Consider the following 54,904-nt stretch of genomic DNA (forward strand, 5'->3'; position numbering starts at 1 on the left):
AAATCGGTGTCCGGGATCAGTAGACCACTACATTTTGCTTTCGGACGGCTAGTCAGTCGCGCTAACAAGCTCGGCACGAGGTCCTGTTTCTTGTTGTTAGGTGGTGTTGTTGGGGTTGGCGGCTTTTCCGAGGCATAGGGACTTTTGCGGGGAGTCGTTGAAGATCGTCAGGCATCGTGGGGCATCGGTGGCAGCGAGCGCCCTAAGTGAGGCTTTTAAAATCAATGATTTATGAGGTCGACCACTGGCATGGGGTACAAGGGGTAGAATATTAAAATCCCTCATCCCCATCTCTTTGCATGACGCGTCCACGATACCCTGGAAGCTGTCCTACCTCCCGCCACGTCCCCGAAAATACCTCGCCGTCTCCTCATCCGTACAAAACACGTAGCACCCCTTCATCCCCCGGGTCATCAGCGTCCGGTAGGTGTTCTTGATGATCAGGTCGGTCTCCTTCCGCGCCAGTTCCGGGTTTTCCTTCATCAGCTTCTTGTAGCCGCGGATGGACTTGTCGTGGCGGTCACGTTGTTCGGGGGCGGTGATGATCTTGCCGTCGCGGACGATCAGGTCCGGGCCGATGATGACGCCGATGTAGTCGACCTCCAGGCCCTGGCAGGTATGGATGCAGCCGACCTGTTCGATGGAGTTCTCGGCGATGATCCAGAGGCTGCCGTCCTGGTCGAGGTTCCATTGGCGCTGGTAGTCGCCGATGACGATGTCCTGTTGCCGGGGATCCTTCTTGCTGCGCCACGGCCAGCAGTAGCCGGCCACGACGCGGGCCTTGTTGTCCTGGTTCCGGGCGGCGATGGCGGCGTGCAGGGCCTCGGGGGTGTCGAAGACCTTGAATTCGTACTGGCTGGTGTCGAGTTGCTGGTTGGCTGTCGGGCGGATGTCGAGCACGTCGTCGAGCCAGGCGAGGTAGCCGTCCGAGCCATTGCAGCGGAACTGCGAGGCGAGGCTGTATTCCTCGACCGTGGCGCCTTTCGCCTTGGCGAACTCGCGGATGGCCTGCTTGCTGCCGATGTCGCTGAGGGTGACGCGTTGGTCTTCGTCGATGAAGAAGATGGCGCACTTGGAGGCTTCGATCAGTTCCTTGATCTGGTTTTCGCCGAGGTTACCGTAGAGCCCGCTCTTCTCGTTCAGGCGGTGGGCCTCGTCGACGATCAGCATGTCGAAGGTGTTGGGCTCGGTCTCGATGAAACCGCCGGAGCCGGTGAACATGTGGGAGAAGCGGCTGCGGGTGATGGAACCCACCAGCCTGGATTCGTAGACCTTGCGTGGCGCGGCGTTCTTGGACACGTACTTGCCGACCAGGCCGAGCCCGGTGAGGTGGACCAGCAGGTTGATCGCGACCACCGTCTTGCCGGTGCCCGGGCCGCCCTCGATGATCAGTACACGGGGATGCGTCTCGGAGGCTGACCTGGCCGCGGCGATGGCGGACTCGTAGATTTCCTTCTGGTCGTCGATCAGTACGAACTCCGGTTGGGCGGCGAGCAGGCCCTTGAGCGAGTCGGCCAGGGCCTTGGACGGGCGGATCCGGCCGTTGGCCAGCTCGTAGAGCACTTCCTTGGCGTCGCCGGTCCTGATGTGCTGCTTGATGAAGCTGCGCAGGCGCGCCAGTTCGTCCTTGCCCTTGAGGAACAGCGGGGCCTTTTCCATGTAGTCGCGGTAGTGCGGGGAGTCGATCACACCGTCGCGCGGGTAGTTGTGCAGGTAGGCACAGGGGCGGACGGAAATGCTTGCCTCGTAGACCGCCTCGTTGAAACCCTCCAGCAGGGTGGCGTAGGACCAGGCCTGGTAGGAGGGGTGGACGACCTCGCGCAGGCCATTGCCCAGGGCGGTGCGGACGATGGCGTCCTTGCCGGTGGCGCTGGCCTTGCTCCACTGCTTCAGTTCAACCAGCACCGCGTTCTTGGCTCCCGACTCGTCGCGCCCGGTGAGGGTGATGTCGATGCGCTTGGAGGTCTGGGGGATATGCAACTCGATGGCCAGGCCAGTGTCGTCGGGCACTTCCTCGTCGCGCAGTACCTTGGCCATGTAGCCGAGGGAGCCTTTCCACGAGTTGATTTCCGAGTTGCCGACGCTTTTGCCGGTGACCGCCTTGAAATGCTGGAGGATCACCTCTTCGATATCGTCGTTGTCGCTGTCTTGCAGGAACTGCTTCTTGGTCGCTTCGTAAACGATCACGTCGATCTTCCCTGATATGGCCTTTCTTCAGAACTGGTCGTATTTCTTGCTGCTATTCCGGGCTTTCTCTATCGGGTATTTCCGGTTGTTCTGCTCCAGCTTCTGCCGGGCGGCGGCATCCAGGTCGACGCCGAGGACCGAGGCCAGGCGCACCAGGTACATGAGTACGTCGGCCAGTTCGTCCTGCACCGCCTGGGCGGTGTCGGGATGACGCGCGGCGTCTTTCGACTGCTCCTCGTCCATCCATTGGAAGATCTCGCTGAGTTCGCCAACCTCGCCGGTCAGGGCCATGACCAGGTTCTTCGGCGAGTGGAACTGGGCCCAGTTGCGCTCGGCGGCGAAACGTTCGAGGGCGGCTGCGAGCTGGCCGACGTCTACCAGGGAGGAGGGGGGCGATGCGTTTGTCACGGCGATATCCAGGAATCTTTTCGGGCTGGCGGCGAGGCGGGGCCTCGGGCGTCTGCGACGCCATTGCCCGCCACCATACTTCCTTCAGACGAAGGGAGAAAGATCGTAGGGATTCTTCATGGGATAGGGGGCTACAAGCTGTCGGACATGCCCTCGGCGAATCGTCAGCCACCCATAGGTTTTTTGCTGCTTCCTGTAGTCCAGGAGTTCGCTTCACGCTGAGCTTGCTCTCCCATGCTGGCTTCAGCTCGAGGAGACAGCGGTGTCTGAGCGACGTTTTCCTACGAGGCCTGGCGTGCGAGCGCAGGGCGAGATGCGGCAGGAATGGGATGAAGGTTCACAGCGAAACCAGCGCCCCCTGAGCAGATACCCTCTGCCCGAGGGGCGCTTGGCCTCAATCCTCAACCACTTGCATGACAAGGCGCCGCCTGGTGACCTGAATGCTCACCTTGCAGCCAACCTCAAAGCCCGCAGCCTCCAGCCAGTCGCCGCTCAAGCGCAGGTAGGGAATTTGCCGTGGTTTGCCACGACGTTCCCAATCGCTATGACGGCTTTCATAGAGCTGGTAGCCGATCGTTAGAAGTCGAGAATTCGAAAGAGGGGATTTCTGGGTAGCCATGATTTTTTCCTGTGTAGGTAAAAAACCGCTTGGCTTTCGGGAGCGGCTAACCGCCTAGAGAAGGTGTGTTCAGCACCTGGCCGGCAGGGTAGCGAGGGGGCATCCAGGGGTCAAGCGATGGACTGCCCGGATCGAATGCCTCGCCGAGGCGCCAGCCGGCCCCTTCACAACCCCCTCTGCCGCACCACCCCCATCTCCTGCTGCTCTTCCTCGCCAATCTCCTTCAACGCCACTTCTCCCACTCCCAGCGCGCGTTCCACGCTGAGTTCGCCGCCCTGGGCGGCGAGCAGGGCCTGGAGGCGTTGGAACTCGCCGCACCAGAGGGTTTCGATGTCGCGGTCGCGCTGGCTGTCGCGGTTGGCGTTGAGGGCGACGGCGCGCAGTTGCAGGCGGCCGTTGTCGGCCTTGCCGCCGACTTCCAGGCCGTAGCCGGGGGTGGCGGGTTTGCGCAGGACGACCCTGCCGGTCTGCGCCCAGGCGGTGGCCATGCCTTCGCGGACTTCGTAGCCGAGGCTGGCGAGGCCCTGGAGCACGGCTTGGCGGCGGGCGAGGGCGGCCTGTTGCTGGAGGTGGGCGGTGAGGATGGCGTTGCATCGCTCGGTGAGTTCGGCGAGTTGCTGCGGATCGCTGTCGGGCTGGCAGGCGGCGGCGCGCTGGAGCAGTTCGGCGTGTTCGGCGGCGCCCAGGGCGGCGACTTCGCTGGCGAGGTCTTGCAGGTGTTCCAGTCGCTGGCGTTGCTGCTGGTGTTCGCGGGCGGCCTGGGCGAGGTCGAGGACCAGGCTGTCGAGCAGCAGGTTGCGGCGCTCCGGGCGCTGTTCGGCTTCGGCGCGGGCCAGTCGCTCGAGGAACGCTTGGGCGCTGGCCTCGCCTTGCAGCAGTTGCAGTTCGGCGATGTGCCGGTCGATGCGCGCCAGGTGCTGTTCGCGCGGGGCGTCCTGTTGCTGGCGGGCGCGCCACTGTTCCAGGGTGATGGGCGCTTCGTCGGTCTTCAGGCGCTGGGCGAGTTCGTACTGGGCTGCGCTGAGGCGTTCTTCGGTGGGAGCACTGGCGAGGGCGGCTAAGCCTTGGGCGAGCAGGGCTTCCGCGTCGTCGCGGAGGGCGCCGTCGGCCAGCGCTTGCAGGGTTTGCCGGAGTGCGGCGCTGGCGGCATCGGGCCTGGCGTCGAGGGCCTGGAGCAGGGCGCTGGCGTTTTCCTGGAGGCGGCGGTGTTGCTGGCGCGTTTCCGCGGCCTGGCGGATGGCGCGCTCTTCGCGTTCGGCGAGGTCGCGCTTGAGGAATTCGCTTTCGATCTTCACCTGTAGTTGCACGTCCAGCCAGCGTTCCTGTTCGAGCAGGGCGTGCAGGCTGGCGCGGCGGGCGTGGGCGGCGGCGCGCTCGGCGTCGCTGAGCTGGGCGAGCCGGCTGGCCTGGTTTTCCCAGCGCGCGAGGGCCTTGTCCAGGCGTTGCAGGTCGCGCTCGCAGGTGGCGATGGCTTCTTCCCGGGTGACGATTCGTACGACTTTCGGTCCGCTCATTGGGAGGCCTCCGCTGCTGCCGTGGGATGGGTTTCCGCGCTGGGCGCCAGGGCCTTCTCGATGGCGGCGCGCAGCCGTGCGCGTTCGTTGTCGCCGTCGTGGTACCAGCCCTGGGAGGAAACCCGGTGGAGGTGCGGGATCGCCCGTCGCAGCACCGAGGGTCGCCAGATTTCCCGGGCGCGGGCGCGTTCCAGCAGCGGGTGGCAGGGGGCGTCGCATTCGATGCCGATGGCGTAGAGGCCGGTGGCCGGGTTCTCGATGGCGAAGTCGAGGCCGAAGGCGTCGCCTTCGCTGGCGGGCGCGGCGGACCAGCCCAGCGAGCGAATGTACTCGCCGACGATCTCGCTGAAGCCGTCGTGCCGCTGGTAGTGCTGGCGGCGTTGGTCGCTGCGGTCGGTGTGCAGGCGCTCGAGCAGTTGGCCGGTACCGGCGAACTCGCCGGCGGACAGTGCGCGGGCGTATTCCAGGTAGCCTTGCAGGTAGTCGCGCGGGCTGCTCGGAGAGCGCTGGGTGCCGAGCATGTCGGAGATGTCGCCGATCGGCATCGAGGTGATCATCACCACCTTGCGCCGCGCGCGGGTCACCGCCACGTTGAGGCGGCGCTCGCCGCCGGTCTGCCCGAGCACGCCGAAGTTGCGCCGGAAGCTGCCCTGGCCGTTGCGGCCGAAGGTGGAGGAGAAGACGATCACGTCGCGCTCGTCGCCCTGCACGTTCTCCACGTTCTTCACGAACACGCCCATGTCCTCGCCGTCTTCGCTGCGCTCGCGCTCCTCGCTGTAGGCGGCGCGGAACGCCTCGTCCTGCTCGGCGCGCAGTTCCAGGCGCTCCTCGATGAGGTCGGCTTGCTTGCGGTTGAAGGTGACCACGCCCACCGACGGCCGCGCCGCGTAGGGTTGGCGCCAGAGTTCGGCGAGGTAGTCGACGACTCGCTCGGCCTCGCGCTCGTTGCTCTGGTTCTGGTACAGGCCGTTCACCTGGATCAGTTCCAGCGGCTTGATGCGCAGGATGTTGGCCTGCGGATGGCGTACCGGCACGCTCAGGCGGTTGCCGTAGAACGAGGCGTTGGAAAAACCGATCAGCTCGCGGTAGGCCGAGCGGTAGTGGATCTGCAAGGTGGTGCTGGGCAGGGCGTTGCGCGCCAGTTGCAGGAGGTCCGGGCAGTCCTTGATCTCGCGGCGGTTCCAGGTGTCCTCGTAGGCTTCGAGCTGCTCCTCGTCGGCGTCCTCGTCGGGCGCTTCGCCGTCGAACAGCTCGGCCTCGTCGCTTTCCACGCGGCTGGAGAAGAACGCGGTCGGCGGCATCTGCTTCTCGTCGCCGCTGACCACCGTGACCCGCCCGCGATAGAGGGTCGGTAGGGCGAATTCCACCGGCATCTGCGAGGCTTCGTCGTAGATCACCGTGTCGAACAGCCCGGCCTTGAGCGGCAGCACGCGGCTGGCCAGGTCGGGGTTCATCAGCCAGACCGGGCGCAGGCTCATCAGGCCGAGTTCGGCGCCCAGCTCGATGAACTCGCGCAGGCGCCGCGAGCGCTTGCCGGTCAGGCGGGTGACGTCTTCCCACTGCTTGCGGCTGCCCAGGCGCGCGGCGTCGATTCCCTTGCCGAGCAGTTCGCGGTTCAGCGCGCGCATCTGCACGTCGGCTTCGGCGAGGCTGGCGACCCTGGCCCTGGCTTCGTCCTGGCTGAACAGCAGTTCCGGATTGTCTTGTTCCAGGCGCTGCTTCCAGCCCAGCCGCGCTTCGCGATTGAGCATGCGGCGCACCGTGGCTTCGAGTGCTTCGGCGGGAATCGCGTCGAGTCGTTCCTGGCGCTGGCGCAGTAGGGCCAGGAATTCCAGGTCGGTGGCTTCGAGCTGGTTGGCGCGGCCACGGAAGCGCTGGTAGGCGACCAGTTGCGGCAGCGCCTCGCGCAGGCGGCCGAGGGCCGGCAGGTTGCTCTGGTTGCCGGCGATGGCGCGGTGCAGCTGTTCCAGCAGTTCGTCGCCGAGCCAGTCGGCGAGCACCTTCAGTTTGTCCAGGCTGAGCTGGCGAGCGGCCTGGCGGATCAGCGCGGCGTCGAGGTCGCCGAGCAGCGCTTCGAAGCGCTGTTTCTCGCCGGTGAGGATCACTACGTCGAGCTGCTCGGAGCGCGGCGCTTGGGCCAGGCCGCGAGCCAGGGCCTGGATCTCGCGCAGTTGCTGGCTGGCGTGGCCGGCCAGGTTGGCCAGTTCGGGGCCGGCGTCAGCGGCGAGCGCCGCCAGCCCCAGGCTCTGTTGCAGCGCCGCCAGTTGCCGGCGCAGCGGCCGCCACTGGCGCTCCAGGTCGCAGGCGCCGAGGAGGGTGGCCAGGCGGCTGTCGTCGTCGGCCTCGCCGTGCTCGCGCAGGAAGCGCCGCAGGCGGCCGCGCCGCAGCAGGCGCAGCGGGTTGAGCCGAGCCAGCCAGGTGCGTGCCTCGAGCACCTGGCGGGCGTGGGCCTGGAAGCGTTCGAGGTTGTTCTCTTCGAGCATGGCGAGGGCCGGCGACAGCAGCGGTGCATGCCGTTCGAGGTCGAGCTGGCGCAGTTGCCGTTCGATCTGCTCGGCCTCCGCCAACAGGCCGTCGCCACGGCTCGGCTGCCCTGGCGTGGCGTCGCGGAACAGCGGCAGCCAGTGGGCCAGGCGCTGGCGCTGCTCCTCGCGCAAATTCAGCAGGGTACCGACCTGGCTTGCCAGCCAGGCGCGGTAGGGCGTCGGGTCGTCGACCTCGAAGCTCGCCGGGTGTTCGTCGAGGGCTTTCTGCCGGGCGTTCTCCGCTTCGCCGAAGGCGCGCAGGCTGTCGGCGAAGGCTTGCAGGGTGGCCTGGTCGGTGGCGAAGGCGCGCAGTTGCGCCAGCGGGCTGCCTTCATAGTGGGCCGGTAGCCAGAGGCGGACCAGCGGCGCGCAGTTTTCCTCCAGGCGCGCCATGCTGCCGATGTCCAGCGCCGCCAGGCGCTGGCGCAGGGCCGGGAAGTCCAGCGGCGGCGAGCCTTTCTCCAGCTCGATCAGTTCGCCGAGCAGACGCCGGTAGCTCAGCCCGGTGGCCTCGTCCACGCGGTGCAGGCTCTGGTGGTAGCGGTCCAGTTCGCCTTCCAGCGCCTCGATACGCGCCGCCAGGCGCTCGCGCTGGCGCTCCCAGCCCTGGGCGCCGCCGGCGTCGGCGAACAGCGCTTCGAGTTGCTCGCGGATGTTGCGGATCACCGGTTCGCGGTCGCGGTTGACGTCGTTGAGCATGACGATGCGCTGGCCCAGGCCCTCGGCCACCAGGCGCTTGTGCACCACTTCCAGGGCGGCGTGCTTCTGGCAGACGATCAGCAGGCTGCGCTGGCGGCCGATGGCGTCGGCGACCATGTTGACGATGGTCTGGCTCTTGCCGGTACCGGGCGGGCCTTCCACCAGCAGCCCCGGGCTCTGCCGGGCCTGCAACACGGCGGCCTCCTGGGACGGGTCGCTGGCCACGGTGAAGTAGCGCTGCAACTCCGGCGGGCTCTCGCGGGCTTCCGGCTCGCCGTTCTCGCGCAGGCGCAGCGCGGTCTCCAGGCCAGTGCCGGAGGGCGGCAGGCTCTTCAACTGGCGCAGGTCCTCGCCGATCGCCTGGCCCATGAAGGTGACGTGGAACAGCACCGCGGCGCAGGCCAGTTGGTCCTGGTAGGGCGTGACCTCGGTGGAACTCGGCGGCAATCCTTCCAGCACCCGCCCGCGCGGGGTGGCGAGCAGGCCGAAGGCATCCATCACGTCGGCGGCGCGCAGCGCGGAGCGGCCGAGCAGTTCGTCGGCGACCTTGCGCCAGCGCTTGCACGGCTCGGGGCCGAGCAGGCTTTCCAGGGCCGGGTTGAGGCGCACTTCCTCGCGCTCGCCGTCGAAGGCCAGCGCCACCTGGCCGCGGCTGCCGACTTCCAGTTGCAGCTTCAGCGGCCACAGCAGCAGCGGCACGATGCGCGTGCGGGTGGTGCCGCGCGGGTCGCGGTTGAGCAGGAAGGGGAAGCCCAGGTAGAGCCCGTCGATGCCGGTGTCGCGCTTGTACAGCGAGCTTTGCCGGGACAGCGCGTTGAGCCGCACTTCCAGTTGCGGGTTGGCGAGGAAGCTGTCCGGGTCGAGGCTCACCGCGCGGGCGTTGCGTTGCAGCAGGTGGTCGAGCAGGGCGGCGGCGGGGCGTCGCGCGCTGTGCAGTTCGTTGAGGTCGATGCGTGGGGTGCTCTTGCCGATGCTCATGCGCACCAGCGGCCCGCGCATCACCGCGGCGACCACTTTCTTCTCGAAGAAATCGAGGATCTGCGACACGTACTGCTGCTTCTGCGGTTCCAGCCACTGTTCCGGCGGGATCGCCAGCAGCACCAGGACCCTCGCCAACGGCATGCGCCGCTCCAGGCGGAACTGCTCGGCCCATTCGTCGACCCTGGGCACGCCGCTGCGGGCGAAGCCGCTGATGCGTTCGTCGACGCGGCGGTACAGCTCCTGCCGCGAGTGCTGCAACAGGCCGCGCGCGGTCTCCGCGTCGAACAGGTGCACATCGGCGTCGCGGGCCAGGCCGGCGGCTTCCTCGACGATCGCCTCGGCGGCACGGAACTGGCCGATGTTGGCGCTGAGCAGGACGATCAGGTCTTCCTCGGCGATCACCCGGCGCTCGGCCAGGGCCAGCAGGCCGGGGTGCTCGGTGTCCGGCAGGAGGCGCTGGCGCTCCTGCCACTGCGCGGCGAGGCGCGCCCGCGAGGTCGACAGCAGGTAGATGCGCAACTGTTCTTCGGCGAGTTCGATGTGCTGGTGCAGGGCGCGCTGGCGGACGTTCTCGGCGCGGGTCTTGAGCCGCGACAGCCAGCTTTCGGTGTGCAACTGTTCGAGCAGGTCGGGGACCGAGCCGCTGATCAGCCGGTAGCCCTCCAGCGGATGCTCCAGCAGCCAGCCGGGGGTGACGATCTCGCCGCGCTGGATCAGCGGGATTTCCGGGTTCAGCAGCTTGAGCGCCAGCATCAGCCGAAAGTCGTCCTCCAGCCCCTCGTGCTGGGCCACCTGGCGCAGGCCGGCGAGCAGCCTGGGCGACAGGCCGATGTGCTCGGCCCAGGTGACGATCGCCCCGCGCAGCAGGTGGTCGAGGGCCTCCGCCCAGTGCTCGGCCTGGGCCGCGGCCAGGGCGAAGACCGTTGGCTTGCGGAAGCGCCGGGCGCCGAGGGCGATGCTGGCGCCTTCGGCGTCGTCCTTTTCGCTGTCCGCCGAGGCCGGCGCGTCCACCGCCTCGCCGTTCAGCCAGGCCTGTACCTGCGGCCACTGCCAGCGCTGGTGGCGGTCGCGTGCAAGCAGGCCGCGCAGCAGCAGGTGCAACTGCGGGTCGAGGTCGTCGGGCAGCGCTACGCCGTTGGCCAGCACGTGGATCAGGAAGGCGTTGGCGTTGACTCCTTCGAAGCAGGCGCCGCGGGTCAACTGCTCCAGCAGGATCATGCCCAGGCTCCACCAGTCGGAAGCCGCCGCCACGCCGCCGGCGATCGCCTCGGGGGCCATGTAGCGGCTGGTCTCCAGCGGCGAGACGATATCCAGGTCGAACTCCGACAGGCGCGCCGAGCCGAAGCCGCTGATCACCAGGTCCAGCGGCTCGTGGCTGCGCACCAGCAGGCTGGCCGGGCGCAGGTCGCGGTGGCGCAGGCCGGCTTCGTTGAACACGTGCAGGGCGTGGCCCAGCTCGCGGACCACGTGGCGCACCGCCTCGCGGTCCTCCAGCACGGTGCCGAGGTCGGCGAGGCTGCCGCCGGTGAGTTCCTCGACCACTTCGTAGGCGCGCTCGTCCCAGCGGCCGGTGGCGAGGATTTCCGGTACGTGTTCGCGCGGCAGGCGGCGGATCACGTCGTAGATCGCCGGGTCCGGCTCGGCGCCCGGGCGATACAGGGTGAGCACCGCCTGGCGGGCGCTTTCCGCATGTTCGGCCAGGTAGCGCTCGCGCACGCCGTCGCTGCTGGCGATCTGCCGCAGCAGGCGCCAGCCGTCGATCAGGGTTTCCGTGACGGCGGGCTGCGGCGTGGCCTCGGCCTGCATCGGCAGCGGGCCTTCGGCCGGCGCGGCGCCGCACTCCAGGCACATCAGGTCGCCGGGTTGCAGCGGGTGGCCGTTGGCGCAGAGCGGGGCGGACGCCGTTGGCGGCTCGCTGGCGGGCGGCGCGATGGCTTCCTGGGTCAGCACCGGCTGTGGTCGCCAGCCGGCGGGATGGATGGCTTCGGCGGAAAGGTCCCAGCCGCAGGGCTGGCCCTGGATCGAGCCTTCGCAGAAGATTTCCGAAAGCGAGCGTTCGCTCTGGCAGTTGGGGCAGAAACGTATCATCGGTATCGATCCATTCAGCGCGGCCGATGGGCGCTGACGCTAAGTTGGTGGCCCTGTTCGCGCAGCAGGTCCTGTAGCCGCAGCAGGTCGTCGCGGCGCGGGATGCCGGCCATCCACACGCTGCCGTCATGGTCGAACATCAGGTCGAGGGCCTTGTCGTCTTCGCGCAGTGGCCGCTGGTAGCCGCCAAGGCGCGAGCGGCCGAGGTCGGTGAGCAGGCTCAGGCGCTGGTTGTCGCTGCCGCGCAGGGCCAGGCTCTGTTCGGCGTGCTGTTGGTAGGGGTCGCTGATCAGCGCGTCGATCAGCCCGGCGGCCTGTTCCAGTTGCGCGTGCAGATGCTCCAGCGGGTAGCCGCTGTAGACCAGGATGTCGGCGCGGCTGCGCTGGCGCAGTTCGCCGAGCAGGGCGAGGAGGGCAGCGAACTGCTCGAAGGGTTCACCGCCGGAGACGGTGATGCCCTCGGCCTGCTCCAGCCATGGCTGGATGTCGGCGAGCAGGCGTGCCAGGGCGATGCGCCGCTGGCCCGGCCCCCAGGTATCGGCGGAGATGCAGCCGGGGCAGCGGATGCTACAGCCCTGGAACCAGATGCCCAGGCGCCGTCCCGGGCCCAGGGTGGTCACCGGGAAATGCACCCGCGACAGGCTCAGTTCCATCTCAGCGGCGTTCCAGGGTCAGGCCGTCGGCGTCGAGGGCGCTGATCAGGAAGCGCTCGCCCGGCTGCGCGTCCTGGTCGAACAGCGCCCGCGACAACGGGTTGAGCAGGCGCGCTTCGAGCTGGTTGCGGATGCCGCGGCCGCCGTTGGACAGGTCGCCCAGGCAGAGGTCGTGCAGCGCCTGGCGCGGCGCCTCGGCCAGTTCGATGACGAGGCGCTGCTCGCGGAGGTCGGCGAAGGTGCCGTCGACCATTTGGGTGAAGATCTGCTCGGCGACGTCGGCGCGGATGAAGTCGAAGACGATGATGTTCTCGCCGATCCGGTTGAGGATTTCCGGGCGGTTGAGAACCAGCTTGAAGTAGCGCTCGATCTCGCCGTGGACCTTGCCCTGCACCGCCTCGAAGGGCTCGCCGGGGAGCACGTTGGCGACCCGTTCGCCGTTCTCCCCCTGGCGGTAGATGCCCAGGTTCGAGGTGAACACGATCAGCGCCTCGGAGAAGTACACGCGATCGCCGCGCCCGGAGGTGAGCACGCCGTCGTCGAGGATCTGCAGGAACTTGTCGAGGATCCGGGGGTGGGCTTTCTCGATCTCGTCGAAGAGCACCACGCTGAAGGGTTTTTCGCGGATCGCGTTGGTCAGTTCGCCGCCGACGTCGTAGCCGACGTAGCCGGGCGGCGCGCCGATCAGGCGCTGGTCGGCATGCTCGGCGCTGAACTCGGACATGTCGAAGCGGATGTAGGCGCTCTCGTCGCCGAACAGCAGGCTGGTGACGGTCTTCGCCAGCTCGGTCTTGCCGACCCCGGTGGGCCCGGCGAGGAAGGCCACGCCGCGCGGGCGGTTGCCCTTGCGGCTGGCGCCGACCCCGGTCATCGCGCGCTTGACGATGTCCAGCATGTGGGTCACCGCGTGCTGCTGGCCCTTGACCCGGCGGCGGACGATCTCGTCGGCCTGGCGGATGCGCTGGCGGTCGATCTTCAACCAGGGGTCTTCGGTGACGCCGACCTTGTAGCGCCGCACGGCGTCGGCGATGCGTTCCATGGCCAGGCCTTCCACGCGCGCCAACTGGACGATGGCGTTGAGATCGAGGAGCAGCAGGCCTTCGGTGTTCTCGACGAAGGTTGCGGCGGCCTGTTGCAGGGCCTCCTCGGCGACGCCCGCGCCGCCGAGCCCGCGGAGCAGCGCCGGGGCCAGGGCCCGGCGCGCCGGCTGGTCGGGCTTCGACACCGGGATATGGCGCAGGCGCGGGTTGTCCACCAGCAGCCAGTCGGGCAGGTCGCCTTCCTTTTCCACCACCCACAGCACGCTGTTGAAGAACGGTTTGCGCTGTTCCCCGGCGGGACGGCTGCGGGCCTGGTGGGAGAGCACCAGGGCCTGGGTGAACAACTGATGCTCGGCGGCGCTCAGGGCGTCGTTGCGCACCGCCAGGCGCGAGGCGAAGTCGACGATCAGGGCGATCGGCTCGCCGCTACGGTTGACCAGGCGTTGCAGGGTCGCGCCGAGCAGGTCGATGCCGGCCGGCGCGGCGCCGTCCACCGGGGTCAGGCCGAGGTCGAGAAGCACCTGCGGAGTGGCCCCCGCCTCGCTGCCCGGCCGGCCGAGCACGCGGAACCCGGCCAGCGGATCCCAGGCCAGCACCTGGGCGTAGCCGGCGTCCAGCAAGGCGTCGCAGAGGGTCTGGTTGAAGCTCTGCGCGGTGACCGTACCCGGCACCACTTCGCAGGCTTGCAGGTCGCGGATGTTCCCGGAGAGGACGAATTGGCTCTTGAGGGGCAGGAAGCGCAGGAGGTCGCGCAACCAGCGTGGCTTTTCGAACAGTGCAGTCCCTGGCATCGATAGTCGCTCACAGCGTGTGTCGTGGCCACAGCATATTGCCCCGAGGGCCATGTCTCCAACCCTGACCTCGCCGGAGGCGACGAAAACCGCTACGAGTTCCGGGTGCCAGGCTTGGCGGAGCGCCTGCTCAACCGTCGTAGCTCCGGCAGCCCCAGCGGAACGCCTGCGCCGCCGCCTCGATCCCGTGGCCGATCACCAGGCGCGGCGGGCTTTCGTCGAGGCCGGGACGCGGCGACAGCGGCCGGCTGTAGAGCACCTCCAGCTCGCCGAAACCATCCAGCGCGGCGCGTTCCGCCGGGTGCGGCGTCGCGCCCTGGCGCCGGGCGAAGTCTTCGAGGTCGCCCTCGGCGTAGGCCATCACCAGCACGCCGCTGTCGCCGCGTACCCGCACCGCGTTCACCAGGCTGCCGTCGATGCGCAGCGGGGTGGCGAAGCGGTAGAGCAGGTCGAGGGTCTCGCCGGGCGCGCGATCCAGCACTTCGACGCCCTCGGCGCGCAGGCGCTCGGCGGTTGCGCGGTCGCGGGCGTCGGGGAAGTCGCCGCGGCAGTGCAGGGCGTCGGCGAACAGCGCGGTCAGGTTCGGTGCTGGCGGGGCAGGGGACGTGCAGGCGGCCGGCAGGAGCAGCGCCAGGCCGGCGGCGAGGCGGAGCAGGTAGGGGTGGGCGTTCATGTAGCCTTCCGTTGGCGGACAGTGCGGTGGGAGGAATTGCCAGCAGATGCTTCCGCGATACTGGCGGCCTGCGCTCAGAGCAGTACGGGCAGCGCGTCTTCGCCCAGCCCCGCTTCTCTCAGTCGCGCCCTGGCCCTGGCGGTCGCGCGCACGGCGTCGAGGTCGCAGCCGCGAGGAATATAGACCGGATCGAAGCCTTCGAGCACCAGGTAGGTGGAGGCCTGGCCGCGGGCATTCAGGTAGGCGTTGAAAGCCCGGTCGGCCGGGCGCAGAAAGACATCGCACCAGTACGGCAAGCGCTGGGCGAACAGCGCCTTGGCGATCTCCAGGTGCTCTTCGAACAGTTCGTCCATGCTGCCTCCCTTCTCCTGGCGGAATAACATCACTCTTCGCTACGGCCGTCGCCTTCGCGATCCCTTTCATAGTGCCGTGCCAGCGGAAACGCCGGCAACCAGCCCTCGCGGCGGATGGTCCAGAGTTCGTAGGTGGGCTGGAACTGGTCGGGAGCGTCGAGGGCGCCGAGGCTGACCTCGATCTCGTCGGCGCTGCGCGAGAACACCGACGAGCCGCACTGCGGACAGAAGAAACGCCCGGCGTAGTCGCGGGTCTCGCCCTCGATGCTCACCGCCTCCTCGGGGAAGATCGCCGAAGCGTGGAACAACGCGCCGTGGTGCTTGCGGCAGTCGAGGCAGTGGCAGAGGCCGACCCGATAGGGCTGGCCGCTCGCCACCAGGCGGACCTTGCCGCAGAGGCAGCCGCCGGTGAATCGATCCATTTCGGAACTCCTCTGCAAGGCGTTGGGGCGTTCAGCCCTTGAAAGCCTTCTCTATGGCGGCGATATCGATCCTGCCCATCGTCATCATCGCCTCGAAGGCGCGCCTGGCCGCCGCGCGGTCGGGGCTGGCGATGGCTTCGCTGAGAACGCGCGGGGTGATCTGCCAGGAGATGCCCCATTTGTCGCGGCACCAGCCGCAGGCGCTTTCCTCGCCGCCATTGTCGACGATGGCGTTCCACAGGCGGTCGGTCTCGGCCTGGTCGTCGGTGGCGACCTGGAAGGAGAACGCTTCGCTGTGGCGGAAGGCCGGGCCGCCGTTGAGGCCGAGGCAGGGAATGCCCATCACCCGGAACTCCACCGTCAGCACGTCGCCCTCCTTGCCGGAAGGGTAGTCGCCGGGCGCACGATGGACAGCCAGCACGGCGCTGTCAGGAAATGTCTCGGCGTAGAAGGTCGCGGCCTCCAGGGCGGCACTGTCGTACCAGAGGCAGATGGTGTTCTTGCTGATCATGGCTGGGTCTCCATGGGCGGGGGCGACCGTGGAAGTCTAGACCTGCGGGCGTTTCGAGCCGTGCTGGGCGCCGAACGGTGGCGCTGCCGGGCGATCGCATGCGCAGTTGCAGTTCCGCTTCGGGCGTAAATAGAATGAGACTCATTATCATAAGTGTCGTGAACTGCCATGCTCCCTCCCGCCAGCCCCCATCCACCGCAAGAAGAACGGCCAGCGTGCCCGACGGCCTCGATAGGCAAACCCCGCGTCGAGCATGGAAGCCGGCTCCGGCAATGGCTTCGCCTGTGCCTGGGCAATGCCCAGGATGCCGCCGATTTCGCCCACGGCACCTTCGTGCGCGTGTTCGCCTCGCGTAGCGCCGAGGCCCTCCGTGAACCGCGCTGCTATCTGAGCGCGAGCGTCCGGGCGCTGATGAGCGACAGCTTCCGCCGCTGCGCCACCGAGCAGGCCTATCTGGACAGCCTGGCCGCGCGGCCGGAGCCGCTGGACATTCCAGCGCAAACGCGACTGTCGATCCTGGAGACCCTGACTGCCATCGACCTCGCCCTCGACGGCATGGGCGAGCGTACCCGCCAGGTGTTCCTCGCGGTACAGCTCGAAGGGCTTACCTACAGGTCGGCCGGCGAGCGCCTGGGCGTCTCGATGACCACCGTGGAGAACCACATGGTTCGCGCCATGACCCGCTGCCTGTTGCTCTGCAAGGACTGACCATGGAACTGGAGATCGAGGTGCTGGAGGCCGCCGCCACCTGGTACGTGCGCTTCGGCGCGGAACCGCCGAACGATGGCGAGCGCCAGGCCTGGCGCGAATGGCTGGAGGCCGACCCGCGACACCGTCGGGCCTGGGAGCGTATCGAGCGCTTGCAGGGCCAATGGGCGGCGCTGCCGGCGGAGACCTCCCTGCACACGCTGGCAGGCGTGCGTGCGCGGCGCCGAGCGCTGCTCAAGACGCTCGCCCTGCTGGCCTGCGCCGCGGGTAGCGGCTGGCTGGCGAGCGGCGGCCTGCCTTACCGTGCGCTCCTCGCCGGGGAGCGCACGGGCGTCGGCGAACGCCGCCAACTGCGCCTGGCGGACGGTACCCGGGTCGACCTGAGCAGCGCCACCGCGCTGGACCTGGCCTACGACGAAAGCCTGCGCCAGGCGTACCTGTGGCGGGGCGAGATCCTCGTGGAAAGCGCGCAGAGCGCTCGCCCGTTCCTCGTGCACACCGCACAAGGCAGCGTGCGCGCGCTGGGAACCCGTTTCAGCGTGCGTTGCGAGGGGCCGCGCACGCGCGTTTGCGTCCTCAGCCATGCAGTGGAGCTACGCCCGTTGCAAACGCCGACCCGGCCGATGCGCCTGCCAGCCGGCCAGCAGGCCCTCTTCGACGAGCGACGCGGCTACTCGTCGACGCCCTTGCGCGAAGGCGAAGGCAGTTGGACGCAGGGCGTGCTGACGGTGGTGGACTGGCCGCTGGGCGAGTTCATCGCCGAGCTGTCCCGCTATCGCGCCGGGGTGTTGCGCTGCGCCGCCGAGGTGGCGGAGCTGCGCCTTTCCGGCGCCTACCGCCTGGACCGGATCGACGCGGCCCTGCAGAACCTGGGCAAGTCGCTGCCGGTGCGCGTGCGCTACCTGACGCGTTACTGGGTCACCGTCGAGTCGGTCTGAAGGACAGACGCAGAACAACGTCGCGGGCTTGCCGATGGTCATTCTTGTTCGGCCAACACATGAAGCAGCCGCGGACGTTGCCAAACAGGAAAATCTGATGTCGCATTCCCTTCCGGGTTCCTGCGCACTACGTCCGGCTCATCGTTACCGATGCGTTTCCCTGCCTATGCGCCCGAGTTCTCGGCCAGGGCCTGGGAGGGGGCTTCGACCCGACCTGTCCCACGCCTGCGCCAGACCGGCCAGGTGGACGAGGCCCCGCTCGCAGCAGCGACGGCAGGAGGGCTCTTGGCTGTCGCTGCGCCAGCGTGACGAAGCTGGCGGCGCCGAGGATTCCGATCTGCGCTACCCTATGCCGCGTTTCGCCCGGCCTCGCCGGGCTTTCCGGGCAGCGCCTCGGCGGCGCGCCCTCGACCGTGCAAGGACAACCCATGGAAGCGGTCTCCGTCTCGCAGCATCTGGCTGCTCTGTTCGAATCCCACCGGATCGAGTGCGTCGTGCACGGCGAATGGGTGGCGCCAGCCGGGCGGCTACCGGCGATCCGCGCCACCTGGTATGCGGGGGAGAAGACCGGGCGGCTGGACGTCGATGTGCTGCTGGAGGACGAGCGCCAGTTGCAGGAAGCCTTCGCCGGCATCGGCAGCGGCGAGGACGGCTTGCAGGACGCGTTGCGTAACTTCGCCTCCAACTCTTTCCACGTGCTGCTTTCCGCGCTCTGGGGCCAGGCCGAGGAGGACCAGGTGATGGTGGAGACCTGGGAGATCGGCGAGCGGCGTTTCGAGGTGCATATCGGCAACCTCGGCCTGCGCGGCGCCGAGGGCAAGGCGCCGCCGCTGCCGGCCGGGCTGTTCCCGAGCATCGAGCGGGCGATTCGCGCCGAGCCGCTGGACGCGCGCCTGCACTGGTTCCGGCATTTCTTCTGTGCCTTCGGCAACCAGCGCACGGTGGAGGCGCTGTTCGACAACCAGCCGTGGGAGGCCGGCATGCAGAACCTGGCCGCTCTCGACTGGCAGGATTCGCAGGGTTACTACAGCGTGCGCAACTTCCTCATGCTCAAGCCGCTGGCGTAGGCCGCCGCGTCGCGCAGCCCGCAAGGCGTCGATGGCGGCTCCATTCCTGTCAGGTCGCCCTTCGACGAGTTCGACCCCTACCACACGACCAGCACTGCGACGATCCTGCGGCCCCTGGCCGACGGCACGATGCAGATGTCGTTCTTCATCGGCAAGCGGCGCCACGACTTCCAGATGAGGCGCGCGCAGGACTGACGCGCCGCGTGTTCAGCCGAGCAGGGCGGCCACCTGCTCGGCCGTGGCCTTGGCCGACTGCGGGTTCTGCCCGGTGACCAGGCGGCCGTCGACCACCACCTTGCTGGTGAACGGCAGCAGGCTTCTTTCGTAGAGCGCGCCGCGTCGTTTCATTTCTTCCTCGACGTTGTACGGCACCTTGCGGGCGACCCCGGCGAGCACTTCCTCGATCCAGGAGTAGCCGGTCAGGCGGCGCCCGGCGACCAGCAGGCGGCCATCGTCCAGGCGTGTGTTGAGCAGGCCGCAATAGCCGTGGCAGACCGACGAGACGATGCCGCCGCGCTGGTAGATCTCGCGGGTCAGGCGCTGCAGCCCGGCGTCGTCGGGGAAGTCCCACATCACGCCGTGGCCGCCGGTGAAATAGATGGCGTCGAACGCCTCCGCGTCGACCTGCTCGGGAGCGGCGGTGTCGGCCAGCAGCGCCAGGCGCGCCTCGTCGGCCAGCCAGGCCTTGGCGCTGGCGTCGGCGTGGGGCCAGCCGAGGGCGCGCGGCTCCAGCGGCGACTCGCCGCCGCGGGGGCTGACCAGGCGTTGCTGGTAGCCCCGGGCGGCGAAGATCTCGTAGGCATGGGTCAACTCCGACAGCCACAGCCCGGTGGGCTGGGTCGGATCGGCATAGTGGGCGACGTTGGTGACGACGTGCAGGATGCGCTTGGTCATTGCGTTGACCTTCCTCGGTGAGTGATCCCTTCGGCAGCCGGTTTCGGCAGGCTGTCCGGGTGGGTTGGCGTCACTCTAAGATTCAAGTCGACTTCAAGGTCAAGCGTCGGAAAGCCGCTGCTCCGCCGGCGTGGAAGAGGCCCCCCGCGAGCGGGTTTGCCGTGGACGCCCGACCGTCTGTGGAGGGCCTTCCTCGCGCAGGCGCTCCAGCACGCGCTGGGTGTTTTCCGTGCACTGCAGACCGTCCGGCTTGTTCTCGATGCTTTCGATGGCCACCAGCAATTGTGCCTTGTTCTGTTCCAGGCGTCGTTGCAGGGCCTCGATCTCGGCCACCTTGCGGCGCAAGCCTTCGAGCAGCTCGCCGTGCTGCCAGGCGCCGTCGCCGCTCGGCAGCAGGCGAGCGATCTCCTCCAGGGAGAAGCCGGCGCCCTGGGCGCCGGTGACCAACTCCAGGATCCACACGGTATCTGCCGCATAGTCGCGGTAGCCGTTGGCCTTGCGCTGCGAGCGGATCAGGCCGCTGGCCTCGTAGAAGCGGATGCGCGATGTCGCCAGGCCGGTGAGCTTGGCCAGTTCGCCGATTTTCATGTCGCACCTCGAAACGCGTTGACCTTCAAGCCTACTTCAAGCCTAGGGTGGTTTCACGGCCGGGCGACGAACTCGCCTCCATCGACGGGTTCGCCAGGCCGCATGGGCGCTACCGCCGGTCGCGTTTCCCTCGTCCAGGCGGCGCAACGCAGGCGGCTTTCTACTCTACACAGGGGACGGCGGCCGCAGGGTGGCGCCGTTGCCTGCATCCACACCGATCGGGAGAAGCGACATGGGTTACGTGACAACGAAGGATGGCGTCGAACTCTTCTACAAGGACTGGGGGCCGCGCGACGCCCAGGTGATCTACTTCCATCATGGCTGGCCACTGAGTTCCGACGACTGGGATGCGCAGATGCTGTTCTTCCTCGCCGAGGGCTTTCGCGTAGTGGCCCACGACCGCCGTGGCCACGGTCGTTCCAGCCAGGTCTGGGACGGCCATGACATGGACCACTACGCCGACGACGTGGCGGCGGTGGTCGAGCGCCTCGGGGTGCGCGGGGCGATCCATGTCGGCCATTCCACCGGCGGCGGCGAGGTCGTCCACTACATCGCCCGCTATCCCGACGACCCGGTGCCGAAGGCGGCGATCATCAGCGCGGTACCGCCGCTGATGGTGAAGACCGAGGGCAATCCGGGCGGCCTGCCGAAGAGCGTCTTCGACGATCTCCAGGCGCAGCTCGCGGCCAATCGCGCGCAGTTCTACCAGGACATTCCCGCCGGCCCGTTCTATGGCTACAACCGTCCCGGGGCGCAGCCCTCGGAAGGGATCGTCCGCAACTGGTGGCGGCAGGGCATGATGGGCGGCGCCAAGGCCCACTACGATGGGATCGTGGCCTTTTCCCAGACCGACTTCAGCGATGACCTGAAGCGCATCGACATCCCGGTGCTGGTGATGCATGGCGACGACGACCAGATCGTGCCCTACGAGAATTCCGGCGTACTCTCGGCGAAGCTGTTGCGCAACGGCACGCTGAAGATCTATCCGGGGTTCCCGCACGGCATGCCGACCACCCAGGCCGAGGTGATCAACGCCGACCTGCTGGCCTTCATCCGCGGCTGAGCGCGCCGGGTGCCGGGGCGCGCTCCCGGCACCCGGTCGGGGCTCAGGCGGCGCGGAAAAAAAAGCGTTGACCTTGAAGTCGACTTCAATCTTATCGTCGGGCCACTGTCCTCATGAGGTAGGCCCATGAACCTGTTCGACACGCTGACGCTTCCCAACGGCTCGACCATTCCCAATCGCCTCGCCAAGGCCGCCATGGAGGAGAACATGGCCGATGCCGCGCAGGCCCCCTCCGAACGCCTGATGCGCCTCTACCAGGCCTGGGCCGACGGCGGCGCCGGGCTGCTGATCAGCGGTAACGTGATGGTCGACAGCCGTGCCATGACCGGCCCCGGCGGGGTGGTCCTGGAAAACGACGCGCAACTGGAGAAATTCCGCCGCTGGGCGCGCATCGGGCGTTCCGCCGGCGCGCAGTTCTGGTTGCAGATCAACCATCCCGGCCGGCAGATGCAGGCCAATCTCGGCCAGCAGGCCTGGGCGCCCTCGGCGGTGCCGCTGGAGCTGGGCGGGATGTCCAGGCACTTCGCTACGCCGAAGGCGATGGACGAGGCGATGATCGCCGAGGTGATCCAGCGGTTCGCCCGCAGCGCCGGCCTGGCCGAGCGGGCCGGCTTCAGCGGGGTGGAGATCCATGCCGCCCACGGTTACCTGCTCAGCCAGTTCCTCTCGCCGCTGAGCAACCGCCGCAGCGACGCCTGGGGCGGCTCCCTGGAGAATCGCGCGCGCCTGCTGCTGGAGATCGTCCGGGCGGTGCGCGCCGAGGTTGCCCCTGGCTTCGCGGTGGCGGTGAAGCTGAATTCCGCCGATTTCCAGCGCGGCGGCTTCAGCGCCGACGATGCCCGCGAGGTGGTACGGATGCTCGATGGCCTGGGCATCGACCTGGTCGAGCTGTCGGGCGGCAGCTACGAGGCGCCGGCCATGCAGGGCGAAGCGCGCGACGGGCGGACCCTGGCCCGCGAGGCCTACTTCGTCGAGTTCGCCCGCGACATCCGCGCGGCGGCGCGGATGCCGGTAATGGTCACGGGCGGCATCCGCCGGCGGCCGGTGGCCGAGCAGGTGCTGGCCAGCGGGGTGGACATGGTCGGCATCGGCACGGCGCTGGCGATCGAGCCGAACCTGCCGCGCGACTGGCGCGCCGGCAAGGACTCGGCGCCGCAGTTGCGGCCGATAACCTGGAAGAACAAACCCCTGGCCTCGCTGGCGAACATGGCCGCGGTGAAGTTCCAGCTGCGCAAGCTGAGCCGGGGCAGGGCGACCAACCCACGGGTGTCGCCGCTGTGCGCGTTGCTCGCGCAGCAGGCCGGCGCGCTCCTGCAGACCCGCCGTTACCGGCGGCTCATGCGTTCGCGCGCCGAAGCCTGAGCACCGTCAGCGCCTCAGGCGCCGTTGCGGTCGAGTTCGGCCAGCTTGCCCGGCAGGCCGAACCAGGCGTCGTGGTCGTCGGGCGCCGGCTTCTTGCGGGTGATCTGCGTCCAGTTGGGATGCGCGGCGAGTTCGCCATTGAGGGCGATGAACTGCCGTTGCCCGAGCGGCACCTCGTCCTCGGCGCGAATCGCGGCGACCGGGCATTCCGGCTCGCAGAGCGCGCAGTCGATGCATTCATCGGGGTGGATGACGAGGAAGTTGGGGCCTTCGTAGAAGCAGTCCACGGGACAGACTTCCACGCAGTCGGTGTGTTTGCAGCGGATGCATTCTTCCAGCACGACGAAGGTCATGATCGTCCTCCCTGGCTCAGGCGTTCGTAGCGGCGGGCGTCGCCAGCCGTTCCAGGCGCGCCGGCACGTACTTGTGCCAGGGCGTGCCGGCGAGGAAGTCGCGCTGGGTGCAGTCGGTCACCTCGTTGGGCGCCACGCCCCGGCGCACCACCTCGCCCTCGGCGTTGCGGTAGTCCAGGCCCTGGCCGTTGGGCAGGGAGATATTGCCCGGTTGCATCATGTCGCTGATCTCCACTTCCGCCTCGACGTCGCCGCGGCGGGTCACCACGCGCAGCACCTCGCCGTCGGCGCAGCCCAGCGCCTCGGCGTCCTGCGGGCTGATGCGCAGGGTGCCGTAGCGCCCGCGGCGGTGCCAGCCGGTGTCGCGCACGGCGGTATTGCTGGTGTCGCTGCGCCGCTCGCCGGCGGCGAGGATGAACGGGTAGGCCGGATCGTGGGGTGGCGCGCTGTGGGCGAGCTTGGCCAGTTCCGGCAACAGTTCGGGGATGTGCAGGTTGATCCGCTGTTCGGGACGGGCGACGGCCTGCCAGCTTTCGGCGTAGGTGGTTTCGGCGAAGACCACCCCGGACGGGTTGTCGAGCATGGCCTGGAACAGGCGGTCGGCGGCCAGCGGCGGCAAGCCGTCGAAGCCGGCGCGGGCAGCGGTCTTGCGGTTGTTCAGCACGTGCAGTTGGCAGATGCCCCAGATCGCCGCGGCCGCTTCCATGCCGGCGGGCAGGGTCGGGCCGAGGGTACGGTAGAGCAGGACCGGCGCGTATTTCATGACCTTGGGGCGGGTCGCCGCGGCGGCGAGGAAAGCCGCCGAGAACGCCTTGCGCCCGAGCTTCAGGGCCAGGCGCAACGGCCGGTAGTCTTTCTCGCCGAGCACCCCCATGGCTTCCAGCAGGCGGGCGTGGATCTCCGCTTCCGGCAGGGTGCCGGGGCGCGCCGGGAACAGCGGCGCGCGCAGATGGAAGGCGTTGCGCGGGAATTCCAGGTTGAAGAAGGTCGCCTCGGCCTTTTCGAACTGGCTCGCCGCCGGCAGCACGTAGTCGGCGTGGCGCGCGGTCTCGGTCATGGCCACGTCGATCACCACCGACAACTCCAGGGCGCGCATGGCTTCGCGCATGCGCTGGCTATCGGCCAGCGAATGCAGCGGGTTGCCGGTCTCCACCAGCATGGCGCGATAGCGCTTGGGATGGTCGGTGAGGATTTCCTCTGGAATCACGTTGCAGGGAATCAGGCCGATGATGATCTTGGCATTGGCCACCGGGCTGCGCTTCTCGACGCGTGGCGCGCCCTTCTTGCCCATCGAGGTATCGCCCTTGCTCGCCTTGGACAGCGAGAGGAAGGGCACGAAGGCGTTGCTGGTGCCGGGGCGCCCGTAATGGCCGGTGAGCAACCAGACCAGGCGTTGCAGGTAGCTGCCGAGGGTCGAGTGCAGGTTCATCTGCATGCCCAGGTCTTCCAGCGCCGATACGCTGCTGGCGCTGGCGATCCGCCGGGCGGCGGCGCGCAGCTTGTCTTCCGCCACCCCGCAGGTCTCGGCGCAGTAGGCCACCGGGATGGCGTTCAGTTCGTCGACGATGTGCTCGTAGCCGCTGGTGTGCTCGGCCAGCCAGTCGCGCGCCAGCAGCCCGTCCTGGACGATGATCCCGACCAGCGCCGCCAGGCACCAGGCGTCGGTGCCCGGACGGATCTGCAGGTGGAAGTCGGCCAGGGCGGCGGTTTCGCTCAGGCGCGGGTCGATCACGATGATCGAGCGCGCGGGGTCCTTGGCCATGGCGTTGAGCAGCACGCGGGCGCGGGCGAAACCATGGGATTGCCAGGGATTCTTGCCGATCAGGATGGCCACCTCGCAATGCTCGAAGTCGCCGTGCACGCCGGTACCGAACATCTTGCCCTGGACCCAGAACTCGCCGGTCTTTTCCTGGGCCAGGGCGTTGGAGCGGTACTTCACCCCGAGGGCCTTCAGCGTGCTGTCGCCGTAGGCGCCGCCGAGGTGGTTGCCCTGCGCGCCGCCGCCGTAGTAGAGGATGCTTTCGCCGCCATGCCTGCGCTTGATGGCGAGGAACTTCTCCGCCACCTCGCGGATCGCCGTGTCCCAGTCGATGGCTTCGTAGCTGCCATCGGGGCGCCGGCGCATGGGCGTGTCCAGGCGGTCGGCGCCGTTCTGGTAGTAGTCCATGCGCTGCGATTTCTCGCAGACGTAGCCCTGCGAGGCGGGGTGGTCGTCATCGCCGCGGATCTTGCTGATGCGGCCATTCTCGGTCTGCACTTCCAGCCCGCAGTTGAGGCTGCAGAGGATACAGGCGGTCTTCTTCCATTGCGGGGACGGCGTAGTCACGGTGTGTTCCTCGTTGTTGTCGTTGCCGGCGCAACCTGGGGCGCCCCCCAGCCGTGCGGGCTTCGTTCTTTCGGGACTGCCTGACGCTGTGCTGCAAGGACGACGCGCGGGCGGCACACGGAACCCCGTCGTATCGGCCTTTCCCTCTCATGCTCGACGCTTGTACAGTTCCGAATCGGAACTTACTACGTGGGCGCTGATATGGGACCCGTCCGTAGTGCTGGTTTGTCCGATCCTGGCAGGAGCGCGCCGGGTCCATGACCTTTTCGGCCGGATACTAAGTTCCAATTTGGAACTTGTCAAGCTCCGAAGCGGCCCCCTAGAATGGACGGAGGTTTTTCCGGGAGAACCCCATGAAATGGCAAGAAGTCGGCGAAACGCCCTGTTCGATGGCGCGCAGCCTGGCGATCCTCGGCGACCGCTGGACGCTGCTGATCCTGCGCAACTGCTTTCTCGGCATGCGCCGCTTCGATGAGTTCCAGGCCAGCCTCGGGGTCACCCGTCAGGTACTGGCCGACCGCCTGAGCCGGCTGGTGGAGGCGGGCGCGCTGAAGAAGGTGCCTTACCAGGAGCGACCGCCGCGCTACGAATACCGCCTCACCGAGATGGGCCACGACCTGCATCCGGTGCTGCTGGCCCTGGCCAATTGGGGCGACCGCTGGCTCGACGAGGGCCGCGGCGCTCCGGTGGAGTATGTGCACAAGGCCTGTGGCCACAAGTTCCGGCCGACCATGGTCTGCCCGGAGTGCGGCGAGCCGGTGGGGTCGCGCGATGTGACGGCGGTGCCGGGGCCGGGGTTCGCGGCGATGGCTGGCAAGCTCGCGCAGAACTGAATCCGCGCGCACTCTGCCATGGGCGGGCCGCGACCCGCTCGGTTCGCTCAGCCGGCCTTGCGGAAGACGAACATCAGCCCCACCACGATCAGCCCCATGCCCAGCAGGCTGAGCCAGCCGAGGCGGTTGCCGAAGACCATGAAGTCCATGATCGCGGTCACCGCCGGCACCAGGTAGAACAGGCTGGTGACGTTGACCAGGTTGCCCTGGGCGATCAGCCGGTAGAGCAGCAGGGTCGCGCCCACCGAGACCACGACGCCCATCCATAGCGCGGGGACCAGGAAGCCGGCGTTCCATTCGAACTCGAACGGCTGGAAGGGCACGAACGCCAGGCACAGGCCGAGGCCGGCGAGGTACTGCAGGGGCAGGGTGCCCAGCGGGTTCTCGCGGATGCCCTTCTGCATGATCGAGCCGCCGGTGACGCCGGCCAGCGCCAGCAGTGCGCAGAGGATGCCGGCCGTGGACATCCCGGCCAGACCGATGCCCTGGTAGACCACCAGCACCAGGCCGGCCAGGCCCAGCAGCAGGCCGAACAGGCGCGCCGGCGACTGCCGGCGTTCGAGGATGACGGCGGTGAGGATCGGTTGCACGCCGAGGATGGTCGCCATCATGCCGGGAGTGACCTGCAGCTTCAGCGAGAAGATATAGAAGATCGGATAGACCCCCAGCATCACCAGGCCGGTGAGCAGGGCCTTGCCGCGCTCACGCGCGCTGCGCGGCGCGCGCAGCCTGAGCAGCGGGGCGAGCGGCAGCAGGCAGGCCAGGGCGATGCCGAAGCGGAACACCAGGAAGGCGAACGGCGAGGAGTGCGCCAGGCCCCATTTCGAGGCGATGGCCCCGCTGCTCCAGAGCAGGACGAAGAGGCTGGTGCTGGCCAGGCCGGCCAGTGCGGATTTGTTCAGTGCAAACATGGATCTGCCACCTTGTAGTCGGGCATGCCGCGGGCTCGGGCCGGCGGCGGACGGCACGCCTCGGCAGCGGATGGCGCTGCTTGCGGCGGGCTGTGGAAGAGAGTTGGGGCGCTACCGCGCTCGTCAGGGACTGACGCCCGGCGGCGGGCAGGCGGCCGAACCGGGAGGGGGAGGCGGAGGCGAGGCGACTACAGGAGGGGAAACGCAGCCCAGGCTGGCGCACGGCTGGAGCGCGCCGACCTCGCCGGTGGCTACCGGAAGGGCGGGGAGCGAGCTGTGCGAGCGCTGGTTCATGGAGGCTATCCGGTGGATGAAGACAACGAGAGGGACTATAGCGGGCCGTCCGGGATTTGACGAGCCTGTGGGCGAGCCTTGCGCTAAAACGCCAGCCCGGCGACAAACCGGGCCGGCGCCGGGCTTCACTTGCCGGTCTTCACCGTGTTCCAGGTGCGCGTGCGCACGCGGTCGATCTTCTGCGGCATGGATTCCAGGGCGAACAGCTTGGCCATCTTCTCCTGCGGCGGGTAGATCGCCGGATCGGCCTTGATCTCGGCGTCCACCAGCGGGTCGGCGGCCAGGTTGCCGTTGGCGTAGTGCACATGGTTGCTGATCGCCGCCATCACCTCGGGACGCAGCAGGTAGTTCATGAAGGCGTAGCCGGCCTTCTCGTCGGGCGCGTCGACCGGCATCGAGACCATGTCGAACCACAGCGGCGAGCCTTCCTTCGGCGTCGAGTAGCGCACTTCCACGCCGTTGTTGGCCTCCTTGGCGCGGGTCGCGGCCTGCAGGATGTCGCCGGAGAAACCGACCACCATGCAGATCTCGCCGTTGGCCAGGTCGCTGACGTACTTCGAGGAGTGGAAGTAGCGGATGTACGGGCGCACCTTCAGCAGCGCCGCCTGGGCCTGCTTGTAGTCGTCGGCCTTCTGGCTGTGGTGTGGCAGGCCGAGGTAGTTGAGGGTGATGGGCAGCAGCTCGGGGCCGTTGTCCAGCACCGCCACCCCGCACTTGCTCAGTTTCTGCATGTATTCGGGCTTGAAGAAGATATCCCAGGAGTCCAGCGGCGCGTCGTCGCCGAGCACCGCCTTGATCTTCGCCGGGTTGTAGCCGATGCCGGTGGTGCCCCAGAGGTAGGGGAAGCCGTACTGGTTGCCCGGATCGTTGACCTCCAGGGCCTTGAGCAGCACCGGGTTGAGGTTCTTCCAGTTGGGCAACTGGGACTTGTCCAGCTTCTTCAGGGCGCCGGCCTGGATCTGCTTGGCCATGAAGTGGTTCGACGGGAATACCACGTCGTAGCCGGATTGGCCGGTCATCAGCTTGCCGTCGAGGGTCTCGTTGCTGTCGTAGACGTCGTAGGTGGCCTGGATGCCGGTTTCCTTGGCGAAGTTCGCCACGGTTTCGGGAGCGATGTATTCGGACCAGTTGTAGATCTTCAGGTTGTCCGCGGCGAGGGTTGCGCCGCTGCCGCAAGCGAGGGCGAGGAGGGTGAGGGAAGCGATGCGGGTCTTCATTGTTGTAGGTGTCCTGTCGGCTGACGACAGCGTCGGCGACGGACTAGTTCGCCGCCGGCGCTCAGGGGGCGCCGGCAACGCTGGCCGGCACCCGGGTTTTATCCCGCGTTGCCGGAAGCGAGGAAAGGGGCGGCTTTTACCTGCGGGCCCGCAGACAGGAGGCGGCACCGCAGCGGGGCGTCGCTCCGCCCGCCTGCCTCAACTCAGGGCGACCTTGACCCCGAGGGCGATCAGCAGGCCGCCGAGCAGCTTGTCCACCACCCCCTGGGCCCTGGCCAGGCCACGGCGCACCACCGCGCTCTGGATCAGCACCACCAGCAGCGGCCACCAGAGTGCGGCGAGGCCGACGATGATGCCGGCGTACCAGAGCTTCTCGGCGAAGCTGGAGTCCAGGCTCAGCACCTGGGTGAACACGGCGAGGAAGAACAGCGTGGCCTTGGGGTTGAGCAGGTTGCACAGGTAGCCCTGGAGGAACGCGCTCCAGTGGCCGACGCGCTGCACGCCGCCGACCGCCAAGTCGAGCGTGCCGCCGCCGCGCGAGCGCAGGGCCTGGATGCCGATCCAGATCAGGTAGACCGCGCCGGTGTACTTCAGCGCGTTGAACAGCCACGGCGTGGTGGTGATCAGCACCGCCAGGCCGGCGACGCAGTAGGCCATGTGGGTGGCCACGCCGAGGATCACCCCCAGCGAGGTCATCATCGCCGCCGAGCGCTGGTAGCGCGCCGCGTTGCGGATGATCAGGAAGAAGTCCGGGCCGGGCGAGAGCATGCCCAGGGTGGCGAGGGTGGCTACGAAGAGCGAGGTTTCCAGCATGATTCGATACGCCTGGCGCAAGGCGGCGCCGGTTCGCTGCGGCGCCGCGGGTCGGTGGTTACTGGGTCAGTTCCTGTTCGCTGAACAGGCCGTCGAAGAGCATGCTCGAAAGATAGCGCTCGCCGGAATCGGGGAGGATCACCACGATGGTCTTGCCCTGCATGTTCGGCTCCTCGGCCAGGCGCACCGCGGCGGCCATCGCCGCGCCGGAGGAGATGCCGCAGAGGATGCCTTCTTCCTGCATCAGGCGCAGCGCCATGTTCTTCGCTTCGTCGTCGCCGATCTTCTCGACCCGGTCGACCAACGACAGGTCGAGGTTCTTCGGCACGAAGCCGGCGCCGATGCCCTGGATCTTGTGCGGGGCGGGCTTGACCTCCTCGCCGGCGAGGGTCTGGCTGATCACCGGCGAGGTCACCGGCTCCACCGCCACGGCGAGGATCGGCTTGCCCCGGGTGTTCTTGATGTAGCGCGAGACGCCGGTGAGGGTGCCGCCGGTGCCGACCCCGGAGACCAGCACGTCCACCGCGCCCTCGGTATCGTTCCAGATCTCCGGGCCGGTGGTCTTCTCATGGATCGCCGGGTTGGCCGGGTTGTCGAACTGCTGCGGCATGAAGTACTTCCCGGGATCCCCCGCGACCAGTTCCTCGGCCTTCTGGATCGCACCCTTCATGCCCTTCGCCGGTTCGGTCAGGACCAGCTCCGCTCCCAGCGCCTTGAGCACCTTGCGTCGCTCCAGGCTCATCGACGCCGGCATGGTCAGGATCAGTTTGTAGCCGCGTGCGGCGGCGACGAAGGCGAGGCCGATGCCGGTGTTGCCGGAGGTCGGCTCGACCAGGGTCATGCCGGACTTCAGTCTGCCGCTGGCTTCGGCATCCCAGATCATGTTCGCGCCGATCCGGCACTTCACCGAATAGCCGGGGTTGCGCCCTTCGATCTTGGCCAGGATGGTGACGCCGCGCGGGGCGATGCGGTTGATCTGGACCAGCGGCGTGTTGCCGATGGACTGCGCGTTGTCTGCGAAGATGCGGCTCATGATGGTGTCCTTGTCGCATGGAGAAAGATCAATCAGCCTATTCCGCCCCCGCCCGCGCGTCCAGACGCGTTCGAACCAGCGGCGCGCCGCGCGTGTCCACTGTCCAGGAGGGCCGTACCGATGAAGAAACGCTATGCCATTCCCCTGGGCAGCCTGGCGGCGCTGCTTCTGTTGTTGCTGGCGCTGCACCTGGCGCTGCCGTACCTGGTGCGCGACTACCTGAACGGCAAGCTGGCCGACATGGGCGACTACCGTGGGCACATCGCCGACGTCGACCTGGCGCTCTGGCGCGGCGCGTATCGGATCGACGGGCTGAGCATCGTCAAGGACAACGGCAAGGTGCCGGTGCCGTTCCTCGACGCGCCGAGCATCGACCTGTCGGTGAGCTGGCAGGCGCTCTGGGATGATCACGCAGTAGTGGCGCGGGTGGTCTTCGAGCGTCCGCAGCTCAACTTCGTCGATGCCGGCGGCGACCGCGACGCCTCGCAGACCGGTGCCGGCACCGACTGGCGCGAGCAACTGGACAAGCTGCTGCCGATCACCCTCAACGAGGTGCGGGTGGTGGACGGCACCCTGCGTTTCCGCAACTTCACTTCGAAGCCGCCGGTGAACCTCCACGCCTCGGCGCTCAACGCCAGCATCTATAACCTGACCAACGTGGCCGACGCCCGGGGCGAGCGGCCGGCGCGTCTCGAAGGCACGGCGCGGATACTCGGCCAGGCGCCGCTGGAAGTGGCGGCGCATTTCGACCCGCTGAGCGACTTCGAGGACTTCGACCTGCGCCTGCGGGTCACCCGGGTCGAGCTGAAGCGGCTCAACGACTTCGCCAGCGCCTATGGCAAGTTCGACTTCAATGCCGGCACCGGCGACCTGGTGCTGGAGGCCCAGGCTAAACGCGGCCAGCTGGACGGCTACATCAAGCCGCTGCTGCGCGACGTGGACGTGTTCAACTGGCGGCAGGACGTGGAGGATGGCGACAAGAACCTGTTCCGCTCGGTGTGGGAGGCGCTGGTCGGCGGGGGCGAGACGGTGCTGAAGAACCAGCGCAAAGACCAGTTCGCAACCCGTGTGAGCCTGAGCGGTAATATCCACCAGCGGGACGTCAGCGCGTTCCAGGCGTTCCTCGGGATTCTCCGCAACGCGTTCGTCGAGGCGTTCAACGCCCGTTTCGAGCGTTCCCCGGCGACGCGCGACGACGACGGCTGAAGACGCGGGCGGAACGGCGGGTCGCGAGGTGGCCGGGCATTCAGTGACTGAATGACCCGTCTGCGTTCACAGTGCGCTTGTCCCCGCGTTATAGTCGGGTTTTCAAACAATACTGAACTGCCCGGTTTTCCAGCCAGGGCGTTACCGTTCGAGGATTTCCTGATGAAGTTCGAAGGCACCCAGTCCTACGTCGCCACCGACGACCTCAAGCTCGCGGTCAACGCCGCCATCACCCTGCAGCGGCCGCTGCTGGTGAAGGGCGAACCGGGCACCGGCAAGACCATGCTCGCCGAGCAGCTGGCCGAGTCCTTCGGCGCCAAGCTGATCACCTGGCACATCAAGTCCACCACCAAGGCCCACCAGGGCCTCTACGAGTACGATGCGGTAAGCCGCCTGCGCGATTCGCAGCTGGGCGTGGACAAGGTTCACGACGTGCGCAACTACATCAAGAAGGGCAAGCTCTGGGAGGCCTTCGAGGCCGAGGAGAGGGTGATCCTGCTGATCGACGAGATCGACAAGGCCGACATCGAGTTCCCCAACGACCTGCTGCAGGAACTCGACAAGATGGAGTTCTACGTCTACGAGACCAACGAAACCATCAAGGCGAAGCAGCGCCCGATCATCATCATCACCTCGAACAACGAGAAGGAACTGCCCGACGCCTTCCTGCGCCGCTGCTTCTTCCACTACATCGCCTTCCCCGACCGCGAGACGTTGCAGAAGATCGTCGACGTGCACTACCCGAACATCAAGCAGTCGCTGGTCAGCGAGGCGCTGGACATCTTCTTCGACGTGCGCAAGGTGCCCGGCCTGAAAAAGAAACCTTCGACTTCCGAGTTGGTCGACTGGCTGAAACTGCTGATGGCCGACGAGATCGGCGAAGCGGTGCTGCGCGAGCGCGATCCGACCAAGGCGATCCCGCCGCTGGCCGGCGCCCTGGTGAAGAACGAGCAGGACGTGCAGCTTCTCGAGCGCCTGGCGTTCATGAGCCGCCGCGCCAGCCGCTGAGTGCGTCGGCCCTTTCCGGGGAAAGGGCCGCGGGGCGGCACGCCAGACAGCGGAGGAACATCCCATGCTCAGCGGAAGTTGCCTGTGCGGCGCGGTACGTTACGAGATCGACGCGCCCATCGAATCGGCCAGCCATTGTCATTGCAGCCAGTGCCGCAAGGCCCACGGCGCGGCGTTCGCCACCTACGGCAAGGTGCGCCGCGAGGCGTTCCGCTATGTCGCCGGAGCGGACGCGGTGGCCGAATACCACTCGTCGCCAGGCGTCACCCGTACCTTCTGCCGCCACTGCGGATCGAACCTGCAGTGGCTTGGCGGCAACGAGGACCCGACGTACACCTCTATCGCCCTCGGCACCCTCGACTCGCCGCTGCCATCGGTAGCGCAGCGGCACATCTACGTGGGTTCGAAAGCCGACTGGTACGTCATCGCCGACGACCTGCCGCAGGAACACCAATACTGACCGGCGCTCGCGCGCCGGGATCAACGGACAACAGACGAGGTCGCAGCCATGCTGCTCAACCTGTTCAACGAAATGCGCGCAGCCAAGGTGCCGGTGTCGGTGCGCGAGTTGCTCGACCTGATCGACGCCCTGAAGCACCGCGTGGTGTTCGCCGACATGGACGAGTTCTACTACCTGGCGCGCACCATCATGGTCAAGGACGAGCGCCACTTCGACAAGTTCGACCGGGCCTTCGGCGCCTACTTCAAGGGCCTGGAGAAGCTCGACGACCACCTCAAGGCGCTGATCCCCGAGGAATGGCTGCGCAAGGAATTCGAGCGCCTGCTGACCGACGAGGAAAAGGCGCAGATCCAGTCCCTCGGCGGCCTGGACAAGCTGATCGAGGAGTTCAAGAAACGCCTCGAGGAACAGAAGGAGCGCCATGCCGGCGGTAACAAGTGGATCGGTACCGGCGGTACCAGTCCGTTTGGCTCCGGCGGCTTCAACCCGGAGGGCGTCCGCGTCGGCGACGCCGGCAAGCGCCAGGGCAAGGCGGCCAAGGTCTGGGACCAGCGCGAATACAAGAACCTCGACGACCAGGTCGAACTGGGTACGCGCAACATCAAGATCGCCCTGCGGCGCCTGCGCAAGTTCGCCCGTGAGGGCGCGGCGGAGGAGCTGGACATCGACGGCACCATCGACCACACCGCGAAGGACGCCGGGCTGCTCAACATCCAGATGCGCCCGGAGCGGCGCAACACGGTGAAGCTGTTGCTGCTGCTGGACATCGGCGGCTCGATGGACGCCCACGTCAAGGTCTGCGAGGAGCTGTTCTCGGCCTGCAAGACCGAGTTCAAGCACCTGGAGTATTTCTACTTCCACAACTTCATCTACGAGTCGGTGTGGAAGAACAACCTGCGCCGCAGCAGCGAACGCACCGCCACCTTCGACCTGCTGCACAAGTACGGTCCGGACTACAAGGTGGTGTTCGTCGGCGACGCGGCGATGGCGCCCTACGAAATCACCCAGGCCGGCGGCAGCGTCGAGCACTGGAACGAGGAAGCCGGTTACGTCTGGATGCAGCGCTTCATGGAGAAGTACAAGAAGCTCATCTGGATCAACCCCTATCCGAAGGACACCTGGAACTACACGGCGTCCACCGGCCTGGTCCGCGAACTGGTCAAGGAACAGATGTATCCGTTGACCCTGAGCGGCCTGGAGGAGGGTATGCGCTTCCTCTCGCGCGGTTGAGCCAACTGCCTGCGGGACCGGCGACAGGCGCGGCGGCACGCAACTTGCCTACCCTGTGTATCCCGTCCGCGCGGTAACAGCGCGGCGCGGCCACCGGTAACGATGGGCACGCCATGATCGATTCGACCTTCTCCCGCGCCACCTGGCTCAACTCGCTGCACATGTCGACCCTCACTCTCTCGCTGCTGGAGAAGGAAGGGTTCGCCCGCGAGCAACTGCTCGAAGGCAGTGGCATCACCCCCGCCGACCTGCTCGACCTGCGGCGCCTGATCAGCCCCTGGCAGGAGCAGCAGGTGTTCGCCAACGCCTGCCGGCTCAGCGACGAGCCGGCCCTCGGCCTGCGCCTGGGGCTGCGCACGCGGATTTCCGCCTACGGCCTGCTCGGCTACGCGCTGCTCTCCGCGCCGACCCTCGGCGAGGCGCTGCGCATCGGCCTCAGCTATCCGGTCTTGCTCGGCACCTACTTCCACCTGTCGCTGGAAGTCGCCGACGGCCGCGCCTGGCTGGTGGCCACCGGCTACGGCGAGGACGAGGCGCTGCGGCCATTCAACACCGAGCTTTGCCTGGGCTCGCTGAAGGTCACCTGCGCCGACCTGCTCGGCCAGCCGCTGCCCTTGCTGGAAGCGGCCTTCGACTATGCCGGCGACGAGGCGATGGTGCGGGCCTACGCCGAGGGTTTCGCCTGCGAGTTGCACTTCGAACGCGAGCGCAGCGCCATCGGCTTCGCCGCCGAATGGCTGGAGCGCCCGTTGCCGCTGGCCGACCCGGTGACCCACCGGGAGATGCTGGAACAGTGCCGGCGGCAGAACATCGACCTGGCCGCGCGTCGTGCCTGGCTGGACAAGGTCCGGGCGATCCTCGCCGAGCGCTTGCAGGACCCGCCCGGCCTGGAGGAACTGGCCAGGCGCCTGAACTGTTCGTCGCGCAGCCTGCGCCGGCACCTTCAGCAGCAGCGCACCAGCTATCAGCAATTGCTCGACGAGTTGCGCTTCGCCCGCGCCAAGGAGTTGTTGCAGAGCGGCGACATGCCGATCTACCGGATCGCCGAGGAACTCGGCTTCAGCGAGACCGCCAGCCTGCGCCATGCCTTCCAGCGCTGGAGCGGCCAGCCGCCGAGCCATTTCCGCGCCTGAGCGCTCGCTCAGGCGGAGGGGCTGGCGCCGCCGCCGTTCGTCCGCCACCTCACCCAGGGATTTTGCCGCGCCGTCGCCAATCCAGGCCATGAAGGCACGATCGAAGCGGAAGTCGGCGCCGCGCAGCCCGACGCGGAAGCGCCGTACGTCCTGGGCGTTGCGCTAGTCGCGGCACACTGCGGTGTCGCGGGTGATGGTGTCGCCGTGCCAGCCGAAGACCATCTGTCGTTTCTCTGCGCGCGCTGGAGCGGGCGGGCCAACGACGGCCCGCCCACGGGCCGTCAGGACACCGGGTCTTCGATCAGCCGGTCATAGGGCGGCAGGCCGCTGTATTGGCCCAGGGCTTGCTCGTAGGCGTTCTTCAGGTCGTCGGCGGCGAGGTCGTAGCCGACCAGCAACTGTTCGAGTTCAGCGGCGTTCTGCGGGTCGTCGTTCTGCAACTGCGCGTCGAGTTCGCGGGTGCGCGCGGCGACGCACTGGATCGCCACCATCAGGGTCTGGGGTTTCAGGTTCATGGTTCACTCCTAGAGCCCGCGGGCTTTTTCCCATTGGCGGCGGATGGCGTTGCGCACGAAGTTGTCCAGTTGGCCCATGAGGACCTCCCGGTACATCGGCTTGGCCGGCATGATGGTGTAGTGGGTGGCTTGCAGGCGCTTGTTGTAGCTGTCCTGTTTCACCTTAAGGTCCGGCGGGATGTCGGTGCCGTCGGGTATCACGAAGTCGCCGTCGGCGCGGCGCAGCACGCCGGCGCGGTCGAACACCGAGGTGCCGCCGGTGTCCGGGGCGTAGAGGCCGTCGCGGCCGGCGACGATGTCCGGCGCGCGGGCGGGGACGCCAGGGGTGTTGGGGCTGTCGAAGGTCGGATGCAGCAGCGGGGCGACTTCCGCAGCCTCGGCGAGTTCCTGGTCGGGGCGCAGGTAGCGACCGACGTCGCCGTCGTAGTTGGCCTTGAATACCGCCCGGTAGAGGGTGAGGCTGGTTTTCTCGTAGTCGTAGGACATGCGTGGACTTCCCTGTGGGTTGCGTTCGCGGCGCCGCGGGTGCGCGGCATCGCTACCGACCACCGTCCTTGTGGCGCCATCGGCGAGCAGGATAACAGCCGTGGGCGGATCCGCCAGGGGCAGGCGACGACCGTCGCCCGGGAGGCTCAAGGCCTGGCCGCGCCGTGCAGGTAATGGCGGATGCGCACCTCCACGCCGGCGCTCTGGAAGCGCCGGGCGGCGGCCTCGACCCGCAACTCGCCGCGGGTCACCCGCTGGTGGTGGCGCAGGTGCTCCAGCCAGGATTCGTCGATGAAGAACTCCAGCCACAGGCGACGGTTGCCGCTGTCCTGGACCAGCCCCCAGGACACCGCGCCGTTGCGCCGACGCATGGCGCGCACCTCGACCATCGCCGCCTGGAATGCCGCGGCGTCCTGCGGGTCGATGTCGTATTCGAGGGTGACCATCACCGGGCCGCGTTCCTGGTCCACCTCTTCGTCGACCAGTGGTGCCGGCCAGTGCAGCGACGGCGCGAGGTCCTCGGCCTCGGTGACCGGCAGCCGGCAGCGCAGCGACGCGAACAGGCCGAACAGCAGCGCGGCGCTGGCGCAGAGCAGGGCGAAGGTGATCGACAGGTGGCTGGCGAGCAGACCCCACAGGGCGCCGCCGGCGGCCATGCTGCCGAAGAACACCAGGATGTAGACCGCCAGCGCGCGGGCGCGGACCCAGGCCGGCACGGAGGTCTGCGCGGCGACCTGCAGGCTGGAGAGCACGGCGATCCATGCCGCGCCGCTGAGCAGCATCACCGGCACCAGCAAATAGAGGTTGCGCAGCAGCGCCAGGGCCACCAGCACCAGTGCGTAGAGCACGCTGGAGAGCAGCACCAGGCGGTCGCTGCCGAGGCGTTCGCGCAGGCGCGGCAGGAACGCGGCGCCGAGCACCGCGCCGACGCCGACGCTGCCCAGCAGCAGGCCGAAGTCCATGGCGTTGCCATGCAGTTCGCCGCGCACGATCAGGGGCAGCAGCGACATGCCGGCGCTGGCGCCGAGGAAGAACGCCACCGCGCGCACCAACACCGATTGCAGCGGCCTCGAGCTGCGGCTGTAGCGCCAGCCGGCGCGCAGGGCGCCGAACAGGCGTTCCGCCGGCAGCACCGAGGGCACGGCCTCGCGTTTCCAGGCCAGCAGCACGGCGATCACCGCGAAGAAGGAGAGGGCGTTGAGGGCGAAGGTCAGCCAGGGGCCGACCAGGCTCACCAGCACCCCGGCGATGGCCGGTCCGACCGCCCGCGCCAGGTTGACCCCGACACTGGACAGCGCCACCGCCGCCGGCAGTTCGTCCTTGCCCACCAGTTCCGGAGTGGTGGCGCTCCAGGCCGGCATCATCAGCGCGGTGCCGATGCCCATGCACAGGGTCAGGCCGAGCAGCAGCCAGACGCTGGTCAACTGGAGCAGGGTGAGGCTGGCCAGCAGGGTGGCCACCAAGGCCATCCACAATTGCACGCCGAGCAGGTAGCGGCGCTTGTCGACGATATCGGCGAGGGCGCCGGCCGGCAGGGCCAGGAAGAACATCGGCAGCGATCCGGCGACCTGCACCAGGGCCACGTTCAGCGGGCTGGCGGAGAGCGAGGTCATCAGCCAGCCGGCGCCCACCTCGTGCATCCAGGTGCCGATGTTCGAGGCGATGCTGGCCAGCCATAGCCAGCGGAAGGTGGCTTGGCGCAGGGGACTCCAGGGTGAGGCGGCGGGTGCGGTCATGGTCAGAGCGAGCCTTTGAGTGGGTATTCGACGATCAGGTAGAGGCGGTCGATGTCGTCGCCGGCCTGGGCCGCGTTGGCCCGATGGCTGAGGTGCGAGACGTTCAGCGAGAGGTCCTTGAGCGGGCCCGAGGCGAACACGTAGCGCAGGTCGAGGTCGCGCTCCCAGTGCTTGCCGCCGCTGCCCTGCAAGGGCCGGTAGCGGCCATCGGCGCCCAGCGGGTTGTAGGCGCCGCCGGCCGGCGCATGGCTGCCGTCGATGGCGCGGCCGCTGACGTAACGCGCCATGAAGCTCAGTCCCGGCAGGCCGAACGGGGCCAGGTCGAGGTCGTAGCGGGCCTGCCAGGAGCGTTCGCCGGGACCGTTGAAATCGGCGTACTTGATCGAGTTGGCGAGGTAGATGGAGTCACCTCCGACGAAGTCGAACGGCGTATCCCCATGGACACGCTGGTAGGCCAGGGAGAAACCCTGTGCGCCGACGCGGTACTTCAGTTGCAGGCTGTAGGCCAGGGTGTCGATCGCGCCGGCCCGGCTGCGGCCCTGGTCGCGCGTGCGATAGAGGTTGCCATCCAGGCTGAACGCGGCACGTTGCAGGTTCATGTTGAGATAGACCTGGCGCCAGACGTTGTCCAGTTGCGCGGCGAACAGCGAGCCGCTCAGGTTGTCGCTGGCCGCCAGGCTGGCGCCGGCGAAGCCGATGGCGCTGCCGGCGGTGCTCGCGCCGTAGCCGTCGAAGTCGCCATGGCCGGAGCTGGAGGCCTGTTCCTTGAAGGCGGTGAAGCGCCCGGCCTGGATCCGCACGCGGTCGAGGTCGTCGCTCTGCAGGAAGAAGCCCCTGGCGTACTGGGGTTGCAGGCGCTTGTCGCTGGTATCGAAGACCGGGGTCTCGACGGTCATCTCGCCGACCTTGAGCAGGCTCTCGCCGAGCCGCAGCTTGAGTGCGGCGCCGGCGTCGGAATACTCGCTGGCGTTATCGCCGGATGAGTCCAGCGGCAACAGGCCGGTGCCGGCATGGCCACGTCCGCCGTCGAGCTTGAAGCCGGCGAAGCCGTGGAGATCGAGGCCGAAACCGACGCGGCCGGGGGTATAGGCCGACTCCAGGTCGGCGATCAGGCCGTGTGCCCATTCCTTGCGGTAGCCGCGCCTGGCGTCCGCGCGGCGATAGTCGTTGTAGAGGAAGTAGTTGCGGTTGAGCAGGCGCCACTCCAGGTAGTCGGGTGCCTTGGCTTCCTCTGTCGCGGCGTGGCATGGCGAGGTGCCGCCCAGCGCCAGGAAAAGGGCCAGGCGGCCGACCGGTCGAACGCGGATCATCGGGAAAACTCCGGGCGAGGCGGGCCGCGAAGGGCCCGCCCGGGTACGTCAGAAAGCGAAGCAGGAACAGCCGAATGCGCCCCAGAAACCCTGGAAGTCGCTCACCGGTACGTTGGAGTGGCGCGCGCGGTTGTGCTCGTGGGCGTGTACCGCGCAGGCACCGACGCACTGGTGGACCTGGGCGGTCAGCGGCGCGCCTTGCCGCCAGTGGCCGGGTACCTTGGCCACCGGCGACCAGTCCGGCAGCACCGGCGGCGCCGGCGGACCGAGCTTGTCGAACTCGGCGGCGGCATAGACGATCTTGCCGTCGACCACCGTGAGCACCGACTCGATCCACTTGATGGCCTCTTCCTCGACGCTGAAGAAGTCCGCCGACAGCGCCGCCAGGTCGGCGAGCTGTCCAACCTTGATCTGTCCTTTCTTGCCCTGCTCGCTGGAGAACCAGGCGCTGCCGTGGGTGAACAGCTGCAACGCGGTTTCCCGCGGCAGGCCCTGCGGATACAGGGCCATGCCGCCGACGGTGCGGCCGCTGACCAGCCAGTACAGCGAGGTCCAGGGGTTGTAGCTGGAGACCCGGGTGGCGTCGGTGCCGGCACCCACCGGCACGCCCTCGGCGAGCATGCGCTGGATCGGCGGCGTGGCCTCGGCGGCCTTGGCACCGTAGCGGTCGACGAAGTACTCGCCCTGGAAGGCCATGCGGTCCTGGATCGCGATGCCGCCGCCGAGTGCCCGCACCCGCTCGATGTTGCGCGGGGTGATGGTCTCGGCGTGGTCGAAGAACCAGGGCAGGCCGTTGAACGGAATGTCGCGGTCGACCTTCTCGAACACGTCGAGCATCCGCGAGATCGATTCGTCGTAGGTGGCGTGCAGGCGGAACGGCCAGCGCTGCTCCACCAGGTGGCGGACCACCGGCTCCAGCTCCTGCTCCATGGTCTGCGGCAGGTCCGGGCGCGGTTCGAGGAAGTCCTCGAAGTCGGCGGCGGAGAACACTAGCATCTCGCCGGCGCCGTTGTGGCGGAAGAAATCGCTGCCCTGGCCGTACTTGACGCTGCCGGTCCAGTTCTTGAAGTCGGCGAGTTCTTCCTTCGGTTTCTGGGTGAACAGGTTGTAGGCGATGCGTACGGTGAGCTGGCCCTGGTCGGCCAGTTCGCGAATCACCTGGTAGTCGTCCGGGTAGTTCTGGAAGCCGCCGCCGGCTTCGATCGCGCTAGTCAGGCCGAGGCGGTTGAGTTCGCGCATGAACTGGCGGGTGGAGTTGACCTGGTACTCCAGCGGCAGCTTCGGTCCCTTGGCCAGGGTGGCGTAGAGAATCATCGCGTTGGGCCGGGCGATCAGCATGCCGGTGGGTTCGCCGCTGCTGTCGCGGACGATCTCGCCGCCGGGCGGGTTGGGCGTGTCCTTGGTGTAGCCGACCACGCGCAGGGCGGCGCGGTTGAGCAGGGCGCGATCGTACAGGTGGAGGACGAACACCGGGGTGTCCGGCGCGGCCTTGTTCAATTCCTCCAGGGTCGGCATGCGCTTCTCGGCGAACTGGAACTCGTTCCAGCCGCCGACCACCCGCACCCACTGGGGGCTGGGCGTGCGTTCGGCCTGGTTCTTGAGCATGCGCAAGGCGTCGGCCAGGGAGGGCACGCCTTCCCAGCGCAGCTCCAGGTTGTAGTTGAGGCCACCGCGGATCAGGTGCAGGTGCGAGTCGTTGAGACCGGGGATCACGGTGCGCTTCTGCAGGTCGATCACCTGGGTGGCGCTGCCGCGATGGAGCATCGCCTCGGCGTCGTTGCCGACGGCAAGGAACTTGCCGTCCTTGATCGCCACGGCGGTGGCGGTGGGGTTGTCGCGGTCCACGGTGTGGAAGCGGCCGTTGTGCAGGATCAGGTCGGCGGTCATGGAACCTCCTGGGTTGCTTGCGGGAGAAAGGCTGGCGGCGTTGGCGAAGGGCAGGGCGGACCACAGGACCCCGGCGGCGCCCAGCACCGAACTGGTAGTGAGGAAATGGCGGCGGTCCTTGCTCGGCGGATCGTGGCTCATGGCGTGCTCCTGGCAGCAGGGCGGAATCGGTCAGCGAGGGCGGCGGCGAGAGAGGCCACCGGACAGGATAGGTGCGGCGGGAAACGTACGGGACGAAAGAGCGGTTTTCCCGAATGACGCATCCTCCTGCAAGCGCAACTTGCTGGTGGTCGATAGCAAGTAAGGCGCGAGACATGTCCTGAACTTCATGGGGGCTTTTTCTTATAGGGCGGACTGTCGATTCTGCTAGCTGGTAATCCTTCTTTTATTGTCTCTGTGTGCGCTTTTTGTATGGATGTGTCGAATATTTTGAATATCGCCGTTCAACTTTATCCAGGGCCGCAGTTCAGTGATTTATTTTCTCGAAAAGTTTGTTTTTTCCAATATTCATGCTTCATAGTCTGGCCGGCCACGGGAAATTATCTGTTGGCCCGCGTGCTGTTGTGCGCAACAGCTGGAATTCATCGTTCGTTGTCAGGAAACAATCATGAGCCACTATCTCGAAGTTCTAACTCCGCAGAACAGCCAGATCATCTTCATCGACCAGCAGCCACAGATGGCATTTGGTGTACAGTCCATCGATCGCCAGACGCTGAAGAACAACGTAGTGGGCCTGGCCAAGGCGGCGAAGGTATTCGACATCCCGGTCACCATCACCACGGTGGAAACCGACAGCTTCTCCGGCCCGACCTATCCGGAGCTGCTGGCGGTGTTCCCCGAGCAGAAGATTCTCGAACGCACCTCGATGAACTCCTGGGACGACCAGAACGTGCGCGACTCGCTGGCCGCCGCGGGCCGCAAGAAGGTCGTGGTCGCCGGGCTGTGGACCGAGGTCTGCAACACCACCTTCGCCCTCTGCGCCATGCTCGAGGGCGGCTACGAGATCTACATGGTGGCCGATGCCTCGGGCGGCACCTCCAGCGACGCCCACAAGTACGCCATGGACCGCATGGTCCAGGCCGGCGTGGTACCGGTGACCTGGCAGCAGGTCCTGCTGGAGTGGCAGCGCGACTGGGCCCGCCGGGATACCTACGACGCCGTGATGGCCATCGCCAAGGAGCATTCCGGGGCCTACGGCATGGGCGTGGACTACGCCTACACCATGGTGCACAAGGCGCCCGAGCGGGTGACCCACGGCGAACGCATCGGCCCGAATCCGGCCAAGTGAATGCCGGCCGTGCCGCTCCGGCCCGCCGGGCGGCACGGCCGCGAAGGAGAACGAAGATGAAGCTCTACGTATTGTCGCTGGGCGCCGGACTGTTGGTGGGGATCGTCTACAGCCTGCTGCAGGTGCGTTCGCCGGCTCCGCCGCTGGTGGCGCTGGTGGGGTTGCTCGGCATCCTGCTCGGCGAGCAGGTCATCCCGGTCGGCAAGCAATTGCTCGGCGGTTGCGCGTTCGCCTCGGCCTGCGACAAGGCGGGTTCGGTCGGCCATGTGCTGGGGCAACTACCGGGTCGGCATCGCCTCGACCAGGCCGCTGGCCCGTCGGAACAGGAAAAGGGTTGAGCGCTATATCATCGAGTAACAGCGCAGTAATCTGGTAGTTATCTTCGTCGGTTAGATTTCCCCGGAACGGCTCCCTCGGATTAATCTCTGGGGGAGCTTTCGTGCGTCGTTTTTCGCGTCGAGAGAAAAGTGTCACGAGATCATCAGGCGCATGGAATCAGGGGGAGTCATGACTGTTGCCATAGACAGAACAAAGGGCGACCAATCCACGCCAGGGAACATCATAAGGGGAGAAGGGTACGCCTTGATTCGCAATAGTGAGGCGACTCCCGATCCGGACAAGGTGATCCATATTCCTTGTGCCGATTCGTTTTCCGTCATCGTGCAGTTGCGCGATTTCAATTCCCATCGTCTCTGGAATGGAAACAAACTGGTTTTCGATGGCGGACATCCACGGAAAAGTATCTCCATCGCCTATCTTGGCGATGAAATAAAGTGCCAGCACCGGACAACTTACGACAATGTCCGCTTCATGTTGCCGCGCGCTTCGATAAAGGAGTTTCTCTACGAAGAAGGGCAACGCGCGTCCGCCGAGCCGGAGCGGATCATCGGTGTCGACGATCCGGTGGTCTATCACCTGGCGCTGGCGCTGCTGCCCAGCTTCGCCAGGGCGGGCGAGCGCAACGAACTGTTCATCGAACAGGTCATGCTGGCGCTGTTGACCCACGTTCAGGATCGCTTCGCTTCGACCCAGGTCCCGGTCTGCACCGGCAAGGGCCTGGCGCCCTGGCAATTGCGCAGGGCCAAGGAGCTGATCGCCGGGCATCTGGCCGAGGGCGTATCGGTGGCGCGCCTGGCCGAGGAGTGCGGGCTCTCGCGCAGCTATTTCACCAAGGCCTTCAAGTGCAGCACCGGTGTTTCGCCCCACGAATGGCTGATGCGCATGCGCGTCGACCGGGCCAAGGAGCTGATGCTGGGCAGCGACGAACCGCTTTCGCAGATCGGCGTCGCCTGCGGCTTTTCCGACCAGCCGCATTTCTCGCGGATCTTTCTCCGGCTGGCCGGCGCCTCGCCCTCGACCTGGCGTCGGGTCAAGCGGCAGCGCACCGACGCAGCGCTCTGAACCGCGACCGTGCGTGACGGACGGTACGGAAGCCGCCGGATGCTCGGCTAGAATGCCCTGGCTTCGGCGGTCGCCACCGGCCGCCCACTTCGCAACGGAACAGGGAATCGCAGATGAAAGCAGTACGCCAGGGTCGCGGCGTAACGGGGTTGCTCATGCTCCTGGCGCTGGCCGGGTGCAGTTCGCGGTCGGCGGAGCCGCCGCCGCCCAACCCCGACGAAGTACGGGCGAAGATCGTCCGCCTGATGCCGGCCACGGTGCGCGATCGCCAAGGGTGGGCCAGCGATATCTACGCGGCCTTTTCCGCCCAGCAGATCTACCCCAGCGACGAGAATCTTTGTGCGGTGCTGGCGGTGACCGAGCAGGAGTCCACCTACCAGGTCGACCCGCCGGTGGCCGGCCTGGGCAGGATCGCCACCCGCGAGGTCGAGCGTCGTGCCGGCAAGCTGCACGTGCCGGCGTTCCTGGTCAGCTCGGCGCTGAATATCAAGTCGCCCGATGGCCGCACCTACAGCCAGCGCCTGGCCGCGGCGCGCACGGAGAAGGAACTGAGCGAGACATTCGACGATTTCATCGCCATCGTGCCCATGGGCGGCAAGCTGTTCGGCGGCTTCAACCCGGTACACACCGGCGGGCCGATGCAGGTCAGCATCGCTTTCGCCGAGCAGCACGCGGACGGCTATCCCTATCCGCTGGACGGCAGCATCCGCCGCGAGGTGTTCAGCCGACGCGGCGGCATGTATTTCGGCATCGCCCACCTGCTTGGCTATCCGGCGGACTACCCGGCGCCGCTGTACCGCTTCGCCGACTTCAACGCCGGCTGGTATGCCAGTCGCAACGCCGCGTTCCAGAGCGCGGTGAGTCGCGTCTCGGGGATTCCGCTGGCGCTGGATGGCGATCTGATCCGCTACGGCACGCGCACGCCGGGCTCCACCGAACTGGCCGTGCGCAGCCTCGGCAAGCGCCTGGACATGAGCGACGCGGCGATCCGCCGGGCGCTGGAGCAGGGCGACAGCCCGGAGTTCGCCGACAGCGCGCTGTACCGCAAGGTCTTCGCCCTGGCTGAAAGCGCCACCGGCAAGACGCTGCCCCGCGCCGTGCTGCCGGGGATCGCCCTGGAGAGCCCGAAGATCACCCGCAAGCTGACCACCGCCTGGTTCGCTAAGCGCGTCGACGAACGCTACCAGCGCTGCATGGCGCGCGTGCGGAAACGCTGAGTCCATCGTCGCGCGGGTCGAACCTGGCGCCGCCGCGGGAGTCTGCCGTCCTGTCAGCCAAGTTCATGGAGAAGCAGCGTATGAAGACCCGATACAGCGCCGAGGCACCGGCGCGCGACGAACTGGACCGGCTCGCCGGTCCGACGCTGGTGGAGTTCGGTACCGACTGGTGCGGCCATTGCCAGGCCGCCCAGCCGCTGCTGGCGGAAGTATTCGGCGACTATCCGGAGGTCGGCCACCTGAAGGTCGAGGACGGTCCCGGGCGCCGCCTGGGGCGCTCGTTCCAGGTCAAGCTGTGGCCGACCTTCGTCTTTCTTCGCGACGGCCGGGAGGTAGCGCGGGTGGTTCGCCCCGGCAGCGCCAGCGTGCTGGAAGAGGCGTTCGAAAGCCTGGTCGGCGAGGGCTGAGAACCCGGCCCGCGGGCCGGGCGGTGTTCAGGCCGGCATCGCGTGATCCACCTGTTCGCGGATCTCCTGGTAGCGCAGTTCCATCAGCTTGCGCTGCTCGCGCCGGGCCAGGGCCTGGGCGTAGCGGCGTTTCTCGATCGCGGTCTCCGGTTCCAGTGGACGCACCGCCACCGGCCGGCGCTGGTCGTCCATCGCCACCATGGTGAAGAAGCAACTGTTGGTATGGCGCACGGTGCGCTCGTGGATGTTCTCGGTCATCACCTTCACCCCGACCTCCATCGAAGTGCGCCCGGTGTAGTTCACCGAGGCGAGGAAGGTCACCAGTTCGCCGACATGGATCGGCTCGCGGAAGATCACCTGATCCACCGACAGGGTCACCACGTAGCGTCCGGCGTAGCGCTTGGCGCAGGCGAAGGCCACTTCGTCGAGGAGCTTGAGCAGCGCGCCGCCGTGGACGTTGCCGGAGAAGTTCGCCTTGTCGGGGGTCATGAGCACGCTCATGGTCAGTTGGTAGCTGCCAGGTTCCATCGTTCACCTATCACGCAAGTTGGTCACGGGCCATTGCAGTGGGCCGGCGGCCGCTCTGCGGCGGCCTCTGGCGATAGGGTAGGGAGAAACGCCGGCGCGATTAGCACCGCAGTCGACAATGGTGTTTTCCGCGAAACGGGCTTGCGGCGCCGCTCCGTATGCGCCAGGGCTAGTCGCGGGAGCCGCCGCGTCCTTCCCGGCTGGCATCCATCCAGCGCAGCACTTCTTCGCCGAACTCCGGCGGCGCGATACGCCCCACCCGGCGTACCAGGTCGAGGATGGTCTGCTGGGCCAGCGCTTCTTCCATGCGCTTCTGCGCGGTGAGCATCACCGCGTGGATCGAGCAGGTGTTGCGGGTCGCCCAGGAAGGCGGGTTGCCTTCGAAGATCGCGCAGCGCTCGCGGACCTCGCGGCATTCGAAGATCGATTTGTCGCCGTCGATGGCGCGGACCACGTCGAGCACGCTGATTTCGTTGGCCGGCCGCGCCAGGCGGAAGCCGCCGCGCACGCCTTCGGTGGCAGCCACCAGGCCGGCCTTGGCCAGGCGGGTGAAGACCTTGGCCAGCAGTTCCGGCGGCACGCCCTGCAACTCGGCGAGGGTGCGCACGCTGGACTCGCGGCTGTCGCCTTTCTCGTCGGCGAGGAACAACAGGCAGTGGATGCCGTATTCGACGCCGGCGCTATAGAGAGCCATCACTAACTCCGACAGAAATATTCGCAATATTCTGCGCGGTTTTCAGGTCGCTCACAAGGACAGGTCGTCCGCTGTCTTCCGCCTTGAAGCGCTCTATCTCGGCTTATTTCCGTATGTTTTCGCCGTCTTTCCCTCTCTTTCACGGCGAGGGGCGGTTGCCTGTCGGAGCGCTTTTCGGGGATTGATCTCCGTAACTACGACAAATATAGTCGTAGTTACGGAGAGGCCTTTCTCCGGACATCCCGTCCTTTCCCTCCAGGAGCCCCCAATGAAACAACGTATCCTGATCGTCGGTGCCGGATTCGCCGGCATGTGGAGCGCGCTGAGCGCAGTCCGCCAGCTCGACCGCCAGGGCCGCGACGACGTCGAGGTCGCGGTGCTCGCGCCGCAGCCCGAGCTGCGCATCCGCCCGCGTTTCTACGAGCCTGACGTGCAGCGCATGGCGGCGCCGCTGGGCGAATTGTTCGCCGCGGTCGGCGTGCGTTTCGTGCAGGGCAGCGCGCAGCGCATCGACGTGGCCGGCAAGTGGGTGGAGTACCGCGATGCCGAGGGCACGCTGGCGCAACTGGACTACGACCGCCTGGTGCTGGCGGCCGGCAGCGGCGTGTGGCGTCCGGCGAGTGTCGTCGGCATCGACGCTGCCTTCGATGTCGACCAGTTGGAAGACGCCCTGCGCCTGGAGGCACACCTGCATGCCCTGCGCGACTTGCCGGATTCGCCGGCACGCAACACCGTGGTGGTCGCCGGCGGCGGCTTCACCGGCATCGAGACCGCCACCGAGATGCCGGCGCGCCTGCGGGCGATCCTCGGCGAGAAAGCGGCGCTGCGAGTGATCGTGGTCGACCGCGGCGCCGCCATCGGCGCATCGATGGGCGCGGACCTGAGCGGCTTGATCGCCGAGGCCTCGGCGGAACTGGGCGTGGAGTGGTGCCTGGGGCGTTCGGTGGCGGCGGTGGATGCCGAGGGCGTGACGCTCGACGACGGCCAGCGGATCGAGGCGAAGACCGTGGTCTGGACCGTGGGCGTGCGGGCCAGCACCCTGACCGGGCAGATTCCGGGCGAGCGCGATGCCCAGGGTCGCCTGCATGTCGACCGCAACCTCAAGGTGCTCGGTCTCGACGATGTCTACGCCACCGGCGACGTGGCCCGCGCGGCTACCGACGACCTCGGCAACCATGCCCTGATGACCTGCCAGCACGCCATCGCTCTGGGTCGCTCGGCCGGCAATAACGTGGCCGCCGACCTGCTCGGCGTCGAGCCGATTCCCTACAGCCAGGTGAAGTACGTGACCTGTCTCGACCTCGGCGGCTGGGGCGCGGTGTTCACCGAGGGCTGGGACCGCCAGGTACGGTTCGTGCGCGAGGAGGGCAAGAAGATCAAGACCGAGATCAATGGCGTGTGGATCTACCCGCCGGCGGCGGACCGCGCCGTGGCGCTGGCGGCGGCCGACCCGCTGATTCCGGTGGTGGCGTAGGGCGATTTTCCCTCACCCCAACCCTCTCCCGCAGGCGGGAGAGGATGCCGTGCAGCGTAGAGGGATGTCGCGGCGCGCGGATGTCTGGCCTCCGGTAGGGCGAATAACCGCGAAGCGGTTATCCGCCGTTGCCTCGGTTCTCTTGGGAGCGTGCGCCTTCAGCGCTGGCGTTCCACCGCCGGACGGGCGAGCAGAAGGCGCAACGAGGCCCCCAGCGTTTCGCCATGACCCAGGCCGTCGAGCGGCTGGAAGTCCAGCGTGAGCCCGGCAACCCGGCGCAGGTCATCTACCAGCCGCGCCATCGCCTGGCCCGGCTCGGCTTTCAGCGAGCCGCGCGGGCTGGCCGGTTCGGCGCTGCCGCGCCAGAGCAGGAGTTCCGCGCGCTTTCCGCGCAGGCGCTGTTCGAGCCCCGCTCGCTCGCCGAGGATCGCCCCGTCGCGCCACCACAGCGACGGGCTGGCCGCGGCGTAGCGGGCGAACTCGCCGGGACGGGTGAACAGTGCGTGGAGCACCAGCAAGCCGCCGTAGGAGTGTCCCCAGAGGGTTTGTCGCGCAGTGTCCAGGGGCGCCTGCGCCGCCACGGCCGGGCGCATGCCGTCGCGCAGCAGGTCGAGGAAGGCGTCGGCGCCGCCGCTGGGCAGGCCGTTGAGTGGGTCGCGCTGATCGGCCTGGCCGGGACTCGCGGGGGTGTAGTCGAAGGTACGCCCGGCGCGGTCGATGCGCAGCGGCGTGCGGTAGCCGATGGCGACCAGCAGCGGTGCGTCGCCGTCGGCCAGGCGTCTCAGGGTGGACGCGTCGAGGGCGCCGACGGCGGCGTTGCCGTCGAGCATCCAGACCACCGGGTAGCCGGCGGCGGGCGGTGCCTGCAGCGGTCGGCCGAGCCACAGCCGGTAATGCCGCTGGCCATCGACGGAGTCCAGGTCCACGGCGCTGAAGCGATAGGGCAGGTCCTGGCGTTGCAGCAGGCTGCGGTCCATGGTCGCCTCGGGGTCCGGTTGCGCCAGCGGCGCGCCGCCGGGCAGGGCCGCCGCCAGGGCGAGGCCCAGGGCGGCGACGAGCAGGGAGGTTCTCATCAGGCTTTCTCGTTATGGCTCAGAACGACGCGGTCAGGCTGGTATAGAAGGTCCGTCCGGGCTCGTTGTAGGTCGCCGCGCCGGCCCCGTCGATGCCGACCACGCCCTGGGCATTGCCGGCGCGGAACAGGCGCTTGTCGAACAGGTTGTCGACGCCGGCGCCGAGGCTCAGGTTCTTGCTCAACCGATAGGTGCCGCCGAGGCCGGCGATGGCGTAGGGCGAGAGCTGGTCGTTGGCGCTGCCGGTGACACGGTCGCCGTGATAGTCGTATTTCTTCGGCTTCTGCTTGCCGTACCAGGTGACCGTGGCTTGCAGCGAGAGGTCGTCGGTGGCCTGCCAGTCGAGCATCGAGTTGAGGGTGTAGCGCGGCGTCACCGAGAGCACGTCGCCGGTTTCCTTGTTCTTCGATTGCAGCATGTAGGTGAAGTTGTTGCTCCACTTCAGGCCGTCGGCCAGGGGCAGGGTCAGGGTGCCTTCGAGGCCCTCGACCACCGCCTTGGGCACGTTCTCCCACTGGTAGATCGCCGCGTTGGCGTAGTCGCCCTTGCCGCCGCTGGCGTGGTCGATCGGTGACAGGCCGGATTCGATCTTGTTCTTGTAGTCGTTGCGAAAGTAGGTCAGCCCCGCTACCAGGCCGTTGTGGCTGTACTCGATGCCCAGTTCCTTGTTCACGCTGGTCTCGGCCTTGAGGCCGTCGTTGCCGCGCAGGTAGCAACTGGTGCTTTGCCCGTAGCAACCCTGGCCACGGCTGTAGAGCAGGTAGTCGGGGTTCAGCTGGTACAGGTTGGGGGCCTTGTAGGCGCGGGCGATACCGGCCTTCAGGGTGACCCGCTCGGTGAGCGCGTGGGACAGGTTCAGCGATGGGCTCCAGTTGTCGCCGACGATGTCGTGGTGGTCCCAGCGCAGGCCTGGGGTGAGCATGGTGCCGGGCATCAGCTCGATGTTGTCCTCGGCGAACAGCGAGAAAATCCGCGCCGAGGAACTGCTGCTGCGGTTCTTTCCGGCGAGACCGGGGATCGAGCCGCCTTCTTCGGTGTTCTGGGTGTTGGAGCTGGGGTCGTCGAGCTTCTGCTCGGTCCACTCGCTGCCGAGGGTCAGGGTCTGCTCGTAGCCCAGGTGCAGCGGCAGGTTGACCTCGCCGTGGGCGGTCAGGTCGCGCAGGGTGGCGGTGTAGAAGCCGGCGTTGTTGGGGTCGAAGATGCCTTCGGTGCCGCCGGCCAGGCCTTCGTTGATCCGGCTGTTGCGGGTCTTCTCGTACTGCAGGTAGGCCAGCGAGCTGCCGAAGTCCCATTCGCCGCGATGGGTGACCGAGTAGGTCTCGCGGTACATGCGGTTGGTCTCGTGGCCGAGCATCTGCTTCACGTAGTTGTTGCTGTTGGTGTTCTGCGTGTCGCCGGTGTAGATGTTGCCCTGGCGGCTGAAGCCGGCCTCGAACTCGAGGGTCTGCTCGGGCGTCAGGCGCCAGCTGAGCAGCCCGTCGATGTCCTTGTTGCGCACGCCTTCGCGACCGGCGGGGAGGGTGCCGGCCTGCTTGCCGGTGCGGTTGGATTCGTGGCCGGCGTTGATGTCCCAGTCGTCCGAGTCGGTCTTGGCGATGTTGCCGTAGACGCGGTAGCTGAGGTTTTCCGTGAGCGGCCCGTTGAGACCGAAGCTCATCCGTTCGCTGGCGCCTTCGGCCTTGTGTTGCGGGAAATTGCTGTAGACGCTGAGATTACCGTGGGTTTCCGCGCCGGCCTGCTTGGTGATGATGTTCACCACGCCGCCCGCCGCGCCGTTGCCGTAGCGCGCCGCCGCCGGGCCGCGGATCACTTCGATGCGCTCGACCTGGTCGGCCGGCACCCAGTTGGTATCGCCGCGGCTGTCGCGCTCGCCGCGCCAGCCGTAGCGCACCGAGTTGCGCGAGCTGACCGGCTTGCCGTCGACCAGGATCAGGGTGTTCTCCGGCCCCATGCCGCGGATGTCGATCTGCCGGTTGTTGCCACGCTGGCCGCTGGAGCTGTTGCCGGTCAGGTTGACCCCCGGCATGGTCCGGATGATCTGCGACAGGTCGTTGCTCGGCGGTCGCTTGGCGATGTCCTCGGCGGTGATGATGGAAACCCCCGGCGCCTGCTTGGTTTCCTCCTGGGCGGTGGCGACCACGGTCTGCTCGCCCAGCTCGATGACGGAGCCGTCGCCCTGGCCGGCGGCGTGTACGGCGTTGGCGAGCAGGCAACTGGACAGCAGCAGGAAGGGAACGGCGGGAAGGGCGCGTGAGGACATCGGTGATCTCCGGGCAATGCAGCGAAATGCAAGAGATCACGAATGATATTGATTGTTATTTGAGAGTAAAGCGCATTAACTTTCTAAACACTTCGCCCTCAGGCGGCCGCCGGCAGCCACAGGTGCAGGCACAATCCGGGCTTGCCGTTGCTGGCCCAGAGCCGGCCGCCCTGTAGCTCGATGGCGCGCCGGGCGATCGCCAGGCCGAGGCCGAAACCTTCGCCGGCGCTATCGTCCAGGCGCTGGTAGGGGAGGAAGATGCGTTCCAACTGGTCTTCCGCCACGCCAGGGCCCTGGTCCTGCAGGCGCAGGTGCCAGAAGTCGCCCTCGCGCTCGCCGTCGAGGCTGACCGTGCCGTTCTCGGGCGAGTGACGGATGGCGTTGCGCAGGAGGTTCTCCATGGCCTGGGCCAGGCTGTCCAGGTGGACCTCGACGCGACAGTCGACGCCCAAGCGGCAGGGTAGCCGCGCCGGGTCCCAGCCGCTTTCGAAACAGGCGTCATCGCGCAGCGCTTCCCACACCGACAGCGCCAGCACCGGCTCGGTGGGCAGTTGCGGGCGCTCGGTGTCCATCCAGGCGAGGTCGAGGGTGTCTTCCAGCAGTCGTTGCATGTCGCCGATTTCGCGATCCAGGCGCTGGCGCAACTGTTCCGGCGGTAGCTCGCTGTCGTGGGCGATGCGCAGGCGCGCCAGCGGCGTGCGCAGTTCGTGGGACAGGGTGCGCAGCAGCAGGCGCTGCTGGGCGAGACTCAGGCGCAGGCGCTCGGCCATGTGCTCCAGGGCCTGGGCCAGCTCGCCCAGTTCGTCGCGGCGGGCCGCCAGCGGTGCGGCGAGGGGAGTGCTTTCCAGTTCGTCGGCGCGCAGGGCGTCGGCGCGATCGCGCAAGCGGTTCAGCGGCACCACCAGGTGGCGATAGAGCAGCAGGCCGAGCAGGGCGGCCAGCAGGGTCGGGACTATGCCGTGGGTGACCAGGTGGGTCCAGGGGGTCAGTCCGCCGGGCAGCAGGCGCTCCGGTAACTGGATTACCAGCCGGCCCTGCTCGGGATGTCCGGGGAACTCGATGCTGACGTACGGCAGTTCGTCCTGCAGGCGTCGGCTCATCGGCCAGTCGAGCTTGCGCATGAAGGTCAGGTGGCTCGACTCCTCGGCGCTTAGCGGCGTGCTGCCGAGGCTTTCCAGGTGCGGTCCGACCAGCGCCACCCAGGTATCTTCCTTCGCCGACAGTTCCTTGCGGAAGCGTTCGGCGCCCGCGGCGCCCTCGCTGCGCCAGGCATCCTCCGCCTGCCGCGCGTAATCCGCCAGGTAGTGGCGGTCGGCCGGGGCGAGGAAGTAGGTGCTGCGCTCCACCGACAGGCCCCAGGTGTAGATCAGCCAGGTCAGCAGCAGGCAGAAGCCGACCTGCAGCAGCGCCAGTTTCCATAACAGCGGGTGCCTGCGCATCAGGGGTGTTCCGTCTCCACCAGCAGGTAGCCCTGGCCGCGCACCGCCTGGATCTGCAGGTGACGGACGGCGACCGCGGCGAGCTTGCGCCGCAGGTTACAGACGTGCACGTCGAGACCGCGGTCGAGGCGCGTGTAGCTGCGGTGCAGCACGCTCCGGTAGAGGAACGGCTTGCTCAGCGCCTCGCCAGCGTGTTCGCGGAGCGTCGCCAGGAGGCGGTATTCGGATGGCGTCAGCCCTGCCGGAAGGCCCTGGTGGAGCACATCCTGGGCCTGGTCGTCGAACACCAGCCGGGTATCCCGCCGCTGCGCCGACGGCAGGCGGTCCAGTCGTACACGGCGCAGCAGGGCGTCGGTGCGGGCATCCAGCTCGGCCAGGCTGAACGGCTTCGGCAGGTAGTCGTCGGCGCCGCGGGTGAAGCCGCTGATGCGATCCTGTTCGGCGCCCAGGGCCGACATCAGCATCACCGGCGTGGCCTGCTCGCGGCGCAGCGACTCCAGCAGGGCCAGGCCGTCGAGGCCGGGTAGCATGATGTCCAGCAACACCAGGTCGAACGCTTCGCGCCCGGCGGCTTCCAGTCCGTGCGAGCCATCGCCGCAGACGGTTACGCGGAAGCCGCGCCGGCGGAAATGCGCGTCGAGATCCTCGCGTAGGCGTGGGTCGTCTTCGACCAGCAGCAGGCGGGGAGATGGGATTGAAATATGAGAATGATTCACGTTCGTGAATATCTCATTTTTGCCGGGTATCGGGCAATGGGCTAATGCGCCGCAGCGTGCTCGGAGCGGAAATACTTTTCGACAAAGCCGTCGTTGCTTCGGCTTTGGTTCTGGCTTAGGGTCGGCGGGTCCGCAGGAGGCGGGCAGGAGTGTCGTGGCTATTGGCCAGCCTTTCGCGACGGCACGGGGTTGTACGATCATCTGGCGCGCTGCTGGCGCGTTGTTCGGGCCGCCCGCCGCAGGTGACTATCAAGGAAGATTCCCCATGCTGTTCTCCCAACACACCCGCCTGGTACACGTGGACTCCCCGCTGGGACCCGAGGTCCTGCAACTGCAACGGCTGGAGGGTCGCGAAGAGCTGGGCCGGCTGTTCAGCCACGAGCTCGAACTGGTCTCGAGCAATCCCGCCTTGCCTCTGGATGCCCTGTTGGGCAAGCCGATGAGCCTCGCGCTGGAACTCCCCGGCGGCAGCCGGCGGTATTTCCACGGCATCGTCGCGCGCTGTAGCCAGGGCGCCGGCGCTGGCCAGTTCGCCAGCTACCAGGTCACCCTGCGGCCCTGGCTGTGGCTGCTGACGCGCACCTCCGACTGCCGCATCTTCCAGAACCAGAAGGTCCCGGACATCATCAAGCAGGTGTTCCGCGACCTCGGCTTCTCCGACTTCGAGGACGCCCTGAGCCGCTCCTACCGCGAGTGGGAATACTGTGTGCAATACCGCGAGACCAGCTTCGATTTCGTCAGCCGGCTGATGGAGCAGGAAGGCATCTACTACTGGTTCCGCCACGAAAAGAAGCGTCACATCCTGGTGCTCTCCGATGCCTACGGCGCGCACCACAGCCCGGCCGGCTACACCAGCGTGCCCTATTACCCGCCGAGCCTCGGCCATCGCGAGCGCGACCACTTCTTCGACTGGCACATGGCGCGCGAGGTCCAGCCCGGCTCGCTGAGCCTCAACGACTACGACTTCCAGCGTCCCGGCACCCGCCTGGAAGTGCGCTCCAATGTCGGGCGCGCCCATGCCGCGGCCGACTACCCGCTCTACGACTACCCTGGCGAGTATGTGCAGAGCCAGGACGGCGAACACTATGCACGGACCCGCATCGAGGCGATCCAGACCCAGTACGAGCGAGTTCGCCTGCGGGGATGCGCCAGGGGTATCGGGGCGGGCCATCTGTTCCACCTGAGCAACTACCCGCGCCTGGACCAGAACCGCGAATACCTGGTGGTTGGCGCCGAGTACCGGGTAGTCCAGGAACTCTACGAGACCGGTAATGGCGGGGGCGGCGCGCAGTTCGAGAGCGAGCTGGACTGTATCGACGCCGGCCAGGCTTTCCGCCCCTTGCCGTCGACCCCGGTGCCGGTGGTGCGCGGCCCGCAGACCGCGGTGGTGGTCGGGCCCAAGGGCGAGGAGATCTGGACCGACCAGTACGGCCGGGTCAAGGTGCATTTCCACTGGGACCGCCACGACCAGTCCAACGAGAACAGCTCCTGCTGGATGCGCGTCTCGCAGGCCTGGGCGGGGAAGAACTGGGGCTCGATCCAGATCCCGCGGATCGGCCAGGAAGTGATCGT

At 67.5% G+C, this 54,904-nt stretch carries 48 protein-coding genes and 1 pseudogene; 18 read left to right on the forward strand and 31 right to left on the reverse strand.

The window, feature by feature from the left end; translation table 11 throughout:
* Positions 1-330: 330 nt before the first annotated feature.
* From HMPREF2924_RS21850 to HMPREF2924_RS21900, 11 genes are all read right to left on the reverse strand, one after another.
* Positions 331-2,187, reverse strand: a complete 1,857-nt coding sequence (locus tag HMPREF2924_RS21850) for a DUF2075 domain-containing protein (protein ID WP_003127466.1) — start codon at positions 2,185-2,187, stop codon at positions 331-333.
* Positions 2,188-2,214: 27 nt separating this feature from the next.
* A complete protein-coding gene (locus tag HMPREF2924_RS21855; RefSeq protein WP_023094656.1) occupies positions 2,215-2,595 on the reverse strand; it encodes a nucleotide pyrophosphohydrolase in 381 nt (126 codons plus the stop codon).
* 394 nt (positions 2,596-2,989) lie between these two features.
* Positions 2,990-3,214 (reverse strand): SymE family type I addiction module toxin, encoded by a 225-nt coding sequence (locus HMPREF2924_RS21860; protein WP_016263393.1) that lies wholly within the window; start codon positions 3,212-3,214, stop codon positions 2,990-2,992.
* Between the two features lie 164 nt (positions 3,215-3,378).
* Positions 3,379-4,728 (reverse strand): coiled-coil domain-containing protein, encoded by a 1,350-nt coding sequence (locus HMPREF2924_RS21865; RefSeq protein WP_004363353.1) that lies wholly within the window; start codon positions 4,726-4,728, stop codon positions 3,379-3,381.
* Positions 4,725-11,021 carry an AAA domain-containing protein gene (locus HMPREF2924_RS21870; RefSeq protein ID WP_023094657.1) on the reverse strand — a complete coding sequence of 2,099 codons (6,297 nt, stop codon included), beginning with the start codon at positions 11,019-11,021 and terminating at the stop codon, positions 4,725-4,727. Before HMPREF2924_RS21870 ends, HMPREF2924_RS21865 begins: the two co-directional genes overlap by 4 nt.
* A 14-nt stretch (positions 11,022-11,035) precedes the next feature.
* Positions 11,036-11,674: a 4Fe-4S single cluster domain-containing protein gene (locus HMPREF2924_RS21875; RefSeq protein ID WP_003131031.1), complete on the reverse strand. Its 639-nt coding sequence runs from the start codon at positions 11,672-11,674 to the stop codon at positions 11,036-11,038.
* 1 nt (position 11,675) lies between these two features.
* Positions 11,676-13,559, reverse strand: a complete 1,884-nt coding sequence (locus HMPREF2924_RS21880) for an AAA family ATPase (protein ID WP_003131033.1) — start codon at positions 13,557-13,559, stop codon at positions 11,676-11,678.
* A gap of 76 nt (positions 13,560-13,635) precedes the next feature.
* Positions 13,636-14,178 (reverse strand): hypothetical protein, encoded by a 543-nt coding sequence (locus tag HMPREF2924_RS21885; protein ID WP_003131036.1) that lies wholly within the window; start codon positions 14,176-14,178, stop codon positions 13,636-13,638.
* Between the two features lie 74 nt (positions 14,179-14,252).
* Complete coding sequence (locus HMPREF2924_RS21890) at positions 14,253-14,531, reverse strand: hypothetical protein (RefSeq protein ID WP_003090604.1); 279 nt, start codon at positions 14,529-14,531, stop codon at positions 14,253-14,255.
* Between the two features lie 29 nt (positions 14,532-14,560).
* Positions 14,561-14,953, reverse strand: coding sequence for a GFA family protein (locus tag HMPREF2924_RS21895; RefSeq protein WP_003090602.1), 393 nt, complete (start codon positions 14,951-14,953; stop codon positions 14,561-14,563).
* 31 nt (positions 14,954-14,984) lie between these two features.
* Positions 14,985-15,464 (reverse strand): VOC family protein, encoded by a 480-nt coding sequence (locus HMPREF2924_RS21900; RefSeq protein WP_003131038.1) that lies wholly within the window; start codon positions 15,462-15,464, stop codon positions 14,985-14,987.
* A gap of 168 nt (positions 15,465-15,632) precedes the next feature.
* Between HMPREF2924_RS21900 and HMPREF2924_RS21905 the strand changes: the two genes are divergently transcribed.
* From HMPREF2924_RS21905 to HMPREF2924_RS21915, 3 genes are all read left to right on the forward strand, one after another.
* The gene (locus tag HMPREF2924_RS21905) at positions 15,633-16,172 is read left to right on the forward strand and encodes a sigma-70 family RNA polymerase sigma factor (protein WP_003131039.1); all 540 of its coding nucleotides are present in this window, start codon (positions 15,633-15,635) and stop codon (positions 16,170-16,172) included.
* A 2-nt stretch (positions 16,173-16,174) separates the two neighbouring features.
* Positions 16,175-17,110 carry a FecR domain-containing protein gene (locus HMPREF2924_RS21910; protein ID WP_023094658.1) on the forward strand — a complete coding sequence of 312 codons (936 nt, stop codon included), beginning with the start codon at positions 16,175-16,177 and terminating at the stop codon, positions 17,108-17,110.
* Positions 17,111-17,538: 428 nt separating this feature from the next.
* The gene (locus tag HMPREF2924_RS21915; protein ID WP_003090593.1) at positions 17,539-18,177 is read left to right on the forward strand and encodes a DUF6348 family protein; all 639 of its coding nucleotides are present in this window, start codon (positions 17,539-17,541) and stop codon (positions 18,175-18,177) included.
* Between the two features lie 207 nt (positions 18,178-18,384).
* Here the strand turns inward: HMPREF2924_RS21915 and HMPREF2924_RS21920 are convergent, their stop codons facing one another.
* Positions 18,385-19,071 carry a type 1 glutamine amidotransferase domain-containing protein gene (locus HMPREF2924_RS21920; RefSeq protein ID WP_003131041.1) on the reverse strand — a complete coding sequence of 229 codons (687 nt, stop codon included), beginning with the start codon at positions 19,069-19,071 and terminating at the stop codon, positions 18,385-18,387.
* Between the two features lie 99 nt (positions 19,072-19,170).
* On the reverse strand, positions 19,171-19,659 hold the full coding sequence (locus HMPREF2924_RS21925) for a MerR family transcriptional regulator (RefSeq protein WP_003110523.1): 489 nt from the start codon (positions 19,657-19,659) through the stop codon (positions 19,171-19,173).
* Between the two features lie 232 nt (positions 19,660-19,891).
* Here HMPREF2924_RS21925 and HMPREF2924_RS21930 point away from each other — a divergent pair, with 232 nt between their 5' ends.
* Entirely contained in the window at positions 19,892-20,722 is an 831-nt protein-coding gene (locus HMPREF2924_RS21930; protein WP_003116692.1) for an alpha/beta fold hydrolase, read from the forward strand.
* 126 nt (positions 20,723-20,848) lie between these two features.
* A complete protein-coding gene (locus HMPREF2924_RS21935; protein WP_003122573.1) occupies positions 20,849-22,084 on the forward strand; it encodes an NADH:flavin oxidoreductase/NADH oxidase family protein in 1,236 nt (411 codons plus the stop codon).
* Positions 22,085-22,098: 14 nt separating this feature from the next.
* Here the strand turns inward: HMPREF2924_RS21935 and fdxA are convergent, their stop codons facing one another.
* Together fdxA and HMPREF2924_RS21945 are read right to left on the reverse strand one after the other, a co-directional pair.
* Entirely contained in the window at positions 22,099-22,437 is a 339-nt protein-coding gene (fdxA, locus tag HMPREF2924_RS21940) for a ferredoxin FdxA (protein WP_003090580.1), read from the reverse strand.
* A gap of 16 nt (positions 22,438-22,453) precedes the next feature.
* Entirely contained in the window at positions 22,454-24,763 is a 2,310-nt protein-coding gene (locus HMPREF2924_RS21945; RefSeq protein WP_003090579.1) for a molybdopterin oxidoreductase family protein, read from the reverse strand.
* 353 nt (positions 24,764-25,116) lie between these two features.
* Between HMPREF2924_RS21945 and HMPREF2924_RS21950 the strand changes: the two genes are divergently transcribed.
* Entirely contained in the window at positions 25,117-25,596 is a 480-nt protein-coding gene (locus tag HMPREF2924_RS21950) for a winged helix-turn-helix transcriptional regulator (protein ID WP_003090577.1), read from the forward strand.
* Positions 25,597-25,643: 47 nt separating this feature from the next.
* Here the strand turns inward: HMPREF2924_RS21950 and HMPREF2924_RS21955 are convergent, their stop codons facing one another.
* The 4 genes from HMPREF2924_RS21955 to cysK all read right to left on the reverse strand — a co-directional run bounded on the left by HMPREF2924_RS21955 (position 25,644) and on the right by cysK (position 29,864).
* Positions 25,644-26,507, reverse strand: a complete 864-nt coding sequence (locus HMPREF2924_RS21955; RefSeq protein WP_003131044.1) for a DMT family transporter — start codon at positions 26,505-26,507, stop codon at positions 25,644-25,646.
* Positions 26,508-26,926: 419 nt separating this feature from the next.
* A complete protein-coding gene (locus HMPREF2924_RS21960) occupies positions 26,927-28,018 on the reverse strand; it encodes a polyamine ABC transporter substrate-binding protein (RefSeq protein ID WP_003090575.1) in 1,092 nt (363 codons plus the stop codon).
* A 198-nt stretch (positions 28,019-28,216) separates the two neighbouring features.
* Entirely contained in the window at positions 28,217-28,831 is a 615-nt protein-coding gene (locus HMPREF2924_RS21965) for a LysE family translocator (RefSeq protein ID WP_003090574.1), read from the reverse strand.
* A 58-nt stretch (positions 28,832-28,889) separates the two neighbouring features.
* Positions 28,890-29,864 (reverse strand): cysteine synthase A, encoded by a 975-nt coding sequence (gene cysK, locus HMPREF2924_RS21970; protein ID WP_003090573.1) that lies wholly within the window; start codon positions 29,862-29,864, stop codon positions 28,890-28,892.
* Between the two features lie 120 nt (positions 29,865-29,984).
* Here cysK and HMPREF2924_RS21975 point away from each other — a divergent pair, with 120 nt between their 5' ends.
* The 5 genes from HMPREF2924_RS21975 to HMPREF2924_RS21995 all read left to right on the forward strand — a co-directional run bounded on the left by HMPREF2924_RS21975 (position 29,985) and on the right by HMPREF2924_RS21995 (position 34,901).
* Complete coding sequence (locus HMPREF2924_RS21975; RefSeq protein WP_003090572.1) at positions 29,985-31,070, forward strand: DUF748 domain-containing protein; 1,086 nt, start codon at positions 29,985-29,987, stop codon at positions 31,068-31,070.
* A gap of 162 nt (positions 31,071-31,232) precedes the next feature.
* Positions 31,233-32,078, forward strand: a complete 846-nt coding sequence (locus HMPREF2924_RS21980) for an AAA family ATPase (RefSeq protein ID WP_003090571.1) — start codon at positions 31,233-31,235, stop codon at positions 32,076-32,078.
* A 64-nt stretch (positions 32,079-32,142) separates the two neighbouring features.
* A complete protein-coding gene (locus HMPREF2924_RS21985) occupies positions 32,143-32,538 on the forward strand; it encodes a GFA family protein (RefSeq protein ID WP_003131045.1) in 396 nt (131 codons plus the stop codon).
* 48 nt (positions 32,539-32,586) lie between these two features.
* Positions 32,587-33,768 (forward strand): vWA domain-containing protein, encoded by a 1,182-nt coding sequence (locus HMPREF2924_RS21990; protein ID WP_003090569.1) that lies wholly within the window; start codon positions 32,587-32,589, stop codon positions 33,766-33,768.
* A gap of 113 nt (positions 33,769-33,881) precedes the next feature.
* Positions 33,882-34,901, forward strand: a complete 1,020-nt coding sequence (locus HMPREF2924_RS21995) for an AraC family transcriptional regulator (protein WP_003090568.1) — start codon at positions 33,882-33,884, stop codon at positions 34,899-34,901.
* Positions 34,902-34,937: 36 nt separating this feature from the next.
* On the opposite strand, the pseudogene HMPREF2924_RS36550 reads toward HMPREF2924_RS21995, so the two are convergent.
* From HMPREF2924_RS36550 to HMPREF2924_RS22020, 6 genes and pseudogenes are all read right to left on the reverse strand, one after another.
* Positions 34,938-35,123 (reverse strand): annotated as a pseudogene (locus HMPREF2924_RS36550) (DUF6434 domain-containing protein); the annotation flags it as partial.
* A 59-nt stretch (positions 35,124-35,182) separates the two neighbouring features.
* A complete protein-coding gene (gene tsi2 / locus HMPREF2924_RS22000; protein ID WP_003090566.1) occupies positions 35,183-35,416 on the reverse strand; it encodes a type IV secretion system immunity protein Tsi2 in 234 nt (77 codons plus the stop codon).
* 9 nt (positions 35,417-35,425) lie between these two features.
* Positions 35,426-35,902 carry a type VI secretion system effector Tse2 gene (gene tse2 / locus HMPREF2924_RS22005; RefSeq protein WP_003090565.1) on the reverse strand — a complete coding sequence of 159 codons (477 nt, stop codon included), beginning with the start codon at positions 35,900-35,902 and terminating at the stop codon, positions 35,426-35,428.
* Between the two features lie 146 nt (positions 35,903-36,048).
* Complete coding sequence (locus HMPREF2924_RS22010) at positions 36,049-37,638, reverse strand: MFS transporter (protein WP_003131047.1); 1,590 nt, start codon at positions 37,636-37,638, stop codon at positions 36,049-36,051.
* 2 nt (positions 37,639-37,640) lie between these two features.
* The gene (locus tag HMPREF2924_RS22015; RefSeq protein WP_003131049.1) at positions 37,641-38,948 is read right to left on the reverse strand and encodes an OprD family porin; all 1,308 of its coding nucleotides are present in this window, start codon (positions 38,946-38,948) and stop codon (positions 37,641-37,643) included.
* A 48-nt stretch (positions 38,949-38,996) separates the two neighbouring features.
* Entirely contained in the window at positions 38,997-40,835 is a 1,839-nt protein-coding gene (locus HMPREF2924_RS22020; protein ID WP_083325394.1) for an amidohydrolase, read from the reverse strand.
* A gap of 607 nt (positions 40,836-41,442) precedes the next feature.
* Between HMPREF2924_RS22020 and HMPREF2924_RS22025 the strand changes: the two genes are divergently transcribed.
* From HMPREF2924_RS22025 to HMPREF2924_RS22045, 5 genes are all read left to right on the forward strand, one after another.
* Complete coding sequence (locus HMPREF2924_RS22025; RefSeq protein WP_003090561.1) at positions 41,443-42,123, forward strand: hydrolase; 681 nt, start codon at positions 41,443-41,445, stop codon at positions 42,121-42,123.
* A gap of 56 nt (positions 42,124-42,179) precedes the next feature.
* Positions 42,180-42,461: a XapX domain-containing protein gene (locus HMPREF2924_RS22030; RefSeq protein WP_003090560.1), complete on the forward strand. Its 282-nt coding sequence runs from the start codon at positions 42,180-42,182 to the stop codon at positions 42,459-42,461.
* A 169-nt stretch (positions 42,462-42,630) separates the two neighbouring features.
* Positions 42,631-43,524 carry a helix-turn-helix domain-containing protein gene (locus tag HMPREF2924_RS22035; RefSeq protein WP_003119473.1) on the forward strand — a complete coding sequence of 298 codons (894 nt, stop codon included), beginning with the start codon at positions 42,631-42,633 and terminating at the stop codon, positions 43,522-43,524.
* Between the two features lie 113 nt (positions 43,525-43,637).
* The gene (locus HMPREF2924_RS22040) at positions 43,638-44,741 is read left to right on the forward strand and encodes a DUF1615 domain-containing protein (protein WP_003119474.1); all 1,104 of its coding nucleotides are present in this window, start codon (positions 43,638-43,640) and stop codon (positions 44,739-44,741) included.
* Positions 44,742-44,821: 80 nt separating this feature from the next.
* Positions 44,822-45,148 (forward strand): thioredoxin family protein, encoded by a 327-nt coding sequence (locus HMPREF2924_RS22045; RefSeq protein ID WP_003131054.1) that lies wholly within the window; start codon positions 44,822-44,824, stop codon positions 45,146-45,148.
* 27 nt (positions 45,149-45,175) lie between these two features.
* On the opposite strand, the gene HMPREF2924_RS22050 is transcribed toward HMPREF2924_RS22045, so the two are convergent.
* Positions 45,176-45,676 (reverse strand): acyl-CoA thioesterase, encoded by a 501-nt coding sequence (locus tag HMPREF2924_RS22050; RefSeq protein WP_003090555.1) that lies wholly within the window; start codon positions 45,674-45,676, stop codon positions 45,176-45,178.
* Between the two features lie 169 nt (positions 45,677-45,845).
* Positions 45,846-46,370: an RrF2 family transcriptional regulator gene (locus tag HMPREF2924_RS22055; RefSeq protein WP_003090553.1), complete on the reverse strand. Its 525-nt coding sequence runs from the start codon at positions 46,368-46,370 to the stop codon at positions 45,846-45,848.
* 268 nt (positions 46,371-46,638) lie between these two features.
* Between HMPREF2924_RS22055 and HMPREF2924_RS22060 the strand changes: the two genes are divergently transcribed.
* On the forward strand, positions 46,639-47,844 hold the full coding sequence (locus tag HMPREF2924_RS22060; protein ID WP_003122579.1) for an NAD(P)/FAD-dependent oxidoreductase: 1,206 nt from the start codon (positions 46,639-46,641) through the stop codon (positions 47,842-47,844).
* 158 nt (positions 47,845-48,002) lie between these two features.
* Here HMPREF2924_RS22060 and pfeE read toward each other — a convergent pair whose 3' ends face one another.
* The 4 genes from pfeE to HMPREF2924_RS22080 form a co-directional block, all read right to left on the reverse strand.
* Positions 48,003-48,917, reverse strand: a complete 915-nt coding sequence (pfeE, locus tag HMPREF2924_RS22065; protein ID WP_003122580.1) for a ferric enterobactin esterase PfeE — start codon at positions 48,915-48,917, stop codon at positions 48,003-48,005.
* Between the two features lie 19 nt (positions 48,918-48,936).
* The gene (gene pfeA, locus HMPREF2924_RS22070; protein ID WP_003116699.1) at positions 48,937-51,177 is read right to left on the reverse strand and encodes a siderophore enterobactin receptor PfeA; all 2,241 of its coding nucleotides are present in this window, start codon (positions 51,175-51,177) and stop codon (positions 48,937-48,939) included.
* A gap of 98 nt (positions 51,178-51,275) precedes the next feature.
* Complete coding sequence (pfeS, locus tag HMPREF2924_RS22075; RefSeq protein ID WP_003116700.1) at positions 51,276-52,616, reverse strand: two-component system sensor histidine kinase PfeS; 1,341 nt, start codon at positions 52,614-52,616, stop codon at positions 51,276-51,278.
* Positions 52,616-53,332 carry a response regulator transcription factor gene (locus HMPREF2924_RS22080; RefSeq protein ID WP_003101494.1) on the reverse strand — a complete coding sequence of 239 codons (717 nt, stop codon included), beginning with the start codon at positions 53,330-53,332 and terminating at the stop codon, positions 52,616-52,618. Before HMPREF2924_RS22080 ends, pfeS begins: the two co-directional genes overlap by 1 nt.
* A gap of 265 nt (positions 53,333-53,597) precedes the next feature.
* On the opposite strand from HMPREF2924_RS22080, the gene vgrG reads away from it, so the two are divergent.
* Positions 53,598-54,904: type VI secretion system tip protein VgrG (vgrG, locus tag HMPREF2924_RS22085; protein ID WP_116816843.1), on the forward strand; the 1,307-nt coding region annotated here is incomplete at its 3' end.

The sequence above is a fragment of the Pseudomonas sp. HMSC063H08 genome (assembly GCF_001813645.1).
GTDB classification, from domain to species: Bacteria; Pseudomonadota; Gammaproteobacteria; order Pseudomonadales; family Pseudomonadaceae; genus Pseudomonas; species Pseudomonas aeruginosa.

Coding starts and splice junctions, on each gene's coding strand:
- HMPREF2924_RS22010 (WP_003131047.1), bottom strand. CDS start 37,638: ATGACCGCACCCGCCGCCTCACCCTGGAGTCCCCTGCGCCAAGCCACC.
- HMPREF2924_RS21870 (WP_023094657.1), bottom strand. CDS start 11,021: ATGATACGTTTCTGCCCCAACTGCCAGAGCGAACGCTCGCTTTCGGAA.
- HMPREF2924_RS22015 (WP_003131049.1), bottom strand. CDS start 38,948: ATGATCCGCGTTCGACCGGTCGGCCGCCTGGCCCTTTTCCTGGCGCTG.
- HMPREF2924_RS22035 (WP_003119473.1), top strand. CDS start 42,631: ATGACTGTTGCCATAGACAGAACAAAGGGCGACCAATCCACGCCAGGG.
- HMPREF2924_RS21990 (WP_003090569.1), top strand. CDS start 32,587: ATGCTGCTCAACCTGTTCAACGAAATGCGCGCAGCCAAGGTGCCGGTG.
- HMPREF2924_RS22050 (WP_003090555.1), bottom strand. CDS start 45,676: ATGGAACCTGGCAGCTACCAACTGACCATGAGCGTGCTCATGACCCCC.
- HMPREF2924_RS21930 (WP_003116692.1), top strand. CDS start 19,892: ATGGGTTACGTGACAACGAAGGATGGCGTCGAACTCTTCTACAAGGAC.
- HMPREF2924_RS21965 (WP_003090574.1), bottom strand. CDS start 28,831: ATGCTGGAAACCTCGCTCTTCGTAGCCACCCTCGCCACCCTGGGCATG.
- HMPREF2924_RS21865 (WP_004363353.1), bottom strand. CDS start 4,728: ATGAGCGGACCGAAAGTCGTACGAATCGTCACCCGGGAAGAAGCCATC.
- HMPREF2924_RS21880 (WP_003131033.1), bottom strand. CDS start 13,559: ATGGCCCTCGGGGCAATATGCTGTGGCCACGACACACGCTGTGAGCGA.
- cysK (WP_003090573.1), bottom strand. CDS start 29,864: ATGAGCCGCATCTTCGCAGACAACGCGCAGTCCATCGGCAACACGCCG.
- HMPREF2924_RS21995 (WP_003090568.1), top strand. CDS start 33,882: ATGATCGATTCGACCTTCTCCCGCGCCACCTGGCTCAACTCGCTGCAC.
- HMPREF2924_RS22020 (WP_083325394.1), bottom strand. CDS start 40,835: ATGACCGCCGACCTGATCCTGCACAACGGCCGCTTCCACACCGTGGAC.
- HMPREF2924_RS21925 (WP_003110523.1), bottom strand. CDS start 19,659: ATGAAAATCGGCGAACTGGCCAAGCTCACCGGCCTGGCGACATCGCGC.
- HMPREF2924_RS21950 (WP_003090577.1), top strand. CDS start 25,117: ATGAAATGGCAAGAAGTCGGCGAAACGCCCTGTTCGATGGCGCGCAGC.
- HMPREF2924_RS21900 (WP_003131038.1), bottom strand. CDS start 15,464: ATGATCAGCAAGAACACCATCTGCCTCTGGTACGACAGTGCCGCCCTG.
- tsi2 (WP_003090566.1), bottom strand. CDS start 35,416: ATGAACCTGAAACCCCAGACCCTGATGGTGGCGATCCAGTGCGTCGCC.
- HMPREF2924_RS21910 (WP_023094658.1), top strand. CDS start 16,175: ATGGAACTGGAGATCGAGGTGCTGGAGGCCGCCGCCACCTGGTACGTG.
- HMPREF2924_RS22060 (WP_003122579.1), top strand. CDS start 46,639: ATGAAACAACGTATCCTGATCGTCGGTGCCGGATTCGCCGGCATGTGG.
- HMPREF2924_RS21915 (WP_003090593.1), top strand. CDS start 17,539: ATGGAAGCGGTCTCCGTCTCGCAGCATCTGGCTGCTCTGTTCGAATCC.
- HMPREF2924_RS21980 (WP_003090571.1), top strand. CDS start 31,233: ATGAAGTTCGAAGGCACCCAGTCCTACGTCGCCACCGACGACCTCAAG.
- HMPREF2924_RS21860 (WP_016263393.1), bottom strand. CDS start 3,214: ATGGCTACCCAGAAATCCCCTCTTTCGAATTCTCGACTTCTAACGATC.
- fdxA (WP_003090580.1), bottom strand. CDS start 22,437: ATGACCTTCGTCGTGCTGGAAGAATGCATCCGCTGCAAACACACCGAC.
- HMPREF2924_RS21920 (WP_003131041.1), bottom strand. CDS start 19,071: ATGACCAAGCGCATCCTGCACGTCGTCACCAACGTCGCCCACTATGCC.
- HMPREF2924_RS21960 (WP_003090575.1), bottom strand. CDS start 28,018: ATGAAGACCCGCATCGCTTCCCTCACCCTCCTCGCCCTCGCTTGCGGC.
- tse2 (WP_003090565.1), bottom strand. CDS start 35,902: ATGTCCTACGACTACGAGAAAACCAGCCTCACCCTCTACCGGGCGGTA.
- HMPREF2924_RS22030 (WP_003090560.1), top strand. CDS start 42,180: ATGAAGCTCTACGTATTGTCGCTGGGCGCCGGACTGTTGGTGGGGATC.
- HMPREF2924_RS21985 (WP_003131045.1), top strand. CDS start 32,143: ATGCTCAGCGGAAGTTGCCTGTGCGGCGCGGTACGTTACGAGATCGAC.
- HMPREF2924_RS22025 (WP_003090561.1), top strand. CDS start 41,443: ATGAGCCACTATCTCGAAGTTCTAACTCCGCAGAACAGCCAGATCATC.
- HMPREF2924_RS21955 (WP_003131044.1), bottom strand. CDS start 26,507: ATGTTTGCACTGAACAAATCCGCACTGGCCGGCCTGGCCAGCACCAGC.
- HMPREF2924_RS21885 (WP_003131036.1), bottom strand. CDS start 14,178: ATGAACGCCCACCCCTACCTGCTCCGCCTCGCCGCCGGCCTGGCGCTG.
- HMPREF2924_RS22045 (WP_003131054.1), top strand. CDS start 44,822: ATGAAGACCCGATACAGCGCCGAGGCACCGGCGCGCGACGAACTGGAC.
- pfeS (WP_003116700.1), bottom strand. CDS start 52,616: ATGCGCAGGCACCCGCTGTTATGGAAACTGGCGCTGCTGCAGGTCGGC.
- HMPREF2924_RS21975 (WP_003090572.1), top strand. CDS start 29,985: ATGAAGAAACGCTATGCCATTCCCCTGGGCAGCCTGGCGGCGCTGCTT.
- HMPREF2924_RS21935 (WP_003122573.1), top strand. CDS start 20,849: ATGAACCTGTTCGACACGCTGACGCTTCCCAACGGCTCGACCATTCCC.
- HMPREF2924_RS21890 (WP_003090604.1), bottom strand. CDS start 14,531: ATGGACGAACTGTTCGAAGAGCACCTGGAGATCGCCAAGGCGCTGTTC.
- pfeA (WP_003116699.1), bottom strand. CDS start 51,177: ATGTCCTCACGCGCCCTTCCCGCCGTTCCCTTCCTGCTGCTGTCCAGT.
- HMPREF2924_RS21875 (WP_003131031.1), bottom strand. CDS start 11,674: ATGGAACTGAGCCTGTCGCGGGTGCATTTCCCGGTGACCACCCTGGGC.
- HMPREF2924_RS22040 (WP_003119474.1), top strand. CDS start 43,638: ATGAAAGCAGTACGCCAGGGTCGCGGCGTAACGGGGTTGCTCATGCTC.
- HMPREF2924_RS21895 (WP_003090602.1), bottom strand. CDS start 14,953: ATGGATCGATTCACCGGCGGCTGCCTCTGCGGCAAGGTCCGCCTGGTG.
- HMPREF2924_RS22055 (WP_003090553.1), bottom strand. CDS start 46,370: ATGGCTCTCTATAGCGCCGGCGTCGAATACGGCATCCACTGCCTGTTG.
- HMPREF2924_RS21905 (WP_003131039.1), top strand. CDS start 15,633: ATGCTCCCTCCCGCCAGCCCCCATCCACCGCAAGAAGAACGGCCAGCG.
- pfeE (WP_003122580.1), bottom strand. CDS start 48,917: ATGAGAACCTCCCTGCTCGTCGCCGCCCTGGGCCTCGCCCTGGCGGCG.